The organism is Pediococcus sp. EKM201D, from assembly GCF_011800215.1.
GTDB classification, from domain to species: domain Bacteria; phylum Bacillota; class Bacilli; order Lactobacillales; family Lactobacillaceae; genus Pediococcus; species Pediococcus pentosaceus.
In genome coordinates this window covers 346,029-401,933 of sequence record NZ_JAALFK010000002.1, presented here as the reverse complement: position 1 = coordinate 401,933, position 55,905 = coordinate 346,029, and the positions used below count along the sequence as shown (strand labels likewise).

Sequence of the window (55,905 nt, the reverse complement as noted above, 5' to 3'; positions counted from 1 at the left end):
ATCACTTGTATCCGTTGTACTTGTGGTATCTGTCGTATCACTTGTATCCGTTGTACTTGTGGTATCTGTCGTATCACTTGTATCCGTTGTACTTGTGGTATCTGTCGTATCACTCGTATCCGTTGTACTTATGGTATCTGGAATATCTTCAACATTGACTTCAACTATCCCATTTTTAGCATGTTGATAATCTAGATGTACTGTATAGTCTTTCTCTGATAATTCGTATCCTTCTGGAGCTTTAGTTTCTTTAACAGAGTAATCCCCTGTGGGTAATGTTTTACTAATAATGGCCCCATCAGAACTAGTTTTTACATGGTCAACTACTTTTCCATCTTGATCTAGGATATCAAATTCAGCCCCCGCTAATGCCGTTTCAGTTTCGGCATCTGTCTTGCTGATCTTAATTTTTCCATTAAACACTAAAATAGTTGTAGTATTACTATTAATGTCCTTACTCCCGACCCGATGTAACACGGCTTTATTATTAATCTTCTCTCCTGGTTGGAATTGTGATTCATCCACTTTTACACGAAAATGAACGACTGCACTCTCTCCCGTATCTAAGTCTTGATTTAAAGTCCATTGCACATTTTGCCCTGCGACACTGGGTTTTACATCAACTGCTGTAGAACTATTATCAGTTGAAACATAATCCAATCCCATTGGTAAAACATCTTCAATTATTGACCCACTAGGAATTAAAAAGTTATGATTATTTGTTAATTTGATTGTGTAATCTAAATATTTTGATCCCATCAAATATTCAGTTTGTTTTACTTCTTTTGTAAACTTGAAGGACCCATTGCTATTATCATCAATTGCTTGATTCAGCGAAGCGGTGGCTTGTTTAGAATCACCTTCTGAATCCATATAATTCAATTCTGCAGAATTTGCTTTCACCCCATAGGTTGTTGGTGTCTGACCATCATCCGGTGCAACCGCATATTCCACGACGTATGCAGAACCATCATTCATGGCATTTCCAAAATCTACTGATAAGGTTCTTCCATTTACTTTAATCCCACCAGCAAATTGATCTGTGACGTTAGTAAAACCACTGCCATTCAGTTTTAAGATTCGAATATTATTGGTAGTTTTAAGATCTGTTTGCACTGATATACCTGGATATACAAAATGAGTATCTGCTGGCAAAACGTCTTTAACTGTTGCATTACTCATTTTCTTGTTACCGTAATTTACAGGTAGGTCATAAACATTTACCGCCGAATTACTAGGATTCATTAATGCTACACCTTTGTAATTTGGAATATCATCAGTCTTAGCCATCATTGTCCATTTACCAAAATCTGGCTTAGCCGGACTAAGTGTCCCCTTAGTATTTGACTGAGTGCTATCTGAGGCGTTTTTACTAGTATCTTGAGCATCTTCATATTTAATAGTGGATTCTACTTCTCCTGGTTCATCTCCTGGATACCATCCGGGTGAAGTCCAAGAAATAGTCGCTTGTTCACCACCAGCAACCGATTCACTATTTTTAACATATACTAATTGATAATTATCCCCAACTTTGGTGATTGTCGGACCATCAAAACCTTGTAATCCAGCTCCCACTAAATTAATGCCCTCAACACCACTTTGTACAGTACTTCCTGGAATATTAACGATTACCTTACTGCCAATACTCATTTCATCTTCAGAACCTTGAATGGAAATCACTGTAGTCACTTTTTGTTGAGAACTAATTGGATCTGTCATACTAATTCCAACTTCAATCCCGCTATCTTTTAAAGACTTAGCAGAAACCATAGAAGGTGAAATTGCCTGTCCAATCATCAACAAAAAGGTACTTAACAGATACAGCCATCGAAATGCTTTGCCCATCATCTACCCACTCCTTTTCATTTTTATATATAAAGTTTTTAGGGTACACCCTAAAAACTAAGAACTAGATGTTTAAAAATTCAAGAATATTTTTTATAAATCATAGCTGTTTGGGTTTGTTGTTTTTTAATCAGTGGCTAATACTAACTTTATAAACTAAATAAAAGCCTGATAATATCAGGCTTTTATTAGAGAAATTTATTGATTTGGAAAATGTTTTTTTACTAGTGATTTTGAGTTATAATTAATCAAGCATATAAACCATTTCGTGACCGAAGCTAGAGAAACAGATGGTTTAGCTTGTTTTTTAGGGTGTACCCTAAAAATTCATTTCACTCATTTTAGATAAAAAATTGCTATAAACTTCCTTGCTTAGCACAAGCTTATTCCACTTCATATCGCCCAGCAAACCTCTCCACCAAAACCTGCTTTAACATTTCATCTTCACTACGATGGTCATTTGGATTAAGCTGCCGTTGATTATTTTCCGTTAAAACTACGATTAAAAATTCGATTAGTAAGGCTCTTTTCCCCGAAAACCAATCAAAAGCAAGCATCCCAGCTGCGGATTTAAATAATAAAAAATCATTTCTCGAACTGTTAATTGTGGTATCGCCCGTTCTTGACACTACTAACTGTTCTAATTGAGGATGTTGAATCACATACTCATAAACCTTATTGAAAAAATCCATACGCTCACTAGTATCTAGTAACTTTACGTTAAAGCCTGCATGACTTAGGTTGCGGAAAGCACTTTGCTGAAAAAATTCTCGGGGTAAAATGAACATCTGTCGACCACCCAGAATTCGAGATTCCACCTTCGCTTGATTATTATGGGGTACGTCAACCAACATTTCTTTTTTATCACCGTGAAAATTAATAATTTGCATTCCATTAATGGTGCCTATTGGTAACTGCGCGCGCTTTTGCTCTTGCCCTGCTTGGTTCATAAAGATGATTTCTTGTCGTGCTTCATCAAAATCCCACAAACGATATTCTGCAGGTCGAAAGCCCACTTTGGTTGGAATTTCAATTTCTCCATTTTTAAGAAATTCAAGGGTTAGAAAACCCGAATTTTTTTCAGTTCCTAAGTATAAGAGGACGGTATTATTCTGGTCTGACAAAAATTGATAAATCCAGATTTTATTACAAATTAGTGCTTTTAATTTTGTTTTATCCAACTTTAATATCTCCTATTTATGTTTAAACCAGGCTCCGCTGACCATTTGTTCTCCATGAAAAATGGTAGATACTTGATTTCCATGCACTAACCGGTCTTTAAAATAGTAATAAGCTACGTAATTTGAAATAGCCATTTTATACGTTCCTAAAAAGGCTTCGTCATTTCCTTGGGCTAAACTTAATTCTGCTTCCGTAATGAGTTTGACCATAATTCCTAGATACTCGATTAGTGTCTCCCGCGTTCCTACCATTATACCTAGGTTCAAAATTGGTAAATGACCATTTTCCCAAATAAAATCTTTGATAAATTGGGGACCGTCATAGCCAATCAAAATACTGGTATCGTAAATAAAAATCGTTTCGTCTCCCATGTACAAGATGCCATCTTCTACCGCATCAAACGGATAGTTCAACATCTTTACGTCTCCAGCATCCGTCAAAGCAGCTTTCTCAATTTCTGGATGAGCCTGCAAAAAATCAAAAGCCATCAAAATTCGATAAAAATACAAAGTTAATTTAGGATAATGTTCGAACAAATCAGTCTGTACGATATGTAAATTATCACTGTCTTGCTGATTAGTGGCGTTGGTCAGGACATAGTGCGCAACTCCATAATGAGCTAAAGAGGCGGTTTGTTCTGCTACCTTTTCGGCAATATTTACATCGGTATTATCTCGATGGTATAACACATCTTCCATATTTACGATAAATTCACTGATAACGACGTTCTTTTCAACCTGCAATAATCGTTCCTCCCCAATATTCTAGTAAAAAAGCCAAATCATGATGATTTGGCCTTCAATTTATCTCAATCTACATATCGTACTTTTGAAACATTCAACCCTTGATCTACCATCTGATCGTAATCTTCATGTTTAACTACAGCTTGTTGAACATATTGGATCTGGTCATCCATGATTAATTTCAGGTTTCCTTTAACCGTGCTACCATCAAAAGCTGATTCTTCTAAATATAGAGTGTTCTTAGATTTAGTCTTTTCTAAGACATCTAATTCCATCCCTAAATATGAAATATTAATTTGATCTTCAGGGCCCACAATTTTTTGGAGTTGTGCTTTTTGAAATTGAATCATGTTATCGTAAGATTCCAAGACCGCATTGGTTGTTGGGTCAACCACCGTAATTAAATTCATTTCTCCTTCGTAGAAGTAGAACCGCAAACAAACTTGGCCATCATTATTAGTGAAATCAATTTCTTGAACGCGATCTTCATAATAGTAGATATTACTAAAAATCGAGCCGTCAAACGTATATTCTTCAACCATGTCTTTGGTTCCATCATCGTTAAAGTACGTCACATCTTGAACCAAACGTCGACTTTGCGGAAATGTTCGCATCTCCCCAATCCTAACTCCATTTTTGATGATTGAAATGATTCCATCCGCATTCATGAAAATTTCTGCGCCATCTATCATCGGTACTTTGTCGAAAAATAAGGAATTTTTTTCATCGTATGTTCGCTTAGTCACGTAATCGACAATATTCATCATGTTTTCATATTCTTCCTTTTTATAACGTGTAAAGAAAGGATCGGGAAGAAGCGTGATTACTTTACTATTATTATTGATTGCCCGCTGCTTTTGCTGCTTCCAATTATCTGTCTCAACTCTTAAAACACTCACCAACTCATAGTTCATCAATCAATTTCCTCCATTTATCGGCAATTACGCTATCCCGAAACTTGTCTACGGATTGAAGAATAGCGTCTTCCATCGTGGCGATATCGGTATTCATTAGTTTTTCAATTCCTACTTCTAATTGACTGACATTATAGTCAGTATCTTCACGCTTGAAGTCCATTAAGAAACCATTCACACCATCTTCAATCATTTCCATTGCGCCAAAGCGTGCCTTAAAGGTCACAACTGGTAATCCAGCATTCAAAGCTTCAATGTAGGTTAGGCCAAAGCCTTCGGAAAATGAGGCGGATACAAATGCATCATATTTTGGATAAACTTGATCGGCATGATGCGTAAGTCCCTTTAGTTCAATGTATGATCCAGCCTTACTTTCATCAATAATCTTTTTAAGTTTTTTCTCTTCTCCACCAGCACCATAAATATCCAAGCTAACTTTTTTACCGGCTTGATGAAGATTAATGACTGCTTTAATAATCAAATCGATATGCTTTTCTTCAGCCAAACGGGAAATCGTAACTAATTTAAAATCTGCGTGTGCTTTAGGTACTAATTTTTGGCGAACATCTTGGACTCCCCCCACCGGAATTGTAACGATTTTTTTAGCCAAATTTGGGAAATCGACTAACAAATCTTGCCGTTGTAATTCGGTTGCCACAACTAATCCTTCTAATTGATCAAGGTGAGTTAGAACGTATTCATAATAGTTATTCCACAATGGGTTAGCCGGATCATTGCGATCTCCTAAGTGGTCCGCATGGACAATCGAAATTAATTTACGTCTGTTTTGATCTCTAACATCATCATCCATCAAGGCCACTTCATTAGCTTCGCCACGATCTAATATAAATACATTTTTCTCAGGAAAAAGCTTTTCTAATCGATGGAAAAAATATCTTCGGAATTGAATTAAATTAGGGAAAAATAACTGTTCCGGTTGATTATATAAATGAATATTTTTGATCTCAACCTCACCCTCGTTATGTGGATCCGTTAATTGTTCAAACATAATTTTTCGTTCATTAGTAGCATTGTTATATATTTCCACCCGATCGACACTCACCAGTAATGGAGGGTTCTTTTTCGGATTTGTATATTTAACGTAATGGCGTACAACTCGCATCCCTGACGAAGTAATCTTATTATCTGAACGAATCGTTTGCGTACTATCAATGACCGACTGGTGTTCTGTTGCACTTCTTTTTTCTAAACCATTTAGAGCGTATTCATCCCCATACACAAAATACTCCCAAATGTTTATGACCTGATTATCACTTAAATTCCATTTATCCATGGCTTCGTGTAGATTATCCACTAATTCCATAAATATAAAACGATAATCTAATCCAGCCTGATCGAAACGCTTAGCTCGATAAAATTGCGCATGTTCTACTCCAGAATTTCCAATTCCCATTGCTTCATTAACAAAAAAATTCATATTTTCCTCCGAATGTTACCTAGATTATTAGAAAGATTGCCCTCGATAATAATGCAAGATTTTTGCTAACTCGATACTTGCAGTTTTCTCCACTAACATTACTTTTTCATCATTTTTTGCCAGACTTACTGGGTCAGGAGCAAAAGCATCGAAAGCTAAATTACGTCCCTCAACCATATCTTTTAAATCATGAATGGCTAGCTGGAGTTCACTTTGAAGCTCTGTTTCCGTTAAAAGACTCCTACTATCAAATTCGATGTACAGTCTTAACGCTTGATTTTGACCAATGTACGATCCCATATTCAGAGTTCGATTTCGAATGTAAACCGGCACTTCCTCGAAGAAATCTTCTTCCTTATCCCAGATACTAACCATTCGAAAAGTACCACTACTAAAAGTTTCAATTTCAAATTTGGTATCTCGTGGAGTAATGACGATATTTTTAAACGTTAGGCCTTGATTATTTAAGTTAATTAAGTTTAAATCATAAGCTTGGGTTCCCAAGGGGACTTCAAAATAATCATCCAAACTTAGGGTGGTGATACCATCAATAGTTTCCCCCAACGTGTCCAAAAAATTGATTTGAACCTGGACTGAGTTACTAGGAATTACTTCTGCATTAACCACAATATGATATTGTTCACCTTCCTTTAGCAAAGGTAATTGGTTAAATTGAGCATTATTGGAATCGAAGTCTTGCTTTGATTTCCAACTTGAAATTGCTTCACCTGGGCTCATTTGACTATTACTAAAATTAACTAAACCTTTTTCATAACTAATTGTAGAACCGTAATTGTAGGTTCCATTGGTCGCCATGGGCCACATTACAACATAAGAACTATTCATCGTCCGTAGTCTCTCCTAGTTTAAAATTCCGTCCATACTTGGATGTTAAAATATTTCGAATCTGCATTAAGAACCACTCAACAATCCCGTTAGTATCATCATTATGTCGTCCAGTTAATCCCTTATGAATTATCCGCGACTTAGGTGAATTTTGGTGCAGGTATCGGTATAGATCATCGAACGCATTTCTATCGTAATCGTCTTCTTTCATATACGTGATTACAAAGTTAGTTTTGGAGTGGTCATGGCTTCTAAATGAATCCCAGAAAATATTATTGGCTTGTTCAATATTTTCATTACTAATCCCCCCGGTAAGTTTCAATAAAACATCTAAAGACGTTGGAAAAGCATCGGGACGATTAATTCGTTCATTTGCTGCTATATCGCCTAACTTAGTCAACGGTTTACCCACGACTACCCACTCCGGATTAAGGTACGACGAATAATATAAACTAGCGTACGTTCCCATTGATAATCCGGATAAAACTAATTGATTAGCAGTGAACCCGAGCTTTTTTAAAGTGGTTTGAATAATCCGTACAATTTCCTGTTCAAACTTTTTACTGCCAACGTAAAAAGATCCCCCTAAGATCCGTTGCTCCCCAAAGATCAATGCTGGTGCTTCAAGCGCTCTCATCATGTTAGCTCCCTCTACTCCTAGAGCTAAACGAAATCCACTGAAATAAACAACCAAGGGAGGCTTAAAATCTCCTGGATCAAAGTAATAATATAATTGCTCATTCATTGCTTGGTCATCGACCATTTCTTTTTCGCCGACTAATAGTGTTCCCCGTCCATCACGGGCTTTTCTTAATGAAATCTGTCCGACATCTAATTCAACCTTGTTACCTTTAATAAATAGTTCCACTAAAATATATGCCCCTTGTTCGCTAACCTTAAGTGGCAACACTTCATTTAGCTGGTCATTTTCAAAACTTTGTGAATAATATATTTCATTGGTATAAGGGTTAATCATCGACACATCTAGGCGCACATCAGTAGTTGGGTTTTGGCGTTTAAATTCTATTCGAATTTCCCAAAGCGTGTTTCCCGCCACTCCCAACGGTCCACCCCAATTAGCAACTTTTTGATATGCTTGGATATTTTGATCGATAAATCTAATATAATTATGACCAAGCTGTTCAATTCTACCCTTAAAATAAGGCTCAAATTGAATGTTATCGAATGTAAACTTGAATCCCCACTGACCACTATAGAAAGTTTGGTTAAGGTCCTTAACCAGGGCTTTTATATCACCAACTTCAATAAATTGTGCATTTTTTAATTCCAATATATTTTGACTGGCTAAGGGAAGTGTTAATGTGTTATCAATTAATGTTTTATTTCCAGGCAACTTTTTTAATAACTCGGTTTCCTTTAAATAAGCATCCTGGGTGATTAAAAATAAAGCATTCAAATATAAGGGATTTAATTTTCCTTTTATAAAAAGAAGTCCTTTTTTTGCGTTGGGTTCCCAAAGTTTTTCAAATGGGATATCAATATAGTCAAAATTCTCCTTCAGTTGCTCAGACAACCCTGGTATTGGCAAACCTAAATGAATGAGTTTATTTTTCATACTTAGTTCTTCTTTCCCACCAGTCGGCTTGGCGCTTAAGTGTTAGTTGTTCCATATACTTAGTTGTCGCAACTAAGGATTTATTCCAATTACCCAGCTCTTGTAGATAAAAATCTAACCCTTGGCTGAGACTCTGTTTTTCATTGATAATCCATCCATTCTTTCTATTAATAATGAACGGACTATCAACGTTAACAATCTGTGGAATACCGGCGCTAATCGCATTAAATTGCATTCTAGTATTATATGGACTACCGACATCGACCAACACCCGTGATCGAGCTAAATTGCGATAAATTTCATTGTCTCGTGAATTAACGCGGATGATCGTTTCAGTAATGTCTTCCATTACCTTTTTCCAGTTAATCTTTTTAAATCGAGCGGAATCCGCTAATTTTTGCGGATTGGTCTCCGGGTCATGCTTCAAATTCATGCCTAAACGAAATTTTAACTGCATTAATAGCTTTCCAATTGCATCTGTGTCCTCTCTACCAAACACAATCTTCCAAATTAAGTCTTGGTCTTGCTCCAGATCTAAAAAGGTATATTTATTTTTAAGAGCTTGGCACAGATAATTAAAAACGAGATTAGCTTGACGATCATTAAGCGCTGCTACTTGTAAACCAACATTTTCGTGTTCTAAGGAATAATCAATAAGCTTTTCCGCAAACTGCGAGCACGTCGTATCATTAGTTGATTCATCTATATGCCAGTAAATAAACATTTTACTTTCTTCATTACTGTTTCCAAGTCGATTCTCAGTTCCGTACGGATAACCTAGTTTTAAAACCTTTTGAGCCGGCTCAGCTACGCTAGATTTAATTTGTTGGAATATCACATAGTTAGGAACCACAAATTTAAAAGCTCCCTGAATTTGAGGTTGCAATGTTTCCACGGTGGTAGTATCCATAGGGCCCAGATGGTCCAATAAATAAGTTACTGGTAACCGGTTTTGAATCTCGACCATCAGCGGCCTAATCTTTAAGTTAGTACTAGCAATTAACCGGTCCTGAGTGGGATCAAAGTGCTCTTCAAAAAATGAATTTACAAATTCCATTAATAGTTCGTTTAAAGTTTTATACTGCCTTTTCTCGAAATTAGAATAATTACCTAGAATTTGAACAGCCACCTTGGCCTTAGGTTCATAACGAACAATTAGTTGATTGCACTCATTGAACCATTCTTGTCGGACTACTTCTTCATTTTCATAATAATTAGTGCATACTTTGAATCCACGATCGTCATAAACATCGGTATGGCGATTTTGAGGATTCATAAACTGAACCTCACTAAGATATCCTTCAGAACTTCTAATAATTCGGGCATATAATTTAGATCCCTCATAGGCATCCATTGAAGTCATAGCATTGATTAAACGAACCCCTTGAGGTAAGTCTAAAGCTTCTGGTCCTAGTGGCATTCCATCAACTCTTTCTATCCCCAAAATCGCATCCCAAATGTTCCAGTATTCATAATTAGTTAATCCATTGACATGTAAAAGATATCTTAGGTTGGGTAAAAAATTTAACACCGCGAGCTTCACGCTTTTTTTACCACCAACGAATACATTAGTCAGATTTTTTAGTAAATCCCGATTTAATTCGCTGACTTCATTCTCCCAGGCCGGCATAATATAAAACATTAGTTAGTTCCCCCGTGGCTTTCTATAAAAGATCATAGTGCATCCTTAGATACATCGTCTTAAATTGATCCATCGTTGTATCAATGATGGTAATTAAAATGAGGATGTTAGCAAAGACGAAAGCAAAGTTAGTAATTTCTGGTAGGTAAAGCCCTACTATTAGTGGTGTTCCGACGATAATTAAAAAGAAGATGTTAGCAACCGTACTCAAATGAAACAATCTTTGGTTTAGATAATGTCTGGTTGCAGTTCCCGGAACGACATTAAATATGTAGTCACCAGATTTCTTTAAATTCTTAGTTAATCTTTCTGTTTGAAAGTTCATAAAACTAAACACGTAGCCTAAAAAGACAATAATGCTACAGTAAATCAAGATTCCAACGGGATTATCAAATGCCACATAATTTTGAACAAATCGATTAAATTCGCCTTCTGGAACAAAAGAACCAATATAGCTTGGAATCATAAATACCGTGGTAGTAAACATGAAGGGCATGCTACCTGCCGCTAGTACTCGAATTGGTAAATACGATTCAGAAAAATCATTTTGAACAAAAGGTCGCTGAAGCGGAATTCGTAATTCAGCTTTATTGATAAATATCGTAAAAATTACTACTACTGCTACTGAAATTATTAGGACCAGCCATAATTTAGGTGTGAAAAATACTGCTCCTGAGCCTAAACCTTGTCCATAAAGTAGCACTCGCGGAATACTATCAATCATTCCTGGCAAAATTAAAACTCCTGATCCACCGATTCCATATTTAGTGATCATATCTGACATCCAAGCTACAATCATTGCTCCTGCAACTAAAACAAAAAATGCCACAATTAAGTTGTAATCAATTCCCCACACTTTAATTCCTGAAAAATTAATATGTTCACGAATCGTATAGATAAACTGCAGAGTTTGGAGCAGGGCAATGACAAATGAAATCCAACGTTGAATCATTCCTCGTTTATAATCGTTAATCTTATTTAGCTCATCAATATCTAAGAGCTGAATAGCTTGGAATAATATCATCCCTGTCATGTATGGGCCTAATCCAACTGAAAATAAGGAAGGGTAATTCGCCTGCCCCCCAGTTAAGGCTGATAAATTCCTTAAAAGTGGTGAAGCCTCTAGTACTTGACGACTCATGGATGAATCTAAAGATGGAATTACAATTTGACGACCTAATTCCATTAAAACTACCATCATCAAAGTAAATAAAACCTTCGAAAACAATTCACTATGGATAAATTTATTCTTCATGGAAATTCCACCCTAACTGATCCATTTTTACCAGGTATTAATTCTGACAACAGCATATATTTAACTGTATTTTTCCAGAATAACTTCTTCATTTGTTCAAATGAATGCATGGCCTCTTTTTCATATTCAAAAACCGGATTATGTTGACCAGACGAGCGGCTCGTTACAACCGTTTTTAGTTGTTGTAAGTTATCTACTTGCTCAATCCAGGCTACATCCAAGGCTTTTAGAACGGCCAATCGTTCTAAATAGTTTTGTTTAAATTTGTTATTAACAATCATTTGTTGCTGGCTCCATCGATTACGTGCTATCTCTTCAAGATATTGTTTTATATCAGCGGTACTTTCTAAAATCTCAGGATTGAAATCGTTATCCATGTAGTTGTAATCAACATTATTGATAATAAAATCTAATAATTTTCCAGCATCTTTTTTATTCTCTCTAGCAATCGCGTTAAAATAATCATTTTTAATTTGTTGAACCATTGTGGTCAAATCGGTTGATTTCATAATATAATCGCGAAAATCATAAATTAATTCTCTTTGAATTCGTAAAATATCATCCATCTTTACCGCATTTTTTCGACTTTCTTCAGCTGCTGAATCAGCCGCTTGTTGAGCCTTTTCGACAATTTTTCTAGCGCGGCGTCCCTTTAGTGGAGCGCCATATTTGCGTTTACCTTGCTCCACGGCTTGTTCAAGCTTTAAACGATATTTTTCTACCCAATCTGGTGCGTTTTCAATAACAACCTTATCGTCCAATGAAACTAGAAAAATACTTTCCCCAGGATCACCTTGCCGGCCGGCGCGTCCCCGTAGTTGATCATCAACTCGCCGACTATCCATGCGTTCCGTACCAATTACCAGTAAACCGCCCTTTTCTTTGACGCCTTTACCCAATTTAATATCGGTTCCGCGCCCAGCCATTGATGTAGCAACCGTAATCGCGCCCGATTTACCAGCGCTAGCCACTATCATCGCCTCTTTAGATTCACTTTGAGCATTTAATACATTGTGTACAATGCCATGTTCCAGTAGTACTCGCGAATAGAGTCTGGATAAAGACAGCGAACCCGTCTTTAACAAGACCGGTCTCTTGATCTGATACGCTGCCTTAACCATCCGAACGGTTGCTTCAATTTTTTCATCCATGGTCGCAAAGACAACATCTGCATGATCAATCCTAATGTTAGGTTTATGAGTTGGAATTTTTAAAACTGGCAAATTGTAAACCTCTAAAAATTCACGAGCAGAAGACTTAGCCGTACCAGTCATGCCCGATAACTTCCGAAACATCTTGAAAAAATTTTGTAACGTAATCGAAGCCATAGATCGCGTTTGGTCACTAAGTTCAACTTCCTCTTTTGCTTCAATAGCCTGATGAATTCCGGCTTCTAACTTCATCCCCGTTAAGGCTCTCCCATTTTCGCTATCTAGCAACAGGACTTCCCTATTAGTTACGATATAGTCTTGATTTCGTTTCATAACGTAGTTAGCTTTTAGTGCTAGAACTAAATGGCGGTAAAAGTCCGACCACTTATCCGAAATTAAACCTTGGATTCCTAGATACTCTTCCAACTGTTCGATACCGGTTTGGGTAAACCAGACATCCTTCAAGTCTTCACTAAATTCAAAATCTACATTTGGTTTTAAACTTTTAACAATCCGATCCGTTGATACGAACAGATTGGATTGGACCCGAGGGGCTCCTGAAATGACCAACGGGGTTTGCGCTAAATCCAGTAAAACGGAATCTACTTCGTCGACTAAAGCGAAATTCAAATCATTTAATTTCTTTTTATTAATATTATCGACTAAATTATCGGTTAAATAATCAAATCCCAGTTCACTATTAGTGGTATAAACGATATCATTTTGATAAATAGCCTTTTTATCCAATTCTTCATCGTCTAAACTCACCCCTGAGGCACAGGTTAATCCCATCCATTTATAAACTTTACCAATCTCTTCTGCGTCTCGGTTAGCTAGATAACTATTAACCGTAACTAAAAAATTTCCTGGGCCAGTTAAACCGTTTAAATATAAGGGCATGGTAGCGGTCAAAGTCTTACCTTCTCCCGTATTCATTTGTGCCACATTCCCATAATGGAGCACCACGGCTCCCAAAACCTGGTTTTCAAAGGGCTTCAACCCTAAAACTCGAAAATCTGCTTCACGGATGGTGGCGTAGGCTTCAATTAGTATAGAATCTAAACTAGCACCTTTTACCAGCTTATTTCTCAGCGTTTCCGTTTTTATACGTAACTGATCATCCGTTAAAGTCTGGTATTTTTTACCTAGTGCTAAAATTTTTTTTGTGATTTTCGAATACTTTCTTAAGCGAAAGTTATCCAAATTAAATTCCATTTTCCTACCCCTGTTTTTATCGTTTCTGTATATTATATTGTTTTTCATTTTACTGTTTTACAATATTCTGTTTACTTTTTATAAAAAAATTGATTTAATCTAGGTGTAGTCTTCAAACAAGGAAGGAGATAACATTATCGATAAAAATAATTTTCCTAAAAAAGATAGTCTACTTAATCAAGATGTTAAAAAAAAGCTTAACTATGAAAAAAGTTTGCAACAACCACCAACTACTAAAAAAACAAAACGTGCTACAACAGAAAAGATTGCTGCTAGTATCATGTTTATAATTATTTTAAGCAATCTAATATATGCAGCTGTTACATTTATTAGCCGTTAAATTATTGGGTGTTAAGATTTAATGCGCTTCAAGTATATTGTACTATTAATTTTACATTTTTTCATCGTAAAAATTAGCTTATTACACATATTTGACGGGTTATTAATTACTTATTAATCATAAAATATTTTTGTGAATTAAATATATTTTAAATTAAAACTGTTTAAATCTGAAAAAACGACCCTCAGAAATTACTTCTGACAGCCGTTTTTATTTTTGATTAATTCAAATTAACTTATTTCTTCTCATCTACTAATACAGTTCCTGCTGCTGGATTTTCCGCAACCGCACCTACAATTGGATGGGGAATATACATTTCTTCTAAGTATTTAACATCATCATTTGTTAATTTAACCGATAAAGCAGCTACTGCATCATCTAAATGTTTGGCCTTCGTTGAACCAATAATAGGAGCTGTTACCCCTTTGGCCCATTGCCAAGCTAACGCAATTTGCGACATGGTAACGTCATAGCGATCGGCTAATTCACCAACTCGTTTAACAATCTTGATATCCTCAGCCTCTGTTCGATCATATTTTCCCATGGCCACCCGATCAGTCTTGCTGCGCAAAGTATCCGTTTGCCAGGTTCGACGACTCAAATGCCCAGCCGCTAGTGGACTGTAAGGCATTAGAGAAACATCCATTTGCTGACAAATAGGAATTAATTCGCGTTCATCTTCACGATATAGTAAATTATAGTGATTTTCCATAGTTTGGAACTGAGCCCAACCATGATCCTTAGCCACTTGTTGCATGTTGTAGAATTGATATCCATACATTGCTGAAGCCCCAATTGCACGAACTTTACCAGCCACTACTAAATCATTTAAGGCTGACATAGTTTCTTCAATCGGCGTTTGGTAATCAAAGCGATGAATAATATATAAATCAAGGTAATCTGTACCTAAACGACGGAGCGTGCCATCAATTTCACGGTTAATTGCATCTTTTGAAAGCCGTCCTTCATTGAGATAAACCTTCGAAGCAATCACAACTTGGTCACGTGCAATATTATTTTCTTTTAATGCGCGCCCTAAAAATTCTTCACTGGTTCCTTTGGAATAAACATTGGCCGTATCAAAGAAGTTAATTCCAAGATTTAAAGCATGTCGAATCACCTTTTCACTTTCCGGGTAATCTAGTGTCCAATCATGCATCGTCCCTGGTTGTCCAAAACTCATTGCCCCAATACAAATTTTTGAAACTTCGATATCAGTTTTTCCTAATTTAGCATATTGCATTGATTCGTTTGTCATAAAATCCACCCACTCCAATCTAGAATATTTTACAACCACCATTTTCATCAATCACACGTTTAGTGTAGACTGATAGCTATTAATATCACTTTTATAACCATAGTTTACTCCTTAAAGTAAGCTTTAAGTCAAGCGAGGATTTTACAATGAAAATCGAAGAAGTTGCCACACAATTTTCTATCTCAAGTCCCACCCTCCGTTACTATGAACACGAAGGATTATTAGGTCCTGTTAAACGTGTCCACGGCATCCGTGACTATTCCGATCGTGACCTTGAGCGTCTAGATTTTATTCTATGCACAAAAAAATGTGGAATGTCTTTAAAACAAATACAGCATTTCATTAATATTTACGAACAAGGCGATGAAACCATACCTGAGCGATTAGCTATTCTCCAAGAACAGCTGGCTAAAACTCAAACCACCTTGATCGAACTAACCCAATCTATGGATCATTTGAAAGATAAAATAGATGATCTTCATCAATTAGCGACTACCCATTCTGGAAAATAGATTCTTAAATTCATTAGCCGCTTAACACAAAAACACTCAACATCAGTTTTTAACTAATGTTGAGTGTTTTATTTTAGATTAAATGTTATTTAATCTTCGTTATCTTTTTTTCGTTTCTTGCCCAAACCTACTAACGCTAGCAATGTTGTACCTAACCAGGTCCATCCGCTGTTATCAGTCTCGCCAGTTTGAGGGAGACGAGATTGTTGACGACTGTTTTGACTAGCATCGTTCAAATCAACCGTAGATTGATGTTTAACTTGAGCAGTTGTTCTTACAACTTCAGTATCCGTAGCTTCAAAGTTTTGTTCTTGATTGTAGCTACCAGTACCTCCGTTTCCTTGCCCATTTCCTTGTTGATCTACCTCACTATTACCATTAGTTGTACCCTTTCCGTTGTCATCATTCTGTGAAGATGCTCCATTGTGCGATGAACTTACACTAGTTGAAGCGCTCTGAGAAGTACTTATTGAAGCACTCGTGGATTTACTTTGTGATGTAGAAATGCTTTGACTAGCCGATCCACTATTTTTGCTATCACTAGTACTATCGGAAATGCTAGTTGAAATACTCTGTGAATCCGATGTGCTTTGACTACCTGACTCACTATTGCTTTCCGATCCACTACCATGGTGGTTATCGTGAGAAGTTGATCCATTACCATCACTAATTGAATTTGAAGTCGAATCAGATATAGAAGTCGAGGTTGAGCGACTGTCCGATGTACTTACTGAAGTTGAATCGGAGACAGAGGTCGATGCCGAACGACTTTCTGATGTACTTATCGAATCACTCTTCGAACTTGAATCTGAGTTCGATGTCGATACTGAATCAGATGTTGAGTGACTTGCCGATGTACTATTTGAAGTCGAATCAGATACTGATGTCGAAGTTGAACGGCTGTCTGACGCACTCTTTGAATCACTCTTCGAACTTGAATCTGAGTTCGATGTTGATACTGAATCAGATGTTGAGTGACTCGTTGACGCACTATCTGAAGTTGAATCAGATACTGAAGTCGAAGCTGAACGGCTATCCGATGTACTTACTGAATCACTCTTTGAACTTGAATCTGAATTCGATGTTGATACTGAATCAGATGTTGAATGACTTGTCGATGTACTATCCGAAGTTGAATCAGATATAGATGTCGAAGTTGAACGGCTATCCGACATACTCTTCGAATCTGAGTCTGAGTTCGATGTCGATACTGAATCAGATGTTGAGTGACTTGCCGATGTACTATTTGAAGTCGAATCAGATACTGATGTCGAAGTTGAACGGCTGTCTGACGCACTCTTTGAATCACTCTTCGAACTTGAATCTGAGTTCGATGTTGATACTGAATCAGATGTTGAATGACTCGTCGATGTACTATCCGAAGTTGAATCTGAGACAGAAGTCGAAGCTGAACGGCTATCCGATGTACTTACTGAATCACTCTTTGAACTTGAATCTGAATTCGATGTTGATACTGAATCAGATGTTGAATGACTTGTCGATGTACTATCCGAAGTTGAATCAGATATAGATGTCGAAGTTGAACGGCTATCCGACATACTCTTCGAATCTGAGTCTGAGTTCGATGTTGATACTGAATCAGATGTTGAATGACTCGTTGATGTACTATCTGAAGTTGAATCTGAGACAGAAGTCGAGGCTGATCGACTGTCCGATGTACTCTTCGAGTTACTATCTGAAATCGAATCTGAGACAGAGGTCGAAGTTGAGCGGCTGTCTGACGCACTCTTCGAACTTGAATCTGAGTTCGATGTTGATACCGAATCAGATGTCGAGTGACTCGTTGACGTACTATCTGAAGTTGAATCCGATACGGACGTCGAGGCCGAACGACTTTCTGACGTACTCTTTGAATCACTCTTCGAACTTGAATCTGAATTTGAAGTTGATACTGAATCAGATGTTGAGTGACTCGTCGATATACTATCCGAAGTTGAATCTGAGACAGAAGTCGAGGCCGAACGACTTTCTGACGTACTCTTTGAATCACTCTTTGAACTTGAATCTGATTTTGACGTCGAGATTGACTCACTAATTGAATTACTTGTTATAGAATCACTCTTCGAAATACTATCTGATTTTGATGCACTATCCGATTTCGAATCAGAAATGGATGTCGAAGTTGAGCGACTATCTGATGTACTCTTTGAGCTACTATCTGATTTTGATGTCGATACTGAATCAGATGTCGAGTGACTTGTTGATGCACTATCTGAAGTTGAATCTGAGACAGAAGTCGAGGTCGAGCGACTATCTGATATGCTCTTGGAATCACTCTTCGAACTTGAATCCGAATTTGATGTTGAAATTGACTCACTAATCGAATTACTTGTTATGGAATCGCTCTTCGAAGTACTATCTGATTTTGATTCGCTATCCGATTTCGAATCAGAAACTGAAGTCGAAGCTGAGCGGCTGTCTGATGTACTCTTCGAATCTGAATCTGAGTTTGATGTCGATACTGAATCCGATGTCGAATGACTCGTCGATGCACTATCTGAAGTTGAATCTGAGACAGAAGTCGAAGTTGAGCGACTGTCCGATGTACTCTTCGAGTTACTATCTGAAATCGAATTGGAGACAGAGGTCGAAGTTGAGCGGCTGTCTGACGCACTCTTCGAATCTGAATCTGAATTCGATGTTGATACTGAATCAGATGTTGAATGACTTGTTGACACACTATCTGAAGTTGAATCAGATACAGATGTTGAAGTCGAACGACTGTCCGATGTACTCTTCGAGTTACTATCTGAAATCGAATTGGAGACAGAGGTCGAAGTTGAGCGGCTGTCTGACGCACTCTTCGAATCTGAATCTGAATTCGATGTTGATACTGAATCAGATGTTGAATGACTTGTTGACACACTATCTGAAGTTGAATCAGATACAGATGTTGAAGTCGAACGACTGTCCGATGTACTCTTCGAGTTACTATCTGAAATCGAATTGGAGACAGAGGTCGAAGTTGAACGACTGTCTGATGTGCTCTTGGAATCACTCTTCGAACTTGAATCCGAGTTTGACGTTGAGATCGACTCACTAATCGAGTTACTTGTTATAGAATCACTCTTTGAAGTACTGTCCGATTTTGATGCACTATCCGATTTCGAATCAGAAACTGAAGTCGAAGCTGAGCGGCTGTCTGATGTACTCTTCGAATCTGAATCTGAGTTTGATGTCGATACTGAATCCGATGTCGAATGACTCGTTGACGCACTATCTGAAGTTGAATCAGATATGGAGGTCGAAGTTGAGCGACTATCCGATGTACTTACTGAATCACTCTTTGAACTTGAATCCGAATTTGACGTTGATACTGAATCAGATGTTGAATGACTTGTTGATGCACTATCTGATTTCGAATCAGATACAGACGTCGAAGTTGAGCGACTGTCCGATGTACTCTTCGAGTTACTATCTGAAATCGAATCAGAATTTGACGTTGAGATTGATTCACTAATCGAATCACTCGTTATAGAATCACTCTTTGAAACACTGTCCGATTTTGATGCACTATCTGATTTTGAATCAGATATAGATGTCGAAGTTGAACGACTATCTGATGTACTCTTCGAGTTACTGTCTGAAATCGAATCAGAATTTGACGTTGAGATTGATTCGCTAATTGAGTTACTTGTTATGGAATCGCTCTTCGAAATACTATCTGATTTTGATTCGCTATCCGATTTCGAATCAGAAACTGATGTCGAAGTTGAACGACTATCTGACATACTCTTCGAAATTGAATCAGATACAGAAGTCGAGGTTGAGCGACTGTCCGACGTACTTACTGAGTCACTCTTTGAACTTGAATCTGAGTTCGATGTTGATACTGAATCAGATTTTGAGTGACTCGTTGACGCACTATCTGAAGTTGAATCCGATACGGACGTCGATGCCGAACGACTGTCTGACATACTCTTTGAACTTGAATCTGATTTTGACGTCGAGATTGATTCACTAATCGAATTACTTGTTATGGAATCGCTCTTCGAAACACTGTCTGATTTTGATGCACTATCTGATTTCGAGTCAGAAATGGATGTCGAAGTCGAGCGACTTTCTGATGTACTCTTTGAGTTACTATCTGAATTTGATGTCGATACTGAATCCGATGTCGAATGACTTGTCGATGTACTATCCGAAGTTGAATCCGATACAGAAGTCGAGGTCGAACGGCTTTCTGATGTACTCTTTGAGTTACTGTCTGAAATTGAATCCGATACAGATGTCGAAGTCGAGCGACTTTCTGATGTACTCTTGGAATCACTCTTCGAGCTTGAATCAGAATTTGACGTTGAGATTGACTCACTAATTGAGTTACTTGTTATAGAATCACTCTTCGAAATACTATCTGATTTTGATGCACTATCTGATTTCGAATCAGAACTAGATGTCGAAGTCGAGCGACTTTCTGATGTACTCTTTGAGTTACTATCCGAAATTGAATCCGATATAGATGTTGAGGTCGAGCGACTTTCCGACTTACTCTTCGAATCTGAGTTTGAATTTGATGTCGATACTGAATCAGATGTTGAATGACTTGTCGATGTGCTATCGGATATAGACGTTGAAATCGAGTCACTAATGGAATCACTGGTTATAGAATCGCTCTTCGATGTCGAAATTGACTGACTCACCGAATCACTCGTTGATTTCGAATTTGATACAGACGTTGAACCACTAGTTGACGTACTCTTCGATGTTGAAATCGATTGACTCACCGAATCACTGGTCGATTTCGAGCCTGACACAGACGTCGAAATTGAGTTACTGATCGAGTCACTAGTTATAGAATCGCTCTTCGATTTCGATACACTATCCGAAACTGATCCTGATGCAGATGTTGAATCGCTCTTCGATGTAGAAATCGATTGGCTCACTGAATCACTCGTTGATTTCGAATTTGATACGGATGTTGAGCCACTGGTTGACGTACTCTTTGATGCCGAAATCGATTGACTCAACGAATCACTTGTTGATTTCGAATTTGATACGGATGTTGAACCACTGGTTGACGTACTCTTTGATGTTGAAATCGATTGACTCACCGAATCACTCATTGATTTCGAATTTGACACTGACGTTGAGCCACTAGTTGACGTACTCTTCGATGTCGAAATTGACTGACTCGCTGAATCACTCGTTGATTTCGAGCCTGACACGGACGTTGAAATTGAGTTACTAATCGAGTCACTGGTTATAGAATCGCTCTTCGATTTCGACACACTGTCCGAAACTGATCCTGATGCAGATGCTGAATTGCTCTTCGATGTTGAAATCGATTGGCTCACTGAATCACTCGTTGATTTCGAATTTGATACGGATGTCGAACCACTGGTTGACGTACTCTTTGATGTTGATACTGATCGACTTGCTGAGTCACTCGTTGACTTCGAATTCGATACCGATACGGACGTTGAGCCGCTAGTTGACGTGCTCTTTGAAGCTGAAATCGATTGACTCACTGACTTCGAACCTGATACTGATGTGGAAGTCGAACCACTAGTTGATGCACTTTTTGAAGTTGAATCACTAGTAATGGAGTCGCTCTTCGAGACGCTGTTTGACAATGATGATGATGTTGAAGTACTAGTACTTGCTGAATTATCTTCGACTGTAACGGTAACAGTAGTCGTTGCAGTTTCTAAAGTACTAGGATCAAAGTAGTTCAACGTAACGGTGTATGTACCACCTTTATTCCAATCTACTTGATCTAAATCTGGTGAAGTAACATTATTGATATCACCCTTTGAACCATCCGCGTTGGTAATTGAGTTTACCAAACTAGCAATGTCGAGAGGATTTCCGGTAGTTGTTGCCCCGTTCTTACCAGTAATACTGATCTTACTGTTATATACCTTATAAACGTATTTAATTTCAACCGTTCCTACTGGATAGGCGTCGGAGGAGTTTATCAGGTCTAGCAGTTCTTCAATTGAGCTAAACTTTCCAAGTTGTAAGTAAAGTGAGAAAGGTACCGCAGCACCATTACTTATGATTTCGGATTTGCTGGTATCTACGACATATCCTTTAATTTTCTTTGGTCCTGGTATATCTGGCTTCTCTCCCGAATTGTGCAACGTAGTCTCTGATGGTGCTAGCTCTTTTCCATTTTCGTCTGTGTAAGTTACAATCTGCGTGGCATCATTAACACCTTGAACACTGGCATTCTCAGCTTGAGCTTTTGCATTAGACAATGATTTTGCAAGACTTTGACTATTTGAAGCCGAGTCTTTATCCCGTTTACGAGAATCACTTACAAATAACGAATTAGAGAGAGACACACTTAAGGAACCACTAGCGCTTTCAGTAATACTTCCTGACGTACTATTACTCAAACTACTGATATTGTCATTAATTTGAGCATGCTCACTTCCTTGATTTGATGCAGTAGATGAAGACGCCGTAGATTGGCTGGTTTTCACATTATCATCTTTAGCGGTTTGTTTTACATCTTGCTTAGCATCTGATTTTGCATTTTTCTGTTCTTTACCATCTTTTTGTTTACTTTGTTGATTATCAGCTACTTTAGTTGCATCCTTAGATGTACTCTTTGTTTGAGCTTCTTTCAATGAACTACTTAAGCTTTTAGATTGGCTGGTACTTGCACTTGTTGAAAGACTTGTGCTTTCTGAAGTCTTTTGACTAGCCGAATTTTTATCTGCTGAGGTACTTTTGGCACTACTATTACTTTGTGTTTCAGATTTTGCATCAGTAGTAGCATTAGTACTTTTTGAATCTACTGCTTTTGTACTATTTGACGTACTTTCTCCAGTAGATGAACTACTTGTACTGGTTGAACCAGGAATCGTCGCACTCGTTTGAGTCGCCAATAAATCCTCAGATTGACTCAAATCTAAACTGACCCCCGGTTTTTCATCAGCACTAACCGTCATTCCACTACCCGCGCCAAATAAACCTGCAACTACTCCCATACCAGCAAAAAACCATTGTTTTCCACTTTTATACATTTTATAATGCTTTTTTTCATTAGCATTTAACAGCTTTCTTCTTGACATGTATTCCTCCACTGCCCTTACACAAAATATAAATTTTATACAGCCAACGCATTATGAATCCTGACACTTATCAATGATGTGTATTTTTTAACACACGTAGCATACCATCATATGTTTTTTTGCGTCAATACTTACTTTTAAGAATCAAAACCATCAACGCCATGTATTATTGGATTTAACAAGGTTTGTAACGTTTTTCCATTTGTACATAAAAATATTTTTATTGTACAAATTTTTCGATTTTTAGTTTCTAAATTTACTTTTGGAAGTTTAACAAAAAAATTTAATACATTTTCCAAAATGAAATTCTCAATAAGCTCCGTCCTAATCCTATTTACCCTTTAAAATACTATTTAACCCCCTTGAATGGACACAAAGAAACCTTCGCATCCCTCATTTAAGGAGCGTATACTAGTTTAGTACTACTTTTTTTTGCAACCTTTTCAGCCTGAATCACCTTTCTACCGGGCTAATACAAATCATAGAAAGAAGGAATTATTTTGCAGAGTACACAAGACACAGATTTTAGTTACAATCCCGAATCACCAATGCGGGTTTTCAACCTTCATTGGTACAAAGACCAAATGTCGGGTTGGATGACTTCTAGCTACATTTTATTAACTTTTGGAGTTTTATTTCTCTTAGTTACCGGTTTATATCACAACCTTAATGCACTAGGAATTACATCCACTATTGCCGGCGTGATCGGCTTCACATGTACCCTAAGTATCACTAATGGAAAACCCATTAACGGGATTTTAGGTTTTGTGTCCGCAATCATGTTGATTTACGTTGCTACAATTACTGGTAATTTTAGTGATGTAATCATGCAAGCAGCTTACATCGTTTTATTAGATATTCCCGTGGTTTTCAATAAACACTGGAATAGCAGTGAAGGCCTCGTTCCACGCTTAATGTCTGGGAAATATATCGTTCAAACGATAATCACTTTCTTAATTTTCTGGGCCTTAACTTACGGATTAGACACCATTATTTTGACTAGTCCACGTCCTATTATTGATTCATTGAGTGCCACTTTAGGATTAACAGGAGCAGTTTTAACTGTTCGTCGATTCCGTTCAACTTATTATTTCTGGCTTGCTCAATCTATTATGAGTATTGCGCTTTGGAGTATGACAGCTCTTTCTGGTCATCCTGTTTGGGTACTATTCTTCACTTACTGCCTCTATCTCTTAAATGATGTTGTAGCATTGGTTTCTAGCAAATGGTTCCATCCAGACCAAAATAAATAATCTAAAGACCTCGTTGGAGGTCTTTTTTGTACAAAAAAATTGCACCGAGAATGAGAACTCTGGGTGCAATTTTATATTCAATTAAATTTCATGAATATAGTTTCCAGTGTCAACCTCATCAAAACTAATGGTAGTGGCTGTTTGATTTAAACACTTAGCTGTAATAGCCAGTCCTCGACCAGTTTGAATGTAAACTTTGCGTTGTTTCAAATCATATCCTGACCAATAACGCGTATAATCTGACAAAATGTCTTCTGAAGTGTTGCGCTCCATCCCTCGTGGAATTATAACCGGTCGGAAAGCTGCATAAAGTTGAGCAATCCCATCTTCGGCTTCAAAATCATCCATTAAATTAGCAACCATAAAACTTCTCACCAAACGATCGGGTGATGTATACGTTCCTGGTAAGCCGGTTAAGCCATATCCCGTTCCGCCTTCAATCGGATTTAATGTTACCCCATTTTTATAGGTTTTAGGTTGTTTGATATTAAGTTCATTTAAAGCAATATAATTACGTAAATTAACAGTGTGCCAGTTATATTCGGGGCTGTTAGTGACCACTCCCACTGAATCATAAAGTTTGAAGGAGCCATTATCTACAGGCTCGAGCACCACTCCATCGCCACTCTCATCAACAAAGCTATAGTGAAGTGGGAATGAAATCGAATGACCATTAAGCATTGTAGGTTGATCCACTACCGCGAAATTTTGATAGTTTTCACGGATTTCTTTAACGCTCTTAAAGTGCGTTAATACGTACGTTACGAATTCTGTATTCATCACTGGAACCTGTTGCCGTTGTTGAATATTTTCCAATGTATCGGCGGTACTCTCAAATAATACTTGAAGGTCACCAGCTAATCCATGCTCGTTAATCCCGTCAAATAAAATGTGCGTTCCACCTATACCAATCCCCATGGCAGCATAGTCTGCTTGCCAATTTGCAAGTTGGCTGTCAATATCAACGCCAGCTGGAATCGTTGTAATCATTCCACGGGCTCCTAAGTCGTGTTCTGGATCTTCGCCAAACATTGGTAAAGCTAAATCCATGGTTCTCCCCCAAAAATGCTCTCCATTTTTAGCCGTAATTTCAATATTAGTACACATTTAATTGCCTTCTTTCAATAATTCTAACGAAACCTTTATACCATTTTTAACTTAAGAATAAAAACATTATCCCTCTAAATAAAAAAGCTTAGAGAAAGTTTTTAACTTCCACCAAGCCTTGATACTTTAAAATAAATTATCGAAAGTACTGAATACACTACCAAAGAGGCCTGTAGCATAACTTTCAGCATTTGGAACAATCATGTAACGAACTAAAATATAAATAACTAGTGAAACGACCAATTGAGCAATCACTACCACATAGATTCGATCAATTTTATATTTCACATTTTTATCAAAGAAAGTCGCTAAAAATCCTGTACTAAATCCTAGAGAAGCCAAGGCGAGTAATCCAACTACCAAGTTAAGGCTTCCAAGGTCTGTACGACCTTCACTCAGGTTGTTAACAATCGTTTGAGTACTAAAAATAGTTATCACTAAAGCCACAACCGAGAAAATAAGTGTGTAATTAATAAAATGAGCAAATTTGTTGGTATACTCAATGACTGAAGTTTCACTGTCTTCTGTACTAAGAAGTTTTTCAACTAGATAACCAATGACAATGTATAAAGCGTAAATGATAGCGATAACTACTAATAGTTTAAAGAACATTCCAATGGTGAAGGGATTATCCATAATACTTTCCGTATTAACGCCATAGTGACTAGTAGTTTCGCTAAACTTACCAAAAATTTGTCCTCCTGGAATTACGACGAATAAGGCACCGATAATAGAAAATAAGATGAACGTTGTCATTCCATAAAATGGATGAGCATCATTTTGAGTTTCAAACGGTTTTTGAATTGAAGTCTTTACCCAATTCCAATAGTTTTGCGCATATTGCTTAGTTTGTTGAACACGTTCGTTTACAGCTTCCTTGTCGACATTGATTTTATTTTCTGGGATTTCTGTAGTAGCTGACGCAGTATTTGCTGCCACTGCAGTTCCACAACTCGTACAAAATTTATCCTCGGCTTCTAGTTGTGCTCCACAATTAGTACAAAATTTCATTTCTAACATCCTCCAAATTTATTATCCTAATAATCCGTCATACATAACCGATCCAAAGCTATTCATCTTCTTAATCTGTTCATCACGACTACCATCTTGTGACATCACCACGATGACGAAAGAGCCTTTATTATTACCGAAAATAGCTGCATCATTCTCAACACCATAGTCATCAAACTCCCCAGTTTTGTTATAAACCGTGGCTTCTTCCGGTAAATCATGCGGTAATTTTGTATGATTATTATTCTTCTTTAAAATATCTAGCATGGCATTGTCATACTTGGTTGATACCATCTGATGATTGTAAATTTTCTTTAAGACCATCCCTAAATCTGCAACTGATGTGTAGTTATCTTTTCCATCTTTAAGGGCGTCTGTATCCATCAACATTCGTTCAAGCTTGGTATCTTTAGCACCAATTTTCTTAATTTGAGCGTTAACTTTGTCCATCCCACCAAGTTGACGAATAACGATGTTAGCCGCGGTATTATCACTGTCTTCCATCATATCTTCTAGTAGATCTTGCATTGAAATTTCTGAACCACTACTCATATTACGGATTTCACCTGTTCCGTCGACCTTATCGGAATCTTTTAAAGTGTACTTATCATTTAAGTTCAATTTACCTTCATTAACTTGCTGATAAGCGGTGATTAAAATAAATAGCTTGATATTACTAGCTGCTCGTTGCGCTTTACTGTTAGAAACAACTTCTTCAGTAGAATCTGTCGGTGAAACGTATACAGAAGTTTCACCCTTCATATCTCCAAAAGCGTCGTCAATCGTACCTTGGATGGTACTCTTTGGAAAATCAATGGTTGATTTTTTCGAAGCTTTCGAAGGAGCGGAATATGAACTCGAACTGCTGCTTTTATCCGCTACTGAACTACTTACTGGCTGAGTTGTAGATTGATTATTTTTATAAATAAAAAATCCTCCGCCGATTAAAACCACTAGTATCAGTGGAACTGCCCACATCCACCATTTAGGCCCGTGTGACTTTTCACTACGTGTTCCAACTTCATTTTGAAGTTCAGAATTTGTTTTAACTTTTGTTTCAGCTTGCGGTTGAACTTCGGAAATAACTGATTTATCAACCTTTACAGGTTGGGACTGGCTGGTGCGCAACGTCGTTCCACATTTAGAACAGAACTTAGCACCCTGCTTATTCTTACTACCACAATTTTGACAAAACATGGCTACTCTCCCGATTTTTTATTTCGACACTATACCCGTTAATTTTATCATAGTTATGCTCGTAGTTATGCAATCCTTTCATTATTTTTAGTTAACTCTTGCTAAATCTCCCAAAAGAAGTTATAGTGTATTAGAAAACTAGTACACAAAGGAGGAAAGTTATGAAGTTTGATGATAAGATTCCAATTTATTACCAAATAAAACAATACATCTATAAAGAAATTATTATTAACCACCTGACCCCAGGATCTAAAGTTCCAGCAGTTCGGCAGCTAGCATTAGACTTGGCCGTTAACGTCAACACGGTTCAACGCTCATTAAGAGAGCTAATCAGTGAAGGCGTTTTGGAATCCCAGCGCGGGAAGGGTAATTTTGTAACTACTAATCCAGAGATTTTGAACAACTTACGCAAAAATATTGTCGAAGAACAACTTTCTTTAATGTACGATCACCTAGCCAGCCTCCAACTGACCCCAGACGAGATGATTCAAGCATTAACTGAATACGTGAACAAGAGAAAGGAAACGCATCATGGCTAATCTACTAACAATTAATCATTTAAGCTATTCTCGTAATCTCCAATTAATCCTAAAAGACCTCAATTTAGAGCTTCCGTACGGGCAAATTGTAGGCTTGTTGGGTACCAATGGTGCTGGTAAAACGACGTTAATGCGTTTGATTGCTGGAAATTATATTGATCGTAAAAATTCTATTTCCATTAATACAGAAACCAATAGCGCAGTTCGCAAATCTTTAGTTAGTTTTACCGAACAAGTCGGTGGCTGGTCGGGCCATCCTCGTATTTTCAAAATTGGTAATTTTTACGATGCTTTATATGAAGATTTCAACCTCACCACTTTCAACCAATTACTTTCAAATCTCAACTTGAGCCCTGACCAACGTGTTAATCAACTTTCTAAAGGGAATTTCCGCAAGTTAGTAATTGCTGTTACGCTTGCTCGTCAAACTGATTTGTACCTATTAGATGAACCTTTCGACGGGATTGACAGTATGACTCGCAAAAAAATCATCTCCAGTATTATTCAATGGAAGCCTGAAAATGCGACGGTTTTAGTCAGCGATCATCATGTCGGTGATATTGCTAACCTGCTCGATCAAGTCGTCATTATTAAGGACCAACATGTAGCTGCACAAGAGGCCGCAGACACTATTCGTGAAACCCTTGGTAAAGATATTGAAACTTACTACGAAGATTTTTATAGAGAGGAGCTTTAAGATGACCACTTTCTCACAATTAACGAAAACAATGTTGAAAACCCGAGTAAATCTTATTCATAAGGTCTTTGGCATCTATCTACTAGTTACCCTAGTCACTTGTTTCTACCAAACCTTAATTCATGGACTTAGAATAACCGACTGGTTAATGTTTAGCTTTAGTTTCGGTGTATTGGCCTCATTGGTACTGGCCGTTATTCTAGCAGTTAAACAAGAACGGGTTTGGACGGCTCCCCTCTACCGACTTTTACCGCTTTCGGAAACTAAGCTATATATCGGTAATGTACTTACAAACTTTTTTAGTTGGATTTACTTTGAAATTCTGGTAGTTCTACTAACGTTCATTATGGGTCCTACTAGTTTTGTCAAAATTCTTCCAATCATGAATAATGGTAGTTTTTTAGAATATGCAGTAGGGGCTGGAATCATATTGATTTTCCCAACCTTCATTTGGTGCTCAGTCAGTTTAGTTCACTTACTAACGAATACCTTTAGTGATTTTCTACCAATAAATATTCAACGCATTTCTCGAGTCGTTTTAATCATTATTCTTGTATACGGATTAGGTAAAATAAGTAATTTAGCAACAAACTCCTTTACCATGATTTTTGCTTCATCTCAAGCTACGTCTGATGCTAACTTCTATCTATCGTTTATTTATCTAATCCTTACTACTATCGTTGTTTCAATTATTAACATCTACCTACTTAAAAACTGGGTTCAGGCTACTCCCAAAACAGCATAATAAAAAATAATCTAAGAATGATCCCTTTTAGGACCAACCTTAGATTATTTTTTTGGATTAAATTGATATTACTCTTACATTTTTCCACCAAAGACTGGAAAGACACTTGCATCCCCGTAATCTAGCGGTTTGACTTGTTTCAAAATTTCCATATCTTCATCAGAAATTACAAAATCAAGCTCGGCGTTTGATTTCATGTGTTCCGGATTAGAAGTTTTAGGAAGTACTACCGTATCTAATTGCCAATCGTAACGGATTGATAATTGTGGTGCACTAACGTTATATTTTGCCGCCATTTTTTGAATAGCTTCGCTACGAAGTGCTTGTCCATGAGCGATTGGTGAAAATGCTTCAACCACAATCCCATTTTCATGAGAGTAGTTAATCAAATCCATTGGTGTAGCCGCTATATGCGATAAGATTTGGTTAACCATTGGCTTAGTATCACTATTTTTGATTAAATTATCCAAGTCTTCTTTTTGGAAGCTAGAAACACCGATTGCACGAAGCTTACCTTCATGCATGGCATCTTCAAGAGCACGCCAAACTTCAAGGTTACCTTCAAAATGACGATCATCGGATTGATTTACTTCTGCCCAGGGCTGGGGGTTATGAATAATCATCATATCCAAATAATCTAGACCCATTTTGTTTAAAGTTTCATCAATAGACTTTTTGGCATCATCATAATTTTTAATTTCAGCAGCAATTTTTGAGTTAACAAAAATTTCTTCACGAGGAACACTTGCAGTACGTACGCCTTCACCTACGCCACGTTCATTAGCATAAGCTTGGGCGGTATCGATATGACGATAGCCCATTTCAATTGCGCTGCGCACAGCGTCAGCAACTTGATCATCATCAATTTCCCATGTTCCTAAAGCTAACTTAGGGATTTTTACACCATTACTTAATTTGTACGATTCTTCAAAAACATTCATATTATCATTTCTCCTTTAATTAAACGGTTTGACCTGTAGGACGAATTACCATTTCATTAACAGCCATATTAGCTGGGGTGTCAATCACAAAGGCCACTGCTTGAGCAATTTCTTCTGGATCAAGTCCCGTCATTTCAGCTCCCGGTAATTTTTGAGCATCCTTCAATTCATTACGAATTTTTTCATTATTGATTGAGTTAAATAGTTCAGTCTTCACGGTACCTGGAGCAATAACCGTAGTTTTAATATTATTTTGGTGTTCTTCTTGTCGAAGACCTTCCATAATCGCGCGGACCGCATACTTAGTACCTGAATAAGCCGCATAACCCGGTAAAACTTCATAGCCTAATACCGAAGAAGTTGTAATGACATGGCCACTTTGTTGTTTACGCATGATGGGTAGAGCTGATCCAATCCCATTTAGCACACCTTTAACATTAATATCTAACATTTGTTGCCATTCATTTTGAGCAACTTGATTTAAATTATTAACTGGCATAATTCCAGCGTTGTTAAATAACACATCAATCCGACCAAACTTAGCAACCGTACCATCAATTACAGCTTGAACTTCATCTTCATTGGTTACATCGGCTTTGAAAATTTCGATTTCAGCCTCAGGATATTGAGCTTGGATTTCTTGTAATCGATCCAGACGACGAGCGGCCAAGCTAAGCTTAGCTCCTTGTTGCGCTAGCATTGCTGCTGTCGCAGCTCCGATTCCACTCGAAGCCCCCATGATGATTACTACTTTATTCTTATTACTCATTATTTTTGATCCTCCTTAGTACTCTTGATTATTTTAATTACACGTGCTGGAATACCAGCAACTACCGCATTGGGTGGAACATCGCGGGTAACCACGGCGCCCGCAGCAACTACTGCATTTTCACCAATAATTACGCCAGGAGTTACCGTCACATTGGCGCCTAACCAAGCATTATTATGAATACAAACCGAGTATAAATCTAGATTACGGCGCTCGCTAGGTTCTAGACGGTGATTAACGGAAGCAATCGTTACGTTTGGACCAATCAAGACGTGATCACCAATATAGATACCACCTAAGTCCACAAACATCGATCCGCTATTAATGAAAACTTTTTTACCAATGTGGAGATTGCGACCAAAATCGGTTTGAAAAGGTAATCGAATTTCAGTCGAACCATCAATTCGCTCGTTAGTGATTTGGCTTACAATGCTAAGTACTTCATTTGCCGAATGAACTCCAGTATTTAATTGCTGAACCAACCGTTGGTTTTTAGCTACGATTTCTTCGACACCATCATAGGCCGCTGTTCCCAAATCCATTTTGGATTGCATTAACTCACCCCGCTTCCTAACCTTATTGATTGACTCTAGTCTACGGGATCGTTACTATAATGTTAAATACTTATTAAACATCAAAAACAATAACTTTTAGTTATGAATTAAAGGAAAATATTATGGATATTCGTGTCTTACGCTATTTTGTGGTAATTGCTCAGGAACAAAACATTTCACGAGCGGCCACTTTACTTAACGTGTCCCAACCGGCTTTATCACGCCAAATTGCTGATTTAGAAGATGAATTAGGGACCAAATTATTCACTCGCGCCCATCGCCATATTCAACTTACGCAGGAAGGTCATTACCTATTAGAACGGGCGCTACAAATTATTGGTTTAGTTGATAAAACTACTTATAACTTACAAAAACAAGATGTAGTTAGTGGGACGCTCGACATTGGAGCAGGAGAAAGTGTGGGGATTATGCCAGTCATGGAGGCGGCCCAGCAAATCATGCGTCAATACCCCGATGTTCGTGTTAATCTTCGAAGTGCAGATGCGGAACCCATCTTAGCTGACCTCGATGCAGGCATTTTAGAATTTGGCATTATTATGGGAAATCGCCCCCTTAATAATTACAACACTTTGGTTTTACCAGCTAAAAATCATTGGTGCGCCATCATGCGAGCAGATGAACCGCTCGCCCAACAGAAAGAAATCCGACCAATTGATCTAGTCGGTCGTCCTTTAATTACTTCACGTCAGGCTTACAAACACGGTTTATTCCAAAAATGGAGTAACACCCTTTATGATCAACTTAATTTTGTGGGAACTTTCAATTTGGCTTTTAATGGTAGTTTACTAGTCAAAACGGGAGCAGCAATTGCACTTTTATATGATCAACTTGTGGACGTTTCACCAACAAGTGGTTTGGTCGCCCGCCCGCTTAATCCTGACATGTCAGAAGCGAACACACTCATTTGGAGTAAAAATCGAAATTTACCCAATTTAAATCGATTATTTTTAGATACTTTACAAAAAAATTTAGCTCAACAAGGAGGCTCTGATGCCTAAATATACCGTTATTTATAATGAAGATGCTGGAAAAAATGATAATAAATCCATCGCTGAACGCTTTCAGCAAGCGGCTGAACGATTGAAGCGATCAACCACCTTAAAGGCCACGTCTAGTCGTCAAGAAGCGCTCGATTATGTAGTTGATCATATTGATCAACTGGATACAGTTATTACGATTGGAGGAGATGGCTCCATTAATACCGTGTTTTCAGCCTTCCTTAAGGCTAAAAAATCAGTCGAAGTGGGAATTATTCCTGGTGGTACCGTCAATAATTTTGCTAAAGCACTCGAAATTCCTCAAGATGAAGAAGCCGCTTTTGATACCATTCTTAATGGTCATCCCCTCGCTGTGGATTTGGCCCATACTGAAGACCGTGCCATCATTAGTAGCCTTACACTTGGAACCCTTGCTGATATGGCCCGCCATGTCGGACAAGATGAAAAGAAAAAATGGGGACCTTTAATTTATTTGAGTAAAGGAATTCGCCAGTTAATTGCTAAGAAATCTTACCAGATTAAAGTTAGTACTGCGGATGGCGACCATGTCTATCGCACGCGCTTCCTATTAGCAACCACTACCAACTCAGTGGGTGGTTTTACTAATTTTGATACATCTGCATCTCCAGCAGATGGAAAAATTCACTTGGTTATCCTGAAACATTTTTCATTCATGCGTCTTTTAGGTTACCTAAGTTATTTCCTAACTGGACGTTTTCGAGATATCAAAGATGTTGATCAACTTACCGCTCAGGAAGTTGAAATTTCTGCCGTTGATTCACACTTGAAGGTTGAAACTCGAATTGATGGTGATCCTAGTGACCAACTCCCCATCAAACTGGGCGTAGAGCAAGGCTTCGTTCAAGTTATGGTACCTAAATAATTTAACTCAAAATAAAATGGACCAACGCAATCAAAGCGTTGATCCATTTTTTATATTATCGAACCACAGTTACCGTGATAGGAGCATACTTCGCCATGTAGGCTGCTTGGCTACCAAAATGTCGTGCTAACCCTTTTTTAGACTCTGCGCCAACCACTAACAAATCGGGTTGGACAGCTGGAATAACTTCTTCCACAATGGTCTCGCCCGGATCGCCTTCCGTAACGACGCACTTTACATTTTGGACTCCCGCATCCTGAGCCTTTTTCTGATATTTTAAGATATGTTGTTCAAGTTCGGCCCGTTCTCCATGAATAAAGTCCTTATCTAGCGCTTGAAAAACATTCATTTCGTCACTTTCCAAAACTGATACGATTACCAATTCAGAACCCGATTTTTTAGCCAGATTAATTGCATAATCAAAGGCTAAAACGGCATCTTCCGAATCATCTACACCAACTAATATTCTCTTAACATCAAAGGTCATTATGCTTCCTCCTTAGCTTCTGCTTTACTTCGCATTTCCAATTCGTAACGTTGGTTACCTTTATGGAGTTCAAAGACTGTCCAAGCTAGGAGTGCTAGAACTACTGCCACTAGCATATAGGCAATTATGTGCGCCAGCTCTACTTCACCAGCACTTGGATTAGCTCCAAAGAAGGCCGTAATTGAATTTGGTAAACCAGTCATATTGAGGTAGGTTAGGAAAATAACCGAAATCCAACCTAAAATTTTGACCGCCCAACTATTCTTAAATCGATCACCCATTTCAACGCGACTATCCGTCATCATCAACAATGGAATCATTGAGAATGGTAATGCAAAAGCCAAAAATACTTGAGAGTTATTCATCAACTGATTTAGGGCTTCGTGTTCTTGAAGATCACCTTTACCGCTGGTAATCATGACACAAATCAAAACTGGTACAACTGAAATCAAACGGGTAATCAAACGCCGTGCCCAAAGTGGCATTCGCATGTGAATGAACCCTTCCATGATAACCTGGCCGGTTAACGTTCCCGTGATGGTTGAATTTTGACCAGAAGCCAACAAAGCTACCGCAAATAATGTCGAAAGTACCCCAGTTTTGGCAACTCCAATCAAAATTCCGTTACTCAAAGTTGAAGTATCATTTAACGCATGGAATAGACCAAAGAATGATGGATCTTGGACAGCGCCGGACTTAAATACGGCAACTCCCATCACCAATAGAAGTGAATTAACGATAAATGCGAATGATAGCTGAATATTTGAATCCCAAGTTGAGAAGCGTAGCGTTCTTGCTACGTCTTCTTCATCGTTATGATCAATTTCACGCGTTTGTGAAACCGCTGAGTGCAAGTACAAGTTATGAGGCATAACTGTCGCACCAATAATTCCTAGTGACCCACTTAAAGGAGTCATTCCGCCAATTGTTGGTGAAGTTTCAAATGCTTTAGTGGTTGGTACTAAGCCGCTAAATACCGCACCCCAATTTGGATTTGATAAAGCAACTTGGTAGACGAAAACCACTAAAATAACCATGATTAAACACACCACAATGGCTTCAATTTTTCTAAAACCAATCTTAGTCAATAACAGTAATAGCAGTACATCCAAAACGGTAATGAAAACCGCGATGGCTAGCGGAATATGGAACAACAAATACAGCGCAATTGCAGCACCAATTACTTCAGCGATATCAGTCGCCATAATTGCCAATTCCGTTAAAATCCATAATACAATTCCCAATGACTTACTTGTTCTAGCGCGAATTGCCTGCGCTAAGTCCATTTGACTCACAATTCCCAGTTTAGCCGCCATATATTGTAACAACATCGCGATTAAACTCGAAATCAAGATAATCGACATTAGCATGTACTGGAAGTTTTGACCCCCAGTGATTGATGTTGACCAATTACCAGGGTCCATATAACCAACAGCAACTAATGCTCCCGGACCCGAATACATAAACAGTGCCTTCCAAAAACCAATATTCTTAGGCACCTTAACTGTCCCATTTATTTCTTCCAATGATCGTCCATTAGCGTATTCCACTAATTTGCGACGTTTCTTTGGGTTCTTGATCTCATTACTCATCAAAATCATTCCTTTCCTCAATCTTGAACCACGGCTATCGTAACATATTGTTCACGATGCGCAAACTCTTTTTATTGCCGTTAGACGGGCATTTGTGGCTTCAATGATTAAGAAAAGCTTGATAGATGAAGCTCGAAAACGATTTCTTAAAAATTTTAAAATAATTTTCCAATGTAGTAATGGATAAACATTGTGATAATTCCCACAATCACGTTTCGAATAATAGCTTTTTTGGCCATCCCATTTCCCAATTTGGCGCTCAAAAAACCAGTTAGTGCTACGGAAAAGACGGTCGCTATAATCGTCGCTTGCATTTTAAAAGAAGTTGGTGCCATCGACATCGCTACTAACGGGAAGAAGCCCCCTAAAGCTGCTGAAATCAATGATGAAACAGCTGCACTCCAAGGATTCAAGTAATCTTCAATATCCATATCGTAGCGTACACTAACCGCGGTTTTTAGTGGTTTTTCTTGCATCAAAGCTTGTGAAATTTCATGAGCTGTTTGTTCACTAACGCCCTTATCGACATAAAAACGTGCGATTAATTCTTGTTCAGCTTGGGGATCAGTTTGCAAACGTAATTTTTCTTCACCCACTACCGCTTTTTCAGTATCACGTTGTGAACTAACTGAAGCATATTCGCCGGCTGACATGGAAAAAGCACAGGACAAAAGATCCGATAATCCAGCAATGAAAATAATAAATGGATTAGTCGTTGCTGCAATTACACTAAAAAGAACACCGACCACCGTTAGAATTCCATCATTAGCACCTAGCACTCCGGCCCGTAGCATGTTTAATTTATTGTCTAAACTGATTTCTTTTTTCTTCTTCATGCTTATTTTCCCCCTTATCTAGCAAATAGCGAACCGATTAAGTATGTCATCGCCATTGTAATTAAACCTGCCAAGACGTTTCGTAAAACCGCTCGTCTACGAACCGCTTTACCAATGACTGCCGCTGCATAACCAGTAACTGCCAAGGCAATCGCAACCGAAACAACGGTTAAAGGCACACGAATACTATGTTTAGCGAAAGTGATGGTGAACAAGGGCAACAAGGATCCCAATGAAAATGAAATCATGGAGGAAATGGCCGCCATATAAGGACTGGTAAAGTTATTCATATCAAAACCATATCGCTCACGGACCGTAGTCAAGAGAGCATCTTTTTCCATCATTTCGGACGCAGCCTTCTGGGCTAGGTCTGTTGGAATCCCGTCATTCGCATATTTTTCAGCAACAAAATCCAATTCTTTTTGATAGTCATCTTTTAAAGCTTGACGCTGAACATTGACCGCATTTTCTTGGGAATCTTTTTGGGAGTTAACCGATACATATTCGCCCATGGCCATCGAAACCGTTCCAGCTAACATCCCCGAAATTCCAGATATAAATATGGCAAAACTATTAGTGGTGGCTCCTGCTACACCTAAAACAATTCCTGCAACAGATAAAATACCGTCATTTGCGCCCATTACGCTAGCTCGGATGATATTGATTTTTTGTGCGAGTGTTCCAGCTTTTTGTTTCTTATCCATCTTACTATCCCCTTGTTCTAATTTAGAATCATTTTAAACTGACAACTAATTCTACTTCTTTTCATCCGGAATTGTAAAGTTCTTTTAAATCTTTTATAAATCCCGTTTAAACTGGCTATATTTAGGTTAAATTGAAGTTAAATGAAGTACAACAATCTTGAAAACAAGTGATTTTTCATCTATAGTGTTTAGATACTTAGGATTCTCTCGTCCATTGATATACGGGAGAATCTGTTCACAGACTCAACTACTAATTAAGTAAAGGAGCTCTTAATGCTACTATCTTTAATAATAATTTTAATTTTAATTATGGCGATTGCTCGCGGCTGGCGCCGAGGGCTCATCCTGGAATTATTGTATTCACTGGGTTATATCGTTGTTTTTATTTTTGCTAAAGTTTTTACCAATGACTTTGCTGCTTTCCTAACTACTACTTTCGGAGGCTGGACTAGTAACCAAGTTACTAATTTAACAGTCATGCATTCCGTCGCCTTTATTCTACTAATGTCCATCGGCTGGATCATTATTCGTTTAGTAGGGCGTTTATCGCAAATGGTTACTTGGCTACCAGTTATCCATCAAGTAAATAGCCTAGCTGGCGCGGTGGTTGGTTTAGTAATTACTTATGGAATTTCCTTTGTTATTCTCAGCATCAGCCAATTTATTCCCAATGATTTTTATCAAGAGCAGCTCTCCCAATCAGTAGTAGCTCAGACCATCTTGTCGAAAACTCCCGCTGTTTCATCAGAACTGATCAATAACTACATTATTCATACCGAACAAACTAAAAACGTACTATAATCAGGAGGAACTATGGAATTTCAATTAATCAAGAAATATATCGCAGCCTACCTATCAACCACAACAACCCGTTTAGAGACTGTGGAAGCACCAATGCCCGGAATTAAAGTTGATATTAATGGTAATGAAAGTTTCTTTTATCCCAGTGCCAACGACGAAAACACCTTCTTTGAAGAATATGGTGATCATATCTATGTTCATGTTTACAATACTGAGACTAAAGCTTTTACCACAACTGAAAAATAACTGTTAGGAGTTGCGACAAAGACGTTTAATCTAAGTTTTAACCTTGATCCGATTTAGATTAGACTTTGTTGTAGCTCCTTTTATTTTGGGCAAATTCACACAAAAAATTACTTAGGGGAGAATCATGTCGAGCACTCTGAAAACTTATCGTTATATTTTTAAACACATTTTTAGCTATATTTGGCTTTTTATTGCTTCTACAGTTGCTGTATACGGAATTTTAATCCCAATTTTTACACTAATTGGAAGCGTAATGCTACGTTTGGCAAGAGTTCGTTACATCTCTAATACCAATTTAATTGAAATTATTAGCCAGCATCCTGTTTTAGATTTAGGTTTAATTCTTTTAATTCTAGCAGTAATTGTGGCCATCTATTGGCAAGTCACATTTCTATTTTTAGGAACCATGCAAATTAATTATGGAAAGAAGTTAACGATTGATTCACTCTTACGGCTTTCCATTCAACGTGTCCGTAAGACCTTTTTTCGTTCCGTTTGGTTCTTACTAATCTACTGCATTTTAATCTTACCTTTTGGTGGATTAGGTTTTTCGACACCTTTATTAAATAAAATTAGGATTCCTAGTTTCCTAGTTGATTATTTTTTAACTGAAAATCGTCCACTTTTGTTAGTGATGATTTTGCTATACGTGGTTACTTTTTATCTCGGAATTCGCTTATTCCTAGTTCTACCATTAATCATTTTGGGTAAACGGAACGCCCATACTGCGGTAAAACAGAGTTGGCAAATAACTAAGATTAACTTTAAGCCAATTGTTTTACGACTTGTATTACTCTTTGCCACCACCATTGTTGTAATAATTGCTGGGCAGCTTTTAGTACTAGGGGAACAAACCCTTTTCGACCGTATGACACCAACCGGAGTGGCCTTTCTCGCCGCTTCCGTAAACTTAATTTTGATTGAATTTTTTATGTTTCTTTCGAGCATTGCCGCGGGTGCTGGTTCTTTGATGATCATGACTGAATACCTGGCTGGAGATCAGCGCTTTACTGCCCATACTCATCGATTAAGCGACCAGCTTCAAGAACTTAGCTACAACGTCGGAAACCAACGTTGGATTCGAATTATTGCTGGTTTACTTGTTATCGGGGGCATTGGATTTAATTCGTTGTATCTAACTGGATTTTTTAGTGACACTCCCATTACCATTTCTCATCGCGGGGTTAACGCTAAAAATGGAGTGCAAAATACCATTGAATCCCTTAAGAATACTAGTCGATTACATCCTGATTTCATCGAAATCGATATCCATGAAACTAAGGACCATCAATTTGTATTAATGCATGATGAAAATCTTAAAAATTTAACCGGGGTTGATAAAGCGCCGCATCAACTGACTTTAAAGCAACTCACCAAATTAACTGCGCATGAAAATGGAAGTTCAGCTAAGATAGCTAGCTTAGATGATTACATGGACGCTGCTGAAAAGCTTAAACAACCCCTACTAATTGAATTTAAAACTACTAAATACGATGATCCAAAAGTGGTTGAGCGTTTTAATGCTAAATACGGACAAAGAATTCTAAAAAATCATGATCAAGTCCATAGCCTAGATTATGATGCCGTTGAAAAACTTAAAGAACTTAATCCAAAATTAACCGTGGGCTATATTCTGCCTTTCAATTTTATTGGAGTTCCACAGTCTAGCGCCGATTTTTACACGATGGAATATTCAACTTTAAATAACTCATTTTTACTAACTGCCGAACTAACTGGTCGAAAAGTTTATGCTTGGACCGTCAATAGTGACGATGCAATGGCCAGATTGAACTTTATGGGAGTCGATGGCATTATCACCGATAAACTTGAACTTCTACAAAAAACGGTTAAACAACTTAACCACCATCCAAGTTATGGCAGTCGATTAATCAACTTTACTTATGAACTTGGCAGTTAAAATATTCAAAAAGGCGACCATGACATTAATGTCATGGTCGCCTTTTTTCGCTGTATTTTATTTCATACTCTAAATATTTTTTACATATTCTGCATGCTTCTCTTCATCGAACTCGCCTTCCGACTTGCCCATGATAATTGCAGCTAGTGAGTTACCCACCACGTTAACCGCGGTTCGACCCATATCAATAATGCGGTCGACACCAGCAATAAACGTTAAACCAGCCATTGGAACACCAATGGTAGAAACAGTAGCTAAGAGAACCACAAATGAAGCACCAGGAACACCAGCCATCCCTTTAGAAGTAATCATCAATACTACTAGCAATGTAATTTGTTGTCCAATACTTAAATTAATATGATAAGCCTGGGCTAAGAAGAGTGCCCCAACTGCTTGATAGATAGCTGATCCGTCCAGGTTAAACGTGTATCCAGTTGGAATAACGAAGGATACGATCCCTTGGCTAACACCATATTTTTGCATTTTATCAATAATTTTAGGAAGTGCAGCCTCTGAACTGGCTGTTGAAAATGCTAAAATCAATTCATTTTTGATTACCTTGAGTAACTGGAAGAATTTCACGTGGTGAATCTTAGCCACAATTCCTAGTACCACAATTACAAAGAATACCATCGCCACGTAGGCAATCAAGATGAACAATCCTAATGGTTTTAGAGCATCAATCCCCATTTGAGCGATTGTTACCCCAATTAGAGCGCAAACCCCAATAGGAGAAAGGTGCATAATCCAGTTGGTAATCTTAAACATTACTTCTTGGATAGCAGTAAGGCCATCAATCAAGATTTGTCCTTGTTTACCAATTGCCGTAATTCCTAATCCAAAAAGAACTGAAAATAGAATGATGGGCATCATGTTTCCTTCAGATAACGAACTAAAGATATTAGTTGGAATAATGTTCATAATCGTTGACCATAGGCCACTGCTTTCTTTAGCGTGTTTTGCAGTTTCCACGTATGAACTAATATCCGTACTTTGCAAACTATGGATATCAATATAAGTTCCTGGATGAAAAACGTTAGCAAAAATCATTCCGACTACTAAAGCAATGGTGGTTAGAATTTCAAAATAAATCAAAGTTTTCAATCCAACACGACCCAATTCTCCAATGTCACCCATTCCCGCAATCCCTACGGTTAAGCAGGATATAACGATTGGAAGAACAATCATTTGAATCAAGTGGATAAACATGGTTCCAATATTTTGCATCGCCGTAATGGCAACCTGGTTATGGTAGAAAACGGCACCTAAAACCACTCCTAAGATCAAACCTATCAGGATTTGCCACCCCAGCGTCAATCTCCAATTCCGAACTTTTTTCATATTCACACCCCTAAAATTTATGCTATTTACTATATTATCATATTTTTAATTAAAAATTAATCATAGGTTAATTCCAAAAATCTTTTGAGAAATAACGAATACGTTTTCATCTATAAAAAGTAATGACAACTCTTTTCATTTACGTTAAAATAGCATTTCTGATAAAAAAATAAATGGAGAATAATTATGACAACATCTTACTTGCGCAAAGCAACTAAGGCTGACTTGCCAGCCATTTTAGAAATAATTGATGCAGCCAAAGCTTACCTTAAGGAACAAGGAATTAATCAGTGGCAAGCTGGCTACCCTACTAACCAAGATATTGAAAAAGATATTGAACAAAAAATTAGCTATGTTTTAATGGTCGACGGTGAAATTGCCGCCACTGCTGCTTTATGGCCTGATCGAGACGTAAATTACGATGACATGTTGGAAGGAAGTTGGAGAGGTAATCCGGAAGATACTTACATGTCTATTCATCGAATTGCGATGTCTTCTAAATTCCGCGGTCAACGGCTCTCTGAAAAAATGATGTCCGGACTTTTCACAATTAGTTCCGAACTAGGCTACAATGAACTCCGTATTGATACCCACCCCAAAAATAAAGGTATGCAAAAAGTTATTGCTAATAATGGTTTCGAATATCGTGGCATTATCGACTTCAATGACGAAAATGAAGTTGATACAACCCGTTTTGCTTATCAATTATATCTAAATTAATTAGTATATTTTAAAAGAGATTTCAGTCGATACTGAAATCTCTTTTTGTTGTGTTTTGATCTGATTACTTCCTATATATTCAAATAAATTGATCCAAACATGAGCATCGTTCCCGCCATCACGAAAAAGTGCCAAATCAAATGTAGTCCCGGGATGCGCGGAAAGCTATAAATCACCGCTCCCACGGTGAATACCACGCCTCCTGCGACTAGCAACCAAAATCCAGTTGGTGATAAGTTAGCATATAGCGCCTTTCCTGCTAACAAACACATCCATCCCATAATCACATAAATCGTTGTTTCCACCTTTTGAAAACGACCTTTGCTCCAAATATGAGTGATGATTCCTGCCAACGCCATTGCCCAAATCATACTCAACATCAATATCCCACTAGTTCCGCCGACAAAAATAATACAATATGGCGTGTAAGTCCCTGCGATTAGCAAAAAAATATTACTATGGTCGAAAATTTGAAAAACTCGTCTGGCTTTCGTAAATGCTAAACAGTGAAACAACGTTGAAGCCAAATATAACATTAGTAAGGTTGCTCCATAAATAACCAAGCTGGTAATAGCGGTGGATGATAAATTTTGCGTGACGGCTTTAACAATCAATAAAATAACTAAGCCTAAGCTACCAAAAAAGGCCACACCATGGGTCACAGCATTCCAAACTTCGTATATAATCTGATTTCTTCGTGTTTGCACCATTTTTATCCCTCATTTCGTATTATGTAGTTGTTGGTGCCATTATACATAGAATCGTATTCTACGTAAAGCAAAATGCATATCAATTTGAATAAAATTTATGCTATGATACTAGCTGGAGGATTTATTGATGACAGAAGAAACTTATCAAAAGTGGCTACAGGATTTTAAACAACTTCGTTTGCCTGAATTTAAAGACTTTCCAGACCTTGATTTATACATGGACCAAGTCATTCAAGAAGTTAACCGCTACTTGACACCAATCTTAGGTACTAAAATCACCAAAACTATGGTCAATAGTTACGTCAAAATGGAAATTGTAACGCGCCCTACTAAAAAGAAGTACAACGCTAGCCACATTGCTTCTATTATGATGATTAGCATTTTTAAAACTGCTTTTGCGCTAGATACTATCAAACAATTGCTAGCTACAGATGATATTGAAACCTACTTCAACCAATTTATTAGGCGTTTTAATCATGAAATCAGCCATTTAGAAGAACCCGTCGCGTCATTTTCTCAATTAGAAATAGCTATTCGAACCGTTTTATATAAGCTTATCTTAGAGCAAAAAATTGTAAAAAAATAACTACTAACTTTTGAGGTTAGTAGTTTTTTTGACTTTTATTTATCGCCTGGAAGGCTTAGTAATTGTGGTTTACTGAAGAAATAACCTTGGCGGCGGCTAATACCAAAACTTTGGCTTAGCTGATTGTCTGCTTGGTCTTCGATGCCTTCCAATACCAAATGAATATTGTATTCAGAACTAATCGCGTTCCAGAAACGGACCTTTTGTTTGATTTTAGGATCTTGAATTGTAGACTTAAAGTTTTGAACGGCAAATTTAATTTCTGAAGCTAAGGGAAGGAAGTCTTCAATATCTTCAAACTGATTGTGTCCTGTACCCACGTCATCAAGTGAAATTTGGATTCCTTTGCTGACAAAGCGTTCAAGTTGCTCTTTTATTTCTGTAGGTGTGTATTCGCGTTCACTAACATCTTCGGTTAATTCAACGATTAACTTGGTTGGATAAAGTTGACGTTGACTTTCGATGATTGCTTCTGCAATATCAGTATTCATTAATTGGTCACGGTTAACGTTAACTGAACAATAGCGAACCTTTTGGCCTAATATTTTAGTTGTTTCTATCAATAAGTTAGCAAAAACTTTTGTATCAATATCAATAAATGAACTTGGTAGGCGCCAGCCATCTGGAGTTAGCTCCTTAATTAATAGTTCGTATCCTAAAACGGCATTCGTTGCTGTATTAATTTGTTGTTGCGCAAAAAAACGATACTTAGGCATTTAGAATACCTCCTTCGATAATTTAAAAAAATTAATCATATACTATACTACGTATAACGTTTAAGTTATAGTATACTATATAAATACTATAATTCATAATTCATACCATAAAAAAGAGGTGTCATTACAGATGACAGAAAAAATAATCGTCGTTGGTTGTACCCATGCTGGTATTGCAGCGGTCAATGAAATCTTGAAATACCACCCACAAGCGGACGTTACTGTTTTCGAACGACACGATACAATTTCATACTTATCATGCGCCACTTACTTAACATTAGGAAAAACAATATCTAATCTTGATGAAGCGATGTATGCTGATCCCGACTACTACCGGGCTCAGGGGATAGACATGCGTCTACGCCACGATGTGATTGATATTAATGTCGAAGAACATACCGTCTTTGCTCAAGACTTAGAGACTAAAGAATTCACTACCGAATCTTTCGATAAGTTAATCATGGCTACTGGTTCACTCACGTCTATTCCTACTATTCAAGGCGTTGAAAATCCCAAAGTAAAGCTATGCAAGACTTATGAAGAAGCTCGTGACTTATGTGACGAAGCCCAAAATGATGAACGAATCGCTATTATTGGCGGTGGCTATATTGGTGTTGAATTAGCTGAAGGTTACAATAAATCTAACCACGAGGTTATTCTTTTCCATAAAAAAGAGACTCCACTAGACCGTCATATCGAACCTGAAATTGCTGACAAAATTACCAATCTTTTAGAAGATAAAGGCATTCAGGTCAAAACTGGTACGATTGTTAAATCCTTCGAAGATGGCGCTAACGATACCTTAATCGTAAAAACCGCCGACGAAGCGTTTGAAGTAGATATGGCTGTAATTTGTACTGGCTTACTTCCTCAAGCTGATTTATTACAAGGTAAAGTAGATCAACTAACTAATGGAGCAATCGTCGTTAATGATTATATGGAAACATCTAACCCTGATATCTTTGCTGCTGGAGATGCTGCTTCAGTTAAACATAATGGTTTGCAAACCGATGTTTACATGCCATTAGCATCACAAGCCGTTCGCCAAGGGGCCTTGGCTGGTATTAATGTGTTAGATAAACGCCTCCGTTCAATTGGTACCCAATCAACAACTGGAATGCTAATCTTCGGACGCACTTTAGCTTGTAGTGGTGTGACCTTAGCCATGGCTTTGGATGCTGGAATTAACGCTACTAAAGTGGCGTATAAAGGTAGCTACCGTCCAGACTTTATGCCTAATGCTCACAAAGTTGAAATCGAATTAGTTTACGATCGTAACTCCCGTAAGGTTCTGGGAGTACAACTATGGAGCAAACATGATGTTTCTCAAGCTGCGGATACAATCTCAGCCTTAATGCATTATCACGGCACGATTGACGAATTATCCTTTATAGATATGCTATTTTCTCCAAACTTTGATCAACCTTTCAATTACTTAAATCTAGTTGGTCAATTAGCTGTTAAACAAGAAAATGGTTACTTACGAACATAATAATAATAACAAATAAACTACGACAAAAGGTAATGAATCCTTCGAAGTACGAAATTCACTTCGAAAATTACCTAAAGTCGTAGTTTTTTAATATTCTACACGTAAACCTAATAGATATTGCGCAATTTGGGCCGCTTGAGTAGCATTGACCTGCATTCCTCTAATTAAACGCTCTTCTACATCAATTTTTTCAAAAAAACATGTACTGAGATTAACATGCTTCAGCGATGTATCATAAAAGGACATTTGGTCAATTTCACAATGTTCAAATTGAACTGCTCCTTGTAGTTTATTTTCAGCAAAACTACTATCTTTTAGATTGCAGGCATTGAACATTGTATCTTTAACTTTCATTTGATTTAGAGCTGCTAACTGCATATTCGTCCCATCTAACAGAACGTTGTTAAAAATTGCGCCATTCAAGTTGATCCCTAGCATCTTGCAATTTCTAAATTCACATCGATAAAAAACTGCTTCTTCCATTTTACAGTTTGAAAAATCACAGCCAACAAAAATCGAGTCGGTTAACTCTAGCCGATAAAAATCACTTTGATTAAACTTAACGTGTTCAAAGTAAGATTGTTCGATGATGCCCCGTTCAAGGAATTGCTTTTCAGCATTTTGATTTCTAATTTGATGATTTATCAGCATCCGGTCTTCATCCTTGTAAATCTCAAAAAATGACTCCTCTGGTAAATTATCAATAACTATTTTAGGTTTTTGCACTCCTACATCCTCCGCCGTTTTAATGTCCTGCAGTCATCTTAATTCCTATAATCCCAACAATCAACATTATAATAAAAACCCACGTAATATTAGGAATTTGATCATGAAATAAGATTACGCCGACAATGATTGAACCCACTGCACCAATTCCCGTCCAAATCGGATAAGCTAAACTAAGAGGCATCTGTTTAATCGCCAATGATAAAAATACAAAGCTCATAATCATCCCCACTGCGGTCGCGATTCCATATGTTAGAACACTAAATCCTTCGCTGAGCTTCATAGTAGTTGCCCATACGACTTCAAAAATACCTGCCAAAACTAAATAAAACCATGTCATCTTCAATTCCTCCTAAAAAATAAAAAAGGCATCCGTAAAGCTCTTCATTGACCTAATGAGCTTTACAAATGCCTGACCACCCGGTGGTGATTTCCGTTTTAATTTAACCTAATCATAGCAACTTTTTAATTTTCCAGCAAGCTATGTCCTAATTAATCTACTACTTTAGGCTTAGAGTAACCAAAAACTGTACCATCAGGTGAAATCCTCTTTGGAGGCTTTTATCACCTTTTAGCGCAGTTTCATTTAACTTAAATTAAGTTAATTAATCTTTTCAAATACCGTCTTACTCTTCACTTGACCTTGTCCAGCTTTAGCAATTTGATAAGTAAAACTGTGGGCAGTAAATTTCTTACTTGTCGCTAAAATTCCGTTATATTGCCATTGTGAAATTTTACCATCTTTAGTTTCTTGAGCCAGAGTTAAAGTTCCACCTTCAGCTTTATAATTCCAAGAAGTTAACTTAGATTGAGCCTTATATTCTTTGTCAAAATCTTGTTGACTCTTACCTGCCTTGAGGGCAGTAGCCTTATCGGAATTAACTACGGCCCGATCACCACTCTTAGCAAAGGTAACATATAAAGTCTTATCTTTTGAAACACTCTGGTAAAGATAAGTGTTACCCGGTATTTTTTTAGCTACGGAGTGTCCCATATTCCAGTACACACCGCCACATACGATTACGATCACAGCAACGATGATCCCAATAATTGTCCATTTCTTCTTCATCAGCCAAAGTTCCTCTCGGTTAATTATTCTTCAGTATCTGTATTTTCGTCATCATTAGTTGTGACTTGGTTATTACTATCTTCGTCTTCAGAACTTGAGTTTTGATCTTCATCTTCAGTATCTGTATCAGCGTCTTCTGATTCGTCATCAAAGTCAGTATCTTCATCGGAGCTTTCATCAGAACTTGAGTCTACGTCTTCTGAATCTGTATCGGTATCTTCTGAATCTGCACCTTCACTATCTGTATCAGCATCACTATCATCACTATTGCTGTCTTCATCTGAATCGGAATCATCGGTAGTTGTTAAAGTTACGTTGAAACTAAAGTCATCATCGTTAGCTTCAATCATCAATTCAACATTATCCGCTTTATCGATATCTTTAGTCTTACCATCAGCCTTAAGTTGTGCAACAATCTTGTCAGCTAATTTTTCAGCGTTTTCATCTGTAAGCTTATCACTACCGGTTGAAATATTTTGATTATTATCATAAACATCTTCTGTATCTGAATCAGAGTCGTCACTTGTATCATCAGTATTAACATCTGAATCAGAGTCATCATCTTTACCAGTGAAGTCTACAGTTAGCTTGCCATCATTCAAACCTAACTTACTAGATACTTCATTGCTAACTGCATCTGAGAAGTCACTTTCATCCATTTCATCGCTATCTGATTTAGAATCTGAATGATGATTCTTAGAACTTGATTTAGAATCTGATGAACTATCAGTATCACTAGCTGCTTCACCCTTCTTACCATCTGGATCTAAATCAGATATATATTCGTTACTATCATCTTTTGATTTACTAGATGAACTTCCTTCTTCATGACTTATTGGTGAAACATTAATGTTTACCGTGTTATGGCTATTATCAACGAAGTTATTGATAGTTACCTTGGTCTTAGCAACATAAACACCATCACCATAATAGTGCCAATCCGATGGTACTTCACCATCACGATTTAGAACTAAGGTATCACCAGCGTAGATTAAGTCGATATTTTGTATATTATTATCATAAGCTAATTTAGCCATGGAGATGCCTGTAGCATCTGAAATACCAGAAAGTGTGTCTCCCCATTGAATTACGTATTTATTTCCATGCAAATTGTTAGTATCAATATGTTGAGCACTAATATTATTACTAATGTCTTCAGTCGTATTAGCTACCCAGTTAGTAATATCGGCACGTTCAGCATTGGTTTGTTGTGTATAAAAACTATCGGCCATTGCTGTAGAAGTTTGGATAGCTAAAGGTGCAAATAAAAGCGCAGTAGCTAAAGCTGCACCAGTGATTCTTTTTTTATTCATAAAAACTCCTCCAAAAGACTTTTTAATTACTATATATACCTTTTATAGTAAGCTTTTACTTCCTAATACTCAATGACTTTTATACCATAGAGTAAAAAAGCATAGTTCATAGACTGTGATTAACTTTATATCAGATTAATAAAATGTTGAATAGTTCCACTCTCAAAGAGGATATAGATTCCCAATCCAATGTAAACAATAATGGTTACTAAAGTTCCCCATCGATCAAAAATCTTTGCCACTGTTGGGAGGCAAACTAATAGATATCCTAATAGCGCAAACAAGGTCATCATAACTACAAACGTTAGTAAAACAACTATTAAACTAGCCACGCTCAACTGCGTAAATATTGGGACATATATTCCAATATTATCCGCTCCACAAGTCGCAATTGTAATAAAAGCAACATTCAAGATTACGCCGCGCCGATTGTTGATTTGCTTTTGAATCACATCTTCATCGTCAGCAGCGCCCGCAACTATCAACTTGATACCCATAGCAATTGGTATTAATCCCAGCAATCCTAGTATCCATTCGTCGGGGACGGACTTTAAAACCAATGCAATCATTAAACTTGCTGAAACTAAAACAGTTGTACCAACAATATCACCAAAGTAAACTAAAATACGCTTATTTTTAGGAACCATCGCAAATACGACCATCAAAACGATTAAATAGTCTATACTAGTTGATATATATGCAGTTACACCTGTTAAAATATCTTTTATCATCGCTTTTCCTCCCCAACCTTATTTTACATACATATGATAACATATTCATATGAAAGGAAGTTAATATGAAGCAAAAAAATATAAAATTAATTGACGATGTGATGCTCGCTGAGACCCAAAAAATTCTTAGCTTGCTTAAAAACCCGGTGCGACTTCAAATTTTATACATTCTGTCGCAGCAGAGCCTCAGTGTTTCTGAAATTGTAGAACTTCTCCATCTCGATCAGTCGTTGGTCTCTCACCATCTATCAGATTTGCGTAAATACCAGTTAGTTTCAACTAAACGTGATGGTAAATCGATTTTTTATGAACTCGATGATCCGCATATCTTAGATATTGTTAATGAAACTCTTGAACATGCTGATCACGTGCTAAAGGGGAAAAAGCACAATGAAAAATAGCCTAACCCACGGAATTTCCGTCTGGTTAGGCTATTTTTATTTGCATAATTTAGTTTAAGTTAGTTAGTAAAACGCTCTAAAAAATCTAAATATGAATCAAGAATGGTACTAAAGAATTGCGTAGTCGATTGATCAAAATGGTCACCATCCAGATGTTGCGGAACATTACCAATATAAGCTTCCGGTTGTTGAAGGGTTGGCATATCAACAAATACCAAAGACTGGCGAAGGTGTTGGTTTGCCCCAAACCCACCAATTGCTCCAGGGGAAGCCGATACAACCAAAGCTGGTTTGCCACCCCAAACGTTTTCGCCCATGGGTCTAGAACCAACATCAATTGCGTTCTTTAAAGCCGCTGGTACCGAACGATTATATTCAGGAGTAAAGAACATTACCCCTGCTACATTTTGCACAGTATCACGTAGCCTTTGCCATTCTGCTGGGATTTCACCTTGATCTAAATCTTCGTTATACAATGGCAAATCGCCAATCTCAATCCACGTTGCCTCGTATTCTTTAGGTAAGATACTTTCAAATGTTTTTGCCACAAGTCGATTTAATGAACCTTCACGCAAACTACCAACGATAATGCCGATTTCTTTTGCCATAAAATTCCTCCTTGTCGTATTTAAAGCGTTAACAATACCTTAACTACAGTATAGAGAAATTAGTGGTTAATTGATAATGATATGCGTTGGCGTTTTAAAAAATAGTTGGCACTAATCCACCATCAATCCGCAATGCTTCACCAGAAAATGACGATGCATCTGGACTAGCAACAAAGGCTGCAAAACGGCCAATTTCTTCCGGACGAATCAAACGTTGAATTTGAGAACGGGAACGATGGTTTTTCATAAAGTCCGCTTCCCATTCTGATTTAGGCAAATCACTATCAGCGTACATATCTTCTAGCATTTGCTGTACCCCTTCAGTTAATGTCGAACCTGGCATTATGGTATTAACCGTCACATGTGTAGCAACCGTTAGTTTCGATAAGCTCTTAGCTAACGACAAATTCATGGTCTTAGTCATGCTGTATTGAGGCATTTCTCCCGATGGCATCACGGCTTCTTCGCTAGCAATAAAAATGATCCTTCCAAAATCCTGATCTAACATTTTAGGCAAGTAAAATTTAGCTAAAGCATTCCCAGCTAATACGTTAATCTGGAAAAATTTATTCCATGTAGCATCATCAATATCGGCATATTCCATCGGTTGAAAGATTCCCATGTTATTGATTAAGATATCAACCTTGGGATACTGCTCAAAGAGGTGTGTTCGACTAGCTTCATTGGCAATATCAGCAGCTGCACCTTGCGGATTAGTATTTGGAAATTGGGTTTTAATATCAGCCACGACTTGATCAACCTCATCTTGATTCCGTCCGTTAATGATTACGTCAGCCCCCTCACGGGCTAATTCTGTAGCAATGGCTTTCCCAATCCCTTTAGTTGAGCCGGTAATCAAAGCTAATTTATGTGTTAAATGTAAATCCATAGTTTACCTCCTTCTAAAATCTAAAAATCAAATTCATCTGGGTTAGGTCCGACGCGCAAGTTTTCATTCAAAGCATTAATTTGGTCCATATCTTCCGGTGCTAATTCGAAATCAAAAATCTGCGCGTTACTTAGCATTCGTTCGGCACGGACTGATTTAACTACTAACAAAATATTTTGTTGAACATCCCACCGTAGGACAATCTGAGCGACAGACTTATTGTACTTTTGGGCAATCTTAGCTAACACAGCGTTGTCTAAGATTTTTCCTTGCATCAAAGGTGACCAAGCTTGGACTTTGATATCATGTTTAGCTGCATATTCTCGCATCTCGAGCTGACTTAATTGCGGATGAGTTTCGATTTGATTAATCACCGGTGTAATTTCAGCAAATTCCGCTAGAGCTTGGAGATGGTGAATTTGGAAATTACTTACACCAATCGCTTTAATCTTTCCTTGTTTATATAAAGTTTCTAGTGCTCGCCATGCATCTTGAAATGCATTATCTCCTGGCCAATGAATTAGATAAAGATCCAAATAATCTAAACCTAACTTCTTTAGACTACTCTCAAAGGCTGCTATCGTTTCATCGTACGATAAGTGGTCATTCCAAACCTTAGAAGTGACAAATAAATCGGCTCGCTTCAAACCAGTTGCCGTCAACCCGGCTTTAATACCTGCTCCAGTTCCCGCTTCATTTCCGTAAATCTGTGCTGTGTCGATTAAACGGTAACCATTTTTGATTCCATTTGCAACTACTTGAGCCGTATCTGCATCTGGAATTTGAAAAACTCCCAGACCTAGCCCTGGGATTGCAGTTCCATTATTTAACATTATGCGATCGTTTAAAGAATTAATCATTTTTTTCTCCTTTGAAGTTCAATTATAATTTTAACTATAACTAAACTGTTTCTATTCAGCTAGTACCCACTTTATTGTGCTATACATACCAAAAAGTATGCTTTGTGTTATACTGGCAAAAAAGGAGCGAAACTTTATGACAAAACGAATTTATAATATTGGTGTGGAAGCGACAATGGATGTTATCGGCGGTAAATGGAAGCCCATCATCCTATGTAACCTCCGCCATGGACAACAACGTCCTAGTGAATTACGGCGTAATATCCAAGGAATTAGTCAAAAAATGTTAACCCAACAACTTCGGGAGTTGGAACAGGATAACATTGTAGTTCGTAAATCATACAACACCGTTCCACCTAAAGTGGAATATTACCTAAGCGATTATGGAAAATCGCTTGAAAAATTGCTCGACACATTGTGTAGTTGGGGCGAAATGCACGTTAGCACTTTACAAGCTAAAGGTGAAGACGTAGCACTCGTGAAAGTCGATTAATAAGGGGCGCTAAATTATCGGTACTGCTCTGATAATTAGCGCTTTTTTATTTCACTGATAATTTATTAAATAAAAAATTATCTCGTAACGTTAATTGGTATATTCCATTATATTTTTTAGTAAAAATAATTAAAATATCATCACATTTAGCATTTTTGTGTCATTTTTTAGTTATATATCATTTGTAAGGGTTTACATTAATGATTTTTATCACTATACTGTTTTTGTTACCAAAATATAAAGGAGGAGATTTTTCATGAATAAATTTATGGACTGGTTACAAAATGTCCTAATGCCACCACTTGCTAAAGCGGGGAATAATAAATATCTGGTTTCCATTCGTAACGGACTAGTATTAACCCTACCGGCTGTGATTAGTGGTTCAATTTTCTTAATTATTGCTAATATTCCAATCCCTGCCTGGACGAATTTTATGAAACCATATATGGACGCCATGGGAGTTGCAGTTAATGGTTCTTTCGGAATCATTTCATTGTTAGCTGCCATCGGAATTGGTTACGAATTAGCTAAAGCTTTGGAGTTAGACGCTATCAATGGCGCTGGACTTTCCACGATGGCTTTTATCGTGGCTTCATTCAACAGTAAATACACCCTCGATACTGCAAACTTCGCTTCATCTGGCTTGTTTACAGCGATTGTTTGTTCATTTATTTCCGTTTTGATTTTGAACTTATTCGTTAAAAAAAATTGGGTTATTAAACTGCCAAATGGTGTTCCAGCTGCTGTTAGCCAATCATTTGTTTCACTAATTCCTGGTTTTTTAGTTTTGCTATTATTCTGGGGGCTTCGAGTTCCCCTTCATTTTGATATTAATCTATTTGTTCAAAGCATCTTCCATCCCCTATTATTTGCTATGAACAGTCTACCAGGAATTATGTTCTACACGTTATTAGTTAGTGTTTTGTGGGTAGCTGGTATCCATGGGGATATGACACTCGAAGGGATCTCGGATCCAATCTTCCTTCAATTTCTAACAGCTAATGGTATAGCTTACGCACACCATCAAGCTATACCATACTTAACATCATCTGGTTTTTCTAGTTTATTTGTTAATGTTGGTGGAACCGGTGCAACCATTATGCTTGTATTTTGGATGCTTTCATCCAAGAGTAAGGCTTATCGAGAACTTGGTAAAGTTGCCTTCCCCGGTGCCTTATTTGAAATTAATGAACCCGTAATTTTTGGTTTCCCAATAGTTATGAATCCAATCACCTTGATTCCTTTTATTGTGATTCCTCAAATTTTAACGGTCCTAACCTACATTTTGATGAGCGTCCATTTAGTTCGCCCAGCCGTAATGATGGTTCCTTGGACCATGCCACCAATTATCGGACCTTTAATGGCAACTGGTTGGGATTGGCGTGCAGGAGTTTGGTCAGCAATTGAACTAGTCATTGCCGGAGCAATCTACTATCCCTTCTTCAAAGTGGCTGAAAAACAAATGGTTGCCCAAGAAGCAAGTGAGGCTTAATCTTTCATGAAAATCAAAATTCTATTAAAATATAGTGTAGTAGGTGCGATCTTGATTGCAGCTCTTGCTATTGCGATGACCCAACTTCATTTAACTTCAACCCTAACTAATCGAGTAGTTGAAATCGCTGGTATAATAGTATTTGTAGTACTAGGAGCACTTCTAAAACGAAAAGCAGTTAATAAAAATTAATGAGGCCCAACGACATGGATAAATTAGAACAGTTAACCCAAAAAGATTTGGAAGAATTTTATCAACTATACCTGTACGCCTTTACGAACTTAGATTCAAAAGGACGACGAGCTTTCTTTGACCATCGCTACAACCATGCTTTAAAATATGGAATCAAACATAATGGAAAACTCGGAAGCGGGATGTTAAGTATTCCATTTCACGTTAACTTTCATGGTGTGAAATACAAGATGAATGGGATTGGCGATGTCATGAGTTATCCCGAATACGGCGGTAACGGAGCAATTACCCAACTCATGCAACAAGCTTTTAACGATATGTTAGAAGACAACGTTGCTCTCTCATATCTTGCTCCATTTTCATACGATTTCTATCGTCGTTTTGGGTATGAAGAAGTTTTTGATCGTACCATCTATCGGGTTAAAAACACCGACTTACCGAGAGTAAAGATTGACAAAAAGATTGGTAGTATTGAACGTTTAACCTTAGCCGAAGCTATTCCATTTATTAAGGAAGTTTATGCTAATAATCCCAACAGCCACAATGCTGGTTTAATTCGTGAGGATTGGTGGTGGGATTATCTCGTTCTCAAGCATCCTCATTGGCAGGTGGGCGTCTACTTCTCTGAAGACCATTTATCTGCGGGGTACGTTATCTACGAGGGGCTTGATACTACCTTCTCGATTCAAGAAATCATGTTTACTAATTGGGAAAGTTTCCAGTATCTAAGTCGCTTTGTCTGCCAACATGAGTCGATGTTTTCAACTTTCGAATACGCCAGTGGTGACCCTTTAGGCCATCCTGACATTCTAAAGAATCCATCCAATGTTGAAGTTCAGATTAAGCCTTACATGATGGCTCGCATTATTAACCTTGAAACCTTCATTAATCACTATCCATTCTTAAAGAAAATCAAAAGCACTCGTGTTGCAGTTGCTGATAAAATGCTTCCGGCTAATAACGGAATTTGGCGTCTTTTAATCAATGCCAATGGCACTAGCTTTGAGAAAATTAGTGATAACGAAAATAATATGGCTGACATTCGTATATCTATTCAAGAACTCACTAAAGTTTTATTAGGTTATCGTTCCTTAAATGAACTTAATCGAATTGGAGCGATTCGCGGTAGCTATGAGGCTATCACAAATTTAGATGCTACCTTACGTAAAGAACCACCTATGCTATGGGATTACTTTTAAATCAAACTTTAAAAAGGCAAACCAACGTCAGTTGATTTGCCTTTTTATCATTTTTCAGTATAGATAGAACGGAGATTATATCTAATATATTTTTCAAAAAAGTTTACT

The 55,905-nt window shown here is 37.6% G+C and carries 52 protein-coding genes (1 of these 52 cut by a window edge); 18 read left to right on the top strand and 34 right to left on the bottom strand.

Going from position 1 to position 55,905, the window contains the following annotated elements; translation table 11 throughout:
* The 11 genes from HFC68_RS04750 to HFC68_RS04700 form a co-directional block, all read right to left on the bottom strand.
* The coding region (locus HFC68_RS04750; protein WP_167399704.1) for a SpaA isopeptide-forming pilin-related protein at window positions 1-1,848 on the bottom strand (1,848 nt) is incomplete at its 3' end.
* Between the two features lie 380 nt (window positions 1,849-2,228).
* A complete protein-coding gene (locus HFC68_RS04745) occupies window positions 2,229-3,026 on the bottom strand; it encodes a hypothetical protein (protein WP_167399703.1) in 798 nt (265 codons plus the stop codon).
* A gap of 12 nt (window positions 3,027-3,038) precedes the next feature.
* On the bottom strand, window positions 3,039-3,770 hold the full coding sequence (locus tag HFC68_RS04740; protein ID WP_011672811.1) for a hypothetical protein: 732 nt from the start codon (window positions 3,768-3,770) through the stop codon (window positions 3,039-3,041).
* 65 nt (window positions 3,771-3,835) lie between these two features.
* Window positions 3,836-4,684, bottom strand: coding sequence for a hypothetical protein (locus tag HFC68_RS04735; RefSeq protein ID WP_011672810.1), 849 nt, complete (start codon window positions 4,682-4,684; stop codon window positions 3,836-3,838).
* Window positions 4,674-6,122 carry a glycosyltransferase gene (locus HFC68_RS04730; RefSeq protein WP_011672809.1) on the bottom strand — a complete coding sequence of 483 codons (1,449 nt, stop codon included), beginning with the start codon at window positions 6,120-6,122 and terminating at the stop codon, window positions 4,674-4,676. The genes HFC68_RS04735 and HFC68_RS04730 overlap by 11 nt, the downstream gene beginning before the upstream one ends.
* Window positions 6,123-6,149: 27 nt before the next feature.
* Complete coding sequence (gene asp3, locus HFC68_RS04725; RefSeq protein ID WP_011672808.1) at window positions 6,150-6,968, bottom strand: accessory Sec system protein Asp3; 819 nt, start codon at window positions 6,966-6,968, stop codon at window positions 6,150-6,152.
* On the bottom strand, window positions 6,961-8,544 hold the full coding sequence (gene asp2 / locus HFC68_RS04720; protein WP_011672807.1) for an accessory Sec system protein Asp2: 1,584 nt from the start codon (window positions 8,542-8,544) through the stop codon (window positions 6,961-6,963). Before asp2 ends, asp3 begins: the two co-directional genes overlap by 8 nt.
* Window positions 8,534-10,186, bottom strand: coding sequence for an accessory Sec system glycosyltransferase Asp1 (gene asp1, locus HFC68_RS04715; RefSeq protein WP_011672806.1), 1,653 nt, complete (start codon window positions 10,184-10,186; stop codon window positions 8,534-8,536). The genes asp2 and asp1 overlap by 11 nt, the downstream gene beginning before the upstream one ends.
* 22 nt (window positions 10,187-10,208) lie before the next feature.
* The gene (locus HFC68_RS04710; protein ID WP_011672805.1) at window positions 10,209-11,441 is read right to left on the bottom strand and encodes a preprotein translocase subunit SecY; all 1,233 of its coding nucleotides are present in this window, start codon (window positions 11,439-11,441) and stop codon (window positions 10,209-10,211) included.
* A complete protein-coding gene (gene secA2, locus HFC68_RS04705) occupies window positions 11,438-13,807 on the bottom strand; it encodes an accessory Sec system translocase SecA2 (RefSeq protein ID WP_011672804.1) in 2,370 nt (789 codons plus the stop codon). Before secA2 ends, HFC68_RS04710 begins: the two co-directional genes overlap by 4 nt.
* A 575-nt stretch (window positions 13,808-14,382) precedes the next feature.
* Window positions 14,383-15,390: an aldo/keto reductase gene (locus HFC68_RS04700; RefSeq protein ID WP_167399710.1), complete on the bottom strand. Its 1,008-nt coding sequence runs from the start codon at window positions 15,388-15,390 to the stop codon at window positions 14,383-14,385.
* 161 nt (window positions 15,391-15,551) lie between these two features.
* Here HFC68_RS04700 and HFC68_RS04695 point away from each other — a divergent pair, with 161 nt between their 5' ends.
* Window positions 15,552-15,917, top strand: a complete 366-nt coding sequence (locus HFC68_RS04695) for a MerR family transcriptional regulator (RefSeq protein WP_011672802.1) — start codon at window positions 15,552-15,554, stop codon at window positions 15,915-15,917.
* 89 nt (window positions 15,918-16,006) lie between these two features.
* Here HFC68_RS04695 and HFC68_RS04690 read toward each other — a convergent pair whose 3' ends face one another.
* Window positions 16,007-22,960, bottom strand: a complete 6,954-nt coding sequence (locus HFC68_RS04690; protein WP_167399702.1) for a KxYKxGKxW signal peptide domain-containing protein — start codon at window positions 22,958-22,960, stop codon at window positions 16,007-16,009.
* 500 nt (window positions 22,961-23,460) lie between these two features.
* On the opposite strand from HFC68_RS04690, the gene pnuC reads away from it, so the two are divergent.
* A complete protein-coding gene (gene pnuC, locus HFC68_RS04685) occupies window positions 23,461-24,213 on the top strand; it encodes a nicotinamide riboside transporter PnuC (RefSeq protein WP_011672800.1) in 753 nt (250 codons plus the stop codon).
* 81 nt (window positions 24,214-24,294) lie between these two features.
* Here the strand turns inward: pnuC and HFC68_RS04680 are convergent, their stop codons facing one another.
* From HFC68_RS04680 to HFC68_RS04670, 3 genes are all read right to left on the bottom strand, one after another.
* A complete protein-coding gene (locus HFC68_RS04680; RefSeq protein ID WP_011672799.1) occupies window positions 24,295-25,320 on the bottom strand; it encodes a linear amide C-N hydrolase in 1,026 nt (341 codons plus the stop codon).
* 126 nt (window positions 25,321-25,446) lie between these two features.
* Window positions 25,447-26,331: a zinc ribbon domain-containing protein gene (locus tag HFC68_RS04675; protein ID WP_011672798.1), complete on the bottom strand. Its 885-nt coding sequence runs from the start codon at window positions 26,329-26,331 to the stop codon at window positions 25,447-25,449.
* Between the two features lie 21 nt (window positions 26,332-26,352).
* A complete protein-coding gene (locus tag HFC68_RS04670; RefSeq protein WP_011672797.1) occupies window positions 26,353-27,528 on the bottom strand; it encodes a serine hydrolase in 1,176 nt (391 codons plus the stop codon).
* A gap of 161 nt (window positions 27,529-27,689) precedes the next feature.
* Here HFC68_RS04670 and HFC68_RS04665 point away from each other — a divergent pair, with 161 nt between their 5' ends.
* From HFC68_RS04665 to HFC68_RS04655, 3 genes are read left to right on the top strand one after another with little or no spacing between them, the layout of a single operon-like run.
* Window positions 27,690-28,067, top strand: coding sequence for a GntR family transcriptional regulator (locus tag HFC68_RS04665; protein ID WP_002834231.1), 378 nt, complete (start codon window positions 27,690-27,692; stop codon window positions 28,065-28,067).
* Window positions 28,060-28,764, top strand: a complete 705-nt coding sequence (locus HFC68_RS04660; protein WP_002834232.1) for an ATP-binding cassette domain-containing protein — start codon at window positions 28,060-28,062, stop codon at window positions 28,762-28,764. Before HFC68_RS04665 ends, HFC68_RS04660 begins: the two co-directional genes overlap by 8 nt.
* A gap of 1 nt (window position 28,765) precedes the next feature.
* Window positions 28,766-29,509: a hypothetical protein gene (locus HFC68_RS04655; protein WP_011672796.1), complete on the top strand. Its 744-nt coding sequence runs from the start codon at window positions 28,766-28,768 to the stop codon at window positions 29,507-29,509.
* A gap of 74 nt (window positions 29,510-29,583) precedes the next feature.
* Here HFC68_RS04655 and HFC68_RS04650 read toward each other — a convergent pair whose 3' ends face one another.
* The 3 genes from HFC68_RS04650 to HFC68_RS04640 are packed head-to-tail and all read right to left on the bottom strand — an operon-like array spanning window position 29,584 to window position 31,773.
* Window positions 29,584-30,450: an aldo/keto reductase gene (locus HFC68_RS04650; protein WP_011672795.1), complete on the bottom strand. Its 867-nt coding sequence runs from the start codon at window positions 30,448-30,450 to the stop codon at window positions 29,584-29,586.
* 19 nt (window positions 30,451-30,469) lie between these two features.
* On the bottom strand, window positions 30,470-31,219 hold the full coding sequence (locus tag HFC68_RS04645) for an SDR family oxidoreductase (protein ID WP_011672794.1): 750 nt from the start codon (window positions 31,217-31,219) through the stop codon (window positions 30,470-30,472).
* On the bottom strand, window positions 31,219-31,773 hold the full coding sequence (locus HFC68_RS04640) for a DapH/DapD/GlmU-related protein (RefSeq protein WP_011672793.1): 555 nt from the start codon (window positions 31,771-31,773) through the stop codon (window positions 31,219-31,221). Before HFC68_RS04640 ends, HFC68_RS04645 begins: the two co-directional genes overlap by 1 nt.
* 122 nt (window positions 31,774-31,895) lie before the next feature.
* Between HFC68_RS04640 and HFC68_RS04635 the strand changes: the two genes are divergently transcribed.
* Together HFC68_RS04635 and HFC68_RS04630 are read left to right on the top strand one after the other, a co-directional pair.
* The gene (locus tag HFC68_RS04635; protein ID WP_011672792.1) at window positions 31,896-32,792 is read left to right on the top strand and encodes a LysR family transcriptional regulator; all 897 of its coding nucleotides are present in this window, start codon (window positions 31,896-31,898) and stop codon (window positions 32,790-32,792) included.
* Window positions 32,785-33,675: a diacylglycerol kinase family protein gene (locus tag HFC68_RS04630; protein ID WP_011672791.1), complete on the top strand. Its 891-nt coding sequence runs from the start codon at window positions 32,785-32,787 to the stop codon at window positions 33,673-33,675. The genes HFC68_RS04635 and HFC68_RS04630 overlap by 8 nt, the downstream gene beginning before the upstream one ends.
* 55 nt (window positions 33,676-33,730) lie before the next feature.
* Here the strand turns inward: HFC68_RS04630 and HFC68_RS04625 are convergent, their stop codons facing one another.
* The 4 genes from HFC68_RS04625 to HFC68_RS04610 all read right to left on the bottom strand — a co-directional run bounded on the left by HFC68_RS04625 (window position 33,731) and on the right by HFC68_RS04610 (window position 37,294).
* Entirely contained in the window at window positions 33,731-34,162 is a 432-nt protein-coding gene (locus HFC68_RS04625) for a universal stress protein (protein ID WP_002834243.1), read from the bottom strand.
* Entirely contained in the window at window positions 34,162-35,754 is a 1,593-nt protein-coding gene (locus HFC68_RS04620) for an Nramp family divalent metal transporter (RefSeq protein WP_041526978.1), read from the bottom strand. Before HFC68_RS04620 ends, HFC68_RS04625 begins: the two co-directional genes overlap by 1 nt.
* 155 nt (window positions 35,755-35,909) lie before the next feature.
* A complete protein-coding gene (locus tag HFC68_RS04615) occupies window positions 35,910-36,590 on the bottom strand; it encodes a VIT family protein (protein WP_002834245.1) in 681 nt (226 codons plus the stop codon).
* Between the two features lie 14 nt (window positions 36,591-36,604).
* Window positions 36,605-37,294 carry a VIT family protein gene (locus tag HFC68_RS04610; RefSeq protein WP_002834246.1) on the bottom strand — a complete coding sequence of 230 codons (690 nt, stop codon included), beginning with the start codon at window positions 37,292-37,294 and terminating at the stop codon, window positions 36,605-36,607.
* 273 nt (window positions 37,295-37,567) lie between these two features.
* Between HFC68_RS04610 and HFC68_RS04605 the strand changes: the two genes are divergently transcribed.
* The 3 genes from HFC68_RS04605 to HFC68_RS04595 all read left to right on the top strand — a co-directional run bounded on the left by HFC68_RS04605 (window position 37,568) and on the right by HFC68_RS04595 (window position 40,259).
* A complete protein-coding gene (locus tag HFC68_RS04605) occupies window positions 37,568-38,095 on the top strand; it encodes a CvpA family protein (RefSeq protein ID WP_002834247.1) in 528 nt (175 codons plus the stop codon).
* Window positions 38,096-38,107: 12 nt separating this feature from the next.
* Complete coding sequence (locus HFC68_RS04600) at window positions 38,108-38,341, top strand: hypothetical protein (protein ID WP_011672789.1); 234 nt, start codon at window positions 38,108-38,110, stop codon at window positions 38,339-38,341.
* Between the two features lie 124 nt (window positions 38,342-38,465).
* Complete coding sequence (locus HFC68_RS04595; RefSeq protein WP_011672788.1) at window positions 38,466-40,259, top strand: glycerophosphodiester phosphodiesterase; 1,794 nt, start codon at window positions 38,466-38,468, stop codon at window positions 40,257-40,259.
* 69 nt (window positions 40,260-40,328) lie between these two features.
* On the opposite strand, the gene HFC68_RS04590 is transcribed toward HFC68_RS04595, so the two are convergent.
* The gene (locus HFC68_RS04590) at window positions 40,329-41,600 is read right to left on the bottom strand and encodes a cation:dicarboxylate symporter family transporter (RefSeq protein WP_011672787.1); all 1,272 of its coding nucleotides are present in this window, start codon (window positions 41,598-41,600) and stop codon (window positions 40,329-40,331) included.
* 186 nt (window positions 41,601-41,786) lie between these two features.
* On the opposite strand from HFC68_RS04590, the gene HFC68_RS04585 reads away from it, so the two are divergent.
* Window positions 41,787-42,320, top strand: coding sequence for a GNAT family N-acetyltransferase (locus HFC68_RS04585; protein ID WP_002834251.1), 534 nt, complete (start codon window positions 41,787-41,789; stop codon window positions 42,318-42,320).
* Between the two features lie 71 nt (window positions 42,321-42,391).
* Here the strand turns inward: HFC68_RS04585 and HFC68_RS04580 are convergent, their stop codons facing one another.
* Window positions 42,392-43,030, bottom strand: coding sequence for a hemolysin III family protein (locus HFC68_RS04580; RefSeq protein WP_011672786.1), 639 nt, complete (start codon window positions 43,028-43,030; stop codon window positions 42,392-42,394).
* Between the two features lie 127 nt (window positions 43,031-43,157).
* Between HFC68_RS04580 and HFC68_RS04575 the strand changes: the two genes are divergently transcribed.
* Window positions 43,158-43,616 carry a DUF1836 domain-containing protein gene (locus tag HFC68_RS04575; protein ID WP_011672785.1) on the top strand — a complete coding sequence of 153 codons (459 nt, stop codon included), beginning with the start codon at window positions 43,158-43,160 and terminating at the stop codon, window positions 43,614-43,616.
* 35 nt (window positions 43,617-43,651) lie between these two features.
* Here the strand turns inward: HFC68_RS04575 and HFC68_RS04570 are convergent, their stop codons facing one another.
* Window positions 43,652-44,332, bottom strand: a complete 681-nt coding sequence (locus tag HFC68_RS04570; protein ID WP_002833894.1) for an EAL domain-containing protein — start codon at window positions 44,330-44,332, stop codon at window positions 43,652-43,654.
* Between the two features lie 130 nt (window positions 44,333-44,462).
* Between HFC68_RS04570 and HFC68_RS04565 the strand changes: the two genes are divergently transcribed.
* Window positions 44,463-45,824: an FAD-dependent oxidoreductase gene (locus HFC68_RS04565; protein ID WP_011672784.1), complete on the top strand. Its 1,362-nt coding sequence runs from the start codon at window positions 44,463-44,465 to the stop codon at window positions 45,822-45,824.
* A gap of 87 nt (window positions 45,825-45,911) precedes the next feature.
* Here HFC68_RS04565 and HFC68_RS04560 read toward each other — a convergent pair whose 3' ends face one another.
* The 5 genes from HFC68_RS04560 to HFC68_RS04540 form a co-directional block, all read right to left on the bottom strand.
* Window positions 45,912-46,550 (bottom strand): pentapeptide repeat-containing protein, encoded by a 639-nt coding sequence (locus HFC68_RS04560; protein ID WP_002833892.1) that lies wholly within the window; start codon window positions 46,548-46,550, stop codon window positions 45,912-45,914.
* A 19-nt stretch (window positions 46,551-46,569) separates the two neighbouring features.
* The gene (locus tag HFC68_RS04555; RefSeq protein WP_002833891.1) at window positions 46,570-46,890 is read right to left on the bottom strand and encodes a multidrug efflux SMR transporter; all 321 of its coding nucleotides are present in this window, start codon (window positions 46,888-46,890) and stop codon (window positions 46,570-46,572) included.
* A gap of 261 nt (window positions 46,891-47,151) precedes the next feature.
* Window positions 47,152-47,619, bottom strand: a complete 468-nt coding sequence (locus HFC68_RS04550) for a hypothetical protein (RefSeq protein ID WP_011672783.1) — start codon at window positions 47,617-47,619, stop codon at window positions 47,152-47,154.
* A gap of 23 nt (window positions 47,620-47,642) precedes the next feature.
* A complete protein-coding gene (locus HFC68_RS04545; RefSeq protein WP_011672782.1) occupies window positions 47,643-48,932 on the bottom strand; it encodes a LysM domain-containing protein in 1,290 nt (429 codons plus the stop codon).
* A 125-nt stretch (window positions 48,933-49,057) separates the two neighbouring features.
* On the bottom strand, window positions 49,058-49,663 hold the full coding sequence (locus HFC68_RS04540) for a cadmium resistance transporter (RefSeq protein ID WP_011672781.1): 606 nt from the start codon (window positions 49,661-49,663) through the stop codon (window positions 49,058-49,060).
* 65 nt (window positions 49,664-49,728) lie between these two features.
* Here HFC68_RS04540 and HFC68_RS04535 point away from each other — a divergent pair, with 65 nt between their 5' ends.
* Window positions 49,729-50,064 (top strand): helix-turn-helix transcriptional regulator, encoded by a 336-nt coding sequence (locus HFC68_RS04535; protein ID WP_011672780.1) that lies wholly within the window; start codon window positions 49,729-49,731, stop codon window positions 50,062-50,064.
* A gap of 59 nt (window positions 50,065-50,123) precedes the next feature.
* Here HFC68_RS04535 and HFC68_RS04530 read toward each other — a convergent pair whose 3' ends face one another.
* The 3 genes from HFC68_RS04530 to HFC68_RS04520 all read right to left on the bottom strand — a co-directional run bounded on the left by HFC68_RS04530 (window position 50,124) and on the right by HFC68_RS04520 (window position 52,421).
* Window positions 50,124-50,672, bottom strand: coding sequence for an NADPH-dependent FMN reductase (locus HFC68_RS04530; RefSeq protein WP_011672779.1), 549 nt, complete (start codon window positions 50,670-50,672; stop codon window positions 50,124-50,126).
* 94 nt (window positions 50,673-50,766) lie between these two features.
* Complete coding sequence (locus tag HFC68_RS04525; RefSeq protein WP_011672778.1) at window positions 50,767-51,561, bottom strand: SDR family NAD(P)-dependent oxidoreductase; 795 nt, start codon at window positions 51,559-51,561, stop codon at window positions 50,767-50,769.
* Window positions 51,562-51,581: 20 nt separating this feature from the next.
* The gene (locus HFC68_RS04520; protein ID WP_011672777.1) at window positions 51,582-52,421 is read right to left on the bottom strand and encodes an aldo/keto reductase; all 840 of its coding nucleotides are present in this window, start codon (window positions 52,419-52,421) and stop codon (window positions 51,582-51,584) included.
* Between the two features lie 136 nt (window positions 52,422-52,557).
* Here HFC68_RS04520 and HFC68_RS04515 point away from each other — a divergent pair, with 136 nt between their 5' ends.
* The 4 genes from HFC68_RS04515 to eis all read left to right on the top strand — a co-directional run bounded on the left by HFC68_RS04515 (window position 52,558) and on the right by eis (window position 55,797).
* Complete coding sequence (locus tag HFC68_RS04515) at window positions 52,558-52,914, top strand: helix-turn-helix domain-containing protein (RefSeq protein WP_011672776.1); 357 nt, start codon at window positions 52,558-52,560, stop codon at window positions 52,912-52,914.
* A gap of 256 nt (window positions 52,915-53,170) precedes the next feature.
* A complete protein-coding gene (locus HFC68_RS04510; RefSeq protein WP_011672775.1) occupies window positions 53,171-54,406 on the top strand; it encodes a PTS sugar transporter subunit IIC in 1,236 nt (411 codons plus the stop codon).
* 6 nt (window positions 54,407-54,412) lie between these two features.
* Window positions 54,413-54,598: a hypothetical protein gene (locus tag HFC68_RS04505; RefSeq protein WP_011672774.1), complete on the top strand. Its 186-nt coding sequence runs from the start codon at window positions 54,413-54,415 to the stop codon at window positions 54,596-54,598.
* 14 nt (window positions 54,599-54,612) lie between these two features.
* The gene (gene eis, locus HFC68_RS04500) at window positions 54,613-55,797 is read left to right on the top strand and encodes an enhanced intracellular survival protein Eis (RefSeq protein WP_167399701.1); all 1,185 of its coding nucleotides are present in this window, start codon (window positions 54,613-54,615) and stop codon (window positions 55,795-55,797) included.
* Between the two features lie 47 nt (window positions 55,798-55,844).
* On the opposite strand, the gene HFC68_RS04495 is transcribed toward eis, so the two are convergent.
* Window positions 55,845-55,905, bottom strand: partial view of a helix-turn-helix domain-containing protein gene (locus tag HFC68_RS04495; RefSeq protein WP_167399700.1) — the 3' portion only. 512 nt of this gene lie beyond the right edge of the window; 61 of the gene's 573 nt are visible here — the last part of the coding sequence; its start codon lies off the right edge, out of view; its stop codon occupies window positions 55,845-55,847.

Bases quoted from the DNA above. Each gene is read 5' to 3' on its own strand.
- HFC68_RS04735 (WP_011672810.1), bottom strand. From the start codon at position 4,684: ATGAACTATGAGTTGGTGAGTGTTTTAAGAGTTGAGACAGATAATTGG.
- HFC68_RS04730 (WP_011672809.1), bottom strand. From the start codon at position 6,122: ATGAATTTTTTTGTTAATGAAGCAATGGGAATTGGAAATTCTGGAGTA.
- asp3 (WP_011672808.1), bottom strand. From the start codon at position 6,968: ATGAATAGTTCTTATGTTGTAATGTGGCCCATGGCGACCAATGGAACC.
- asp2 (WP_011672807.1), bottom strand. From the start codon at position 8,544: ATGAAAAATAAACTCATTCATTTAGGTTTGCCAATACCAGGGTTGTCT.
- asp1 (WP_011672806.1), bottom strand. From the start codon at position 10,186: ATGTTTTATATTATGCCGGCCTGGGAGAATGAAGTCAGCGAATTAAAT.
- HFC68_RS04710 (WP_011672805.1), bottom strand. From the start codon at position 11,441: ATGAAGAATAAATTTATCCATAGTGAATTGTTTTCGAAGGTTTTATTT.
- secA2 (WP_011672804.1), bottom strand. From the start codon at position 13,807: ATGGAATTTAATTTGGATAACTTTCGCTTAAGAAAGTATTCGAAAATC.
- HFC68_RS04700 (WP_167399710.1), bottom strand. From the start codon at position 15,390: ATGCAATATGCTAAATTAGGAAAAACTGATATCGAAGTTTCAAAAATT.
- HFC68_RS04695 (WP_011672802.1), top strand. From the start codon at position 15,552: ATGAAAATCGAAGAAGTTGCCACACAATTTTCTATCTCAAGTCCCACC.
- HFC68_RS04690 (WP_167399702.1), bottom strand. From the start codon at position 22,960: ATGTCAAGAAGAAAGCTGTTAAATGCTAATGAAAAAAAGCATTATAAA.
- HFC68_RS04680 (WP_011672799.1), bottom strand. From the start codon at position 25,320: ATGTGTACTAATATTGAAATTACGGCTAAAAATGGAGAGCATTTTTGG.
- HFC68_RS04675 (WP_011672798.1), bottom strand. From the start codon at position 26,331: ATGAAATTTTGTACTAATTGTGGAGCACAACTAGAAGCCGAGGATAAA.
- HFC68_RS04670 (WP_011672797.1), bottom strand. From the start codon at position 27,528: ATGTTTTGTCAAAATTGTGGTAGTAAGAATAAGCAGGGTGCTAAGTTC.
- HFC68_RS04665 (WP_002834231.1), top strand. From the start codon at position 27,690: ATGAAGTTTGATGATAAGATTCCAATTTATTACCAAATAAAACAATAC.
- HFC68_RS04660 (WP_002834232.1), top strand. From the start codon at position 28,060: ATGGCTAATCTACTAACAATTAATCATTTAAGCTATTCTCGTAATCTC.
- HFC68_RS04655 (WP_011672796.1), top strand. From the start codon at position 28,766: ATGACCACTTTCTCACAATTAACGAAAACAATGTTGAAAACCCGAGTA.
- HFC68_RS04650 (WP_011672795.1), bottom strand. From the start codon at position 30,450: ATGAATGTTTTTGAAGAATCGTACAAATTAAGTAATGGTGTAAAAATC.
- HFC68_RS04645 (WP_011672794.1), bottom strand. From the start codon at position 31,219: ATGAGTAATAAGAATAAAGTAGTAATCATCATGGGGGCTTCGAGTGGA.
- HFC68_RS04640 (WP_011672793.1), bottom strand. From the start codon at position 31,773: ATGCAATCCAAAATGGATTTGGGAACAGCGGCCTATGATGGTGTCGAA.
- HFC68_RS04635 (WP_011672792.1), top strand. From the start codon at position 31,896: ATGGATATTCGTGTCTTACGCTATTTTGTGGTAATTGCTCAGGAACAA.
- HFC68_RS04630 (WP_011672791.1), top strand. From the start codon at position 32,785: ATGCCTAAATATACCGTTATTTATAATGAAGATGCTGGAAAAAATGAT.
- HFC68_RS04625 (WP_002834243.1), bottom strand. From the start codon at position 34,162: ATGACCTTTGATGTTAAGAGAATATTAGTTGGTGTAGATGATTCGGAA.
- HFC68_RS04620 (WP_041526978.1), bottom strand. From the start codon at position 35,754: ATGAGTAATGAGATCAAGAACCCAAAGAAACGTCGCAAATTAGTGGAA.
- HFC68_RS04615 (WP_002834245.1), bottom strand. From the start codon at position 36,590: ATGAAGAAGAAAAAAGAAATCAGTTTAGACAATAAATTAAACATGCTA.
- HFC68_RS04610 (WP_002834246.1), bottom strand. From the start codon at position 37,294: ATGGATAAGAAACAAAAAGCTGGAACACTCGCACAAAAAATCAATATC.
- HFC68_RS04605 (WP_002834247.1), top strand. From the start codon at position 37,568: ATGCTACTATCTTTAATAATAATTTTAATTTTAATTATGGCGATTGCT.
- HFC68_RS04600 (WP_011672789.1), top strand. From the start codon at position 38,108: ATGGAATTTCAATTAATCAAGAAATATATCGCAGCCTACCTATCAACC.
- HFC68_RS04595 (WP_011672788.1), top strand. From the start codon at position 38,466: ATGTCGAGCACTCTGAAAACTTATCGTTATATTTTTAAACACATTTTT.
- HFC68_RS04590 (WP_011672787.1), bottom strand. From the start codon at position 41,600: ATGAAAAAAGTTCGGAATTGGAGATTGACGCTGGGGTGGCAAATCCTG.
- HFC68_RS04585 (WP_002834251.1), top strand. From the start codon at position 41,787: ATGACAACATCTTACTTGCGCAAAGCAACTAAGGCTGACTTGCCAGCC.
- HFC68_RS04580 (WP_011672786.1), bottom strand. From the start codon at position 43,030: ATGGTGCAAACACGAAGAAATCAGATTATATACGAAGTTTGGAATGCT.
- HFC68_RS04575 (WP_011672785.1), top strand. From the start codon at position 43,158: ATGACAGAAGAAACTTATCAAAAGTGGCTACAGGATTTTAAACAACTT.
- HFC68_RS04570 (WP_002833894.1), bottom strand. From the start codon at position 44,332: ATGCCTAAGTATCGTTTTTTTGCGCAACAACAAATTAATACAGCAACG.
- HFC68_RS04565 (WP_011672784.1), top strand. From the start codon at position 44,463: ATGACAGAAAAAATAATCGTCGTTGGTTGTACCCATGCTGGTATTGCA.
- HFC68_RS04555 (WP_002833891.1), bottom strand. From the start codon at position 46,890: ATGACATGGTTTTATTTAGTTTTGGCAGGTATTTTTGAAGTCGTATGG.
- HFC68_RS04550 (WP_011672783.1), bottom strand. From the start codon at position 47,619: ATGAAGAAGAAATGGACAATTATTGGGATCATCGTTGCTGTGATCGTA.
- HFC68_RS04545 (WP_011672782.1), bottom strand. From the start codon at position 48,932: ATGAATAAAAAAAGAATCACTGGTGCAGCTTTAGCTACTGCGCTTTTA.
- HFC68_RS04540 (WP_011672781.1), bottom strand. From the start codon at position 49,663: ATGATAAAAGATATTTTAACAGGTGTAACTGCATATATATCAACTAGT.
- HFC68_RS04535 (WP_011672780.1), top strand. From the start codon at position 49,729: ATGAAGCAAAAAAATATAAAATTAATTGACGATGTGATGCTCGCTGAG.
- HFC68_RS04530 (WP_011672779.1), bottom strand. From the start codon at position 50,672: ATGGCAAAAGAAATCGGCATTATCGTTGGTAGTTTGCGTGAAGGTTCA.
- HFC68_RS04525 (WP_011672778.1), bottom strand. From the start codon at position 51,561: ATGGATTTACATTTAACACATAAATTAGCTTTGATTACCGGCTCAACT.
- HFC68_RS04520 (WP_011672777.1), bottom strand. From the start codon at position 52,421: ATGATTAATTCTTTAAACGATCGCATAATGTTAAATAATGGAACTGCA.
- HFC68_RS04515 (WP_011672776.1), top strand. From the start codon at position 52,558: ATGACAAAACGAATTTATAATATTGGTGTGGAAGCGACAATGGATGTT.
- HFC68_RS04510 (WP_011672775.1), top strand. From the start codon at position 53,171: ATGAATAAATTTATGGACTGGTTACAAAATGTCCTAATGCCACCACTT.
- HFC68_RS04505 (WP_011672774.1), top strand. From the start codon at position 54,413: ATGAAAATCAAAATTCTATTAAAATATAGTGTAGTAGGTGCGATCTTG.
- eis (WP_167399701.1), top strand. From the start codon at position 54,613: ATGGATAAATTAGAACAGTTAACCCAAAAAGATTTGGAAGAATTTTAT.